This window comes from Streptomyces sp. NPDC057271, assembly GCF_042668715.1.
Lineage (GTDB): Bacteria > Actinomycetota > Actinomycetes > Streptomycetales > Streptomycetaceae > Streptomyces.
On the sequence record NZ_JBHUYJ010000016.1, the window covers coordinates 19,836 to 76,778 of the forward strand.

General features: G+C 72.2%; 46 protein-coding genes and 5 pseudogenes (1 of these 51 cut by a window edge). 22 read left to right on the forward strand and 29 right to left on the reverse strand.

Features of this window, described 5'->3' with window-relative positions; genetic code table 11:
- Positions 1-223 precede the first annotated feature (223 nt).
- Positions 224-1,552, forward strand: coding sequence for a DUF6986 family protein (locus tag ACFUJR_RS10710; RefSeq protein ID WP_383170327.1), 1,329 nt, complete (start codon positions 224-226; stop codon positions 1,550-1,552).
- Between the two features lie 229 nt (positions 1,553-1,781).
- On the opposite strand, the gene ACFUJR_RS10715 is transcribed toward ACFUJR_RS10710, so the two are convergent.
- Positions 1,782-2,816: a LacI family DNA-binding transcriptional regulator gene (locus tag ACFUJR_RS10715; protein WP_383170325.1), complete on the reverse strand. Its 1,035-nt coding sequence runs from the start codon at positions 2,814-2,816 to the stop codon at positions 1,782-1,784.
- Positions 2,817-2,945: 129 nt separating this feature from the next.
- Between ACFUJR_RS10715 and ACFUJR_RS10720 the strand changes: the two genes are divergently transcribed.
- Both ACFUJR_RS10720 and ACFUJR_RS10725 read left to right on the forward strand, forming a co-directional pair.
- Positions 2,946-3,875, forward strand: a complete 930-nt coding sequence (locus ACFUJR_RS10720; RefSeq protein WP_383170323.1) for an ROK family protein — start codon at positions 2,946-2,948, stop codon at positions 3,873-3,875.
- 579 nt (positions 3,876-4,454) lie between these two features.
- Entirely contained in the window at positions 4,455-5,492 is a 1,038-nt protein-coding gene (locus tag ACFUJR_RS10725) for an NUDIX domain-containing protein (protein ID WP_383170321.1), read from the forward strand.
- 413 nt (positions 5,493-5,905) lie between these two features.
- Here ACFUJR_RS10725 and ACFUJR_RS10730 read toward each other — a convergent pair whose 3' ends face one another.
- Positions 5,906-7,270 carry a dipeptidase gene (locus tag ACFUJR_RS10730; RefSeq protein ID WP_383170320.1) on the reverse strand — a complete coding sequence of 455 codons (1,365 nt, stop codon included), beginning with the start codon at positions 7,268-7,270 and terminating at the stop codon, positions 5,906-5,908.
- A gap of 157 nt (positions 7,271-7,427) precedes the next feature.
- On the opposite strand from ACFUJR_RS10730, the pseudogene ACFUJR_RS10735 reads away from it, so the two are divergent.
- Positions 7,428-8,657: pseudogene (locus tag ACFUJR_RS10735) on the forward strand (geranylgeranyl reductase family protein); the annotation flags it as partial.
- A gap of 346 nt (positions 8,658-9,003) precedes the next feature.
- On the opposite strand, the gene ACFUJR_RS10740 reads toward ACFUJR_RS10735, so the two are convergent.
- A complete protein-coding gene (locus tag ACFUJR_RS10740) occupies positions 9,004-9,465 on the reverse strand; it encodes a nitroreductase family deazaflavin-dependent oxidoreductase (protein WP_383170318.1) in 462 nt (153 codons plus the stop codon).
- 146 nt (positions 9,466-9,611) lie between these two features.
- Between ACFUJR_RS10740 and ACFUJR_RS10745 the strand changes: the two genes are divergently transcribed.
- Together ACFUJR_RS10745 and ACFUJR_RS10750 are read left to right on the forward strand one after the other, a co-directional pair.
- Entirely contained in the window at positions 9,612-10,313 is a 702-nt protein-coding gene (locus ACFUJR_RS10745; protein WP_383170316.1) for a TetR/AcrR family transcriptional regulator, read from the forward strand.
- A gap of 122 nt (positions 10,314-10,435) precedes the next feature.
- A pseudogene (locus ACFUJR_RS10750) lies at positions 10,436-10,582 on the forward strand (LuxR C-terminal-related transcriptional regulator); the annotation flags it as partial.
- Positions 10,583-10,635: 53 nt separating this feature from the next.
- Here ACFUJR_RS10750 and ACFUJR_RS10755 read toward each other — a convergent pair.
- The 3 genes from ACFUJR_RS10755 to ACFUJR_RS10765 all read right to left on the reverse strand — a co-directional run bounded on the left by ACFUJR_RS10755 (position 10,636) and on the right by ACFUJR_RS10765 (position 13,553).
- Positions 10,636-11,403 carry a maleylpyruvate isomerase family mycothiol-dependent enzyme gene (locus ACFUJR_RS10755; RefSeq protein WP_383170314.1) on the reverse strand — a complete coding sequence of 256 codons (768 nt, stop codon included), beginning with the start codon at positions 11,401-11,403 and terminating at the stop codon, positions 10,636-10,638.
- Between the two features lie 101 nt (positions 11,404-11,504).
- A complete protein-coding gene (locus ACFUJR_RS10760) occupies positions 11,505-12,722 on the reverse strand; it encodes an MFS transporter (RefSeq protein ID WP_383170312.1) in 1,218 nt (405 codons plus the stop codon).
- 189 nt (positions 12,723-12,911) lie between these two features.
- Positions 12,912-13,553: an endonuclease gene (locus ACFUJR_RS10765; protein ID WP_383170310.1), complete on the reverse strand. Its 642-nt coding sequence runs from the start codon at positions 13,551-13,553 to the stop codon at positions 12,912-12,914.
- A gap of 84 nt (positions 13,554-13,637) precedes the next feature.
- Between ACFUJR_RS10765 and ACFUJR_RS10770 the strand changes: the two genes are divergently transcribed.
- A complete protein-coding gene (locus tag ACFUJR_RS10770; protein ID WP_383170308.1) occupies positions 13,638-14,864 on the forward strand; it encodes an ROK family protein in 1,227 nt (408 codons plus the stop codon).
- A 27-nt stretch (positions 14,865-14,891) separates the two neighbouring features.
- Here the strand turns inward: ACFUJR_RS10770 and ACFUJR_RS10775 are convergent, their stop codons facing one another.
- The gene (locus ACFUJR_RS10775; protein ID WP_383170306.1) at positions 14,892-15,476 is read right to left on the reverse strand and encodes a DUF4865 family protein; all 585 of its coding nucleotides are present in this window, start codon (positions 15,474-15,476) and stop codon (positions 14,892-14,894) included.
- A gap of 88 nt (positions 15,477-15,564) precedes the next feature.
- Positions 15,565-16,143, reverse strand: coding sequence for a TetR/AcrR family transcriptional regulator (locus ACFUJR_RS10780; protein WP_383170304.1), 579 nt, complete (start codon positions 16,141-16,143; stop codon positions 15,565-15,567).
- 93 nt (positions 16,144-16,236) lie between these two features.
- On the opposite strand from ACFUJR_RS10780, the pseudogene ACFUJR_RS10785 reads away from it, so the two are divergent.
- Positions 16,237-16,418, forward strand: a pseudogene (locus tag ACFUJR_RS10785) (SHOCT domain-containing protein); the annotation flags it as partial.
- A gap of 105 nt (positions 16,419-16,523) precedes the next feature.
- On the opposite strand, the gene ACFUJR_RS10790 reads toward ACFUJR_RS10785, so the two are convergent.
- Together ACFUJR_RS10790 and ACFUJR_RS10795 are read right to left on the reverse strand one after the other, a co-directional pair.
- The gene (locus ACFUJR_RS10790; protein WP_383170302.1) at positions 16,524-17,123 is read right to left on the reverse strand and encodes an ATP-binding protein; all 600 of its coding nucleotides are present in this window, start codon (positions 17,121-17,123) and stop codon (positions 16,524-16,526) included.
- A 206-nt stretch (positions 17,124-17,329) separates the two neighbouring features.
- Entirely contained in the window at positions 17,330-17,689 is a 360-nt protein-coding gene (locus tag ACFUJR_RS10795; protein WP_383170300.1) for a hypothetical protein, read from the reverse strand.
- Between the two features lie 176 nt (positions 17,690-17,865).
- Between ACFUJR_RS10795 and ACFUJR_RS10800 the strand changes: the two genes are divergently transcribed.
- Positions 17,866-19,002 carry a PLP-dependent cysteine synthase family protein gene (locus tag ACFUJR_RS10800; RefSeq protein WP_383170298.1) on the forward strand — a complete coding sequence of 379 codons (1,137 nt, stop codon included), beginning with the start codon at positions 17,866-17,868 and terminating at the stop codon, positions 19,000-19,002.
- Here the strand turns inward: ACFUJR_RS10800 and ACFUJR_RS10805 are convergent.
- The 3 genes from ACFUJR_RS10805 to ACFUJR_RS10815 are packed head-to-tail and all read right to left on the reverse strand — an operon-like array spanning position 18,962 to position 20,840.
- A complete protein-coding gene (locus ACFUJR_RS10805) occupies positions 18,962-19,462 on the reverse strand; it encodes an SRPBCC family protein (protein WP_383170296.1) in 501 nt (166 codons plus the stop codon). The two genes, ACFUJR_RS10800 and ACFUJR_RS10805, sit on opposite strands and share 41 nt — an antisense overlap.
- Positions 19,463-19,518: 56 nt before the next feature.
- Positions 19,519-19,956 carry an SRPBCC family protein gene (locus tag ACFUJR_RS10810; RefSeq protein WP_383170294.1) on the reverse strand — a complete coding sequence of 146 codons (438 nt, stop codon included), beginning with the start codon at positions 19,954-19,956 and terminating at the stop codon, positions 19,519-19,521.
- A complete protein-coding gene (locus ACFUJR_RS10815) occupies positions 19,953-20,840 on the reverse strand; it encodes a DeoR/GlpR family DNA-binding transcription regulator (protein ID WP_383170292.1) in 888 nt (295 codons plus the stop codon). The genes ACFUJR_RS10810 and ACFUJR_RS10815 overlap by 4 nt, the downstream gene beginning before the upstream one ends.
- A 136-nt stretch (positions 20,841-20,976) precedes the next feature.
- Between ACFUJR_RS10815 and ACFUJR_RS10820 the strand changes: the two genes are divergently transcribed.
- Positions 20,977-23,466: a hypothetical protein gene (locus ACFUJR_RS10820; protein ID WP_383170290.1), complete on the forward strand. Its 2,490-nt coding sequence runs from the start codon at positions 20,977-20,979 to the stop codon at positions 23,464-23,466.
- On the opposite strand, the gene ACFUJR_RS10825 is transcribed toward ACFUJR_RS10820, so the two are convergent.
- The 4 genes from ACFUJR_RS10825 to ACFUJR_RS10840 all read right to left on the reverse strand — a co-directional run bounded on the left by ACFUJR_RS10825 (position 23,436) and on the right by ACFUJR_RS10840 (position 28,037).
- Positions 23,436-25,850 carry a right-handed parallel beta-helix repeat-containing protein gene (locus tag ACFUJR_RS10825; protein ID WP_383170289.1) on the reverse strand — a complete coding sequence of 805 codons (2,415 nt, stop codon included), beginning with the start codon at positions 25,848-25,850 and terminating at the stop codon, positions 23,436-23,438. The two genes, ACFUJR_RS10820 and ACFUJR_RS10825, sit on opposite strands and share 31 nt — an antisense overlap.
- An 81-nt stretch (positions 25,851-25,931) precedes the next feature.
- Complete coding sequence (locus ACFUJR_RS10830) at positions 25,932-26,540, reverse strand: hypothetical protein (RefSeq protein WP_383170287.1); 609 nt, start codon at positions 26,538-26,540, stop codon at positions 25,932-25,934.
- Between the two features lie 165 nt (positions 26,541-26,705).
- A complete protein-coding gene (locus ACFUJR_RS10835; RefSeq protein ID WP_383170285.1) occupies positions 26,706-27,530 on the reverse strand; it encodes an MOSC domain-containing protein in 825 nt (274 codons plus the stop codon).
- 36 nt (positions 27,531-27,566) lie between these two features.
- Positions 27,567-28,037, reverse strand: coding sequence for a DUF6643 family protein (locus ACFUJR_RS10840; RefSeq protein WP_383170283.1), 471 nt, complete (start codon positions 28,035-28,037; stop codon positions 27,567-27,569).
- Between the two features lie 258 nt (positions 28,038-28,295).
- On the opposite strand from ACFUJR_RS10840, the gene ACFUJR_RS10845 reads away from it, so the two are divergent.
- A complete protein-coding gene (locus ACFUJR_RS10845) occupies positions 28,296-29,594 on the forward strand; it encodes a TerD family protein (RefSeq protein WP_383170281.1) in 1,299 nt (432 codons plus the stop codon).
- A gap of 19 nt (positions 29,595-29,613) precedes the next feature.
- On the opposite strand, the gene ACFUJR_RS10850 is transcribed toward ACFUJR_RS10845, so the two are convergent.
- Positions 29,614-31,008 carry a glycosyltransferase gene (locus tag ACFUJR_RS10850; RefSeq protein ID WP_383170279.1) on the reverse strand — a complete coding sequence of 465 codons (1,395 nt, stop codon included), beginning with the start codon at positions 31,006-31,008 and terminating at the stop codon, positions 29,614-29,616.
- Positions 31,009-31,066: 58 nt separating this feature from the next.
- On the opposite strand from ACFUJR_RS10850, the gene ACFUJR_RS10855 reads away from it, so the two are divergent.
- Positions 31,067-31,852, forward strand: coding sequence for a glutamate racemase (locus ACFUJR_RS10855; RefSeq protein ID WP_383170277.1), 786 nt, complete (start codon positions 31,067-31,069; stop codon positions 31,850-31,852).
- 61 nt (positions 31,853-31,913) lie between these two features.
- Positions 31,914-32,492: a hypothetical protein gene (locus ACFUJR_RS10860; RefSeq protein WP_383170275.1), complete on the forward strand. Its 579-nt coding sequence runs from the start codon at positions 31,914-31,916 to the stop codon at positions 32,490-32,492.
- Positions 32,493-32,664: 172 nt separating this feature from the next.
- Here ACFUJR_RS10860 and ACFUJR_RS10865 read toward each other — a convergent pair.
- Positions 32,665-33,641 (reverse strand): annotated as a pseudogene (locus tag ACFUJR_RS10865) (O-antigen ligase family protein); the annotation flags it as partial.
- Positions 33,642-33,935: 294 nt separating this feature from the next.
- Between ACFUJR_RS10865 and lnt the strand changes: the two are divergent.
- The 4 genes from lnt to ACFUJR_RS10885 all read left to right on the forward strand — a co-directional run bounded on the left by lnt (position 33,936) and on the right by ACFUJR_RS10885 (position 38,992).
- The gene (lnt, locus tag ACFUJR_RS10870; protein WP_383170274.1) at positions 33,936-35,537 is read left to right on the forward strand and encodes an apolipoprotein N-acyltransferase; all 1,602 of its coding nucleotides are present in this window, start codon (positions 33,936-33,938) and stop codon (positions 35,535-35,537) included.
- A gap of 104 nt (positions 35,538-35,641) precedes the next feature.
- Positions 35,642-36,124 carry an NUDIX domain-containing protein gene (locus ACFUJR_RS10875; RefSeq protein WP_383170272.1) on the forward strand — a complete coding sequence of 161 codons (483 nt, stop codon included), beginning with the start codon at positions 35,642-35,644 and terminating at the stop codon, positions 36,122-36,124.
- A gap of 55 nt (positions 36,125-36,179) precedes the next feature.
- Complete coding sequence (locus tag ACFUJR_RS10880; RefSeq protein ID WP_383170270.1) at positions 36,180-37,046, forward strand: 3-hydroxybutyrate dehydrogenase; 867 nt, start codon at positions 36,180-36,182, stop codon at positions 37,044-37,046.
- A gap of 53 nt (positions 37,047-37,099) precedes the next feature.
- Entirely contained in the window at positions 37,100-38,992 is a 1,893-nt protein-coding gene (locus tag ACFUJR_RS10885) for a helix-turn-helix domain-containing protein (protein WP_383170269.1), read from the forward strand.
- 64 nt (positions 38,993-39,056) lie between these two features.
- On the opposite strand, the gene ACFUJR_RS10890 is transcribed toward ACFUJR_RS10885, so the two are convergent.
- A complete protein-coding gene (locus tag ACFUJR_RS10890; RefSeq protein ID WP_383164791.1) occupies positions 39,057-40,424 on the reverse strand; it encodes an MFS transporter in 1,368 nt (455 codons plus the stop codon).
- A 735-nt stretch (positions 40,425-41,159) separates the two neighbouring features.
- On the opposite strand from ACFUJR_RS10890, the gene ACFUJR_RS10895 reads away from it, so the two are divergent.
- Together ACFUJR_RS10895 and ACFUJR_RS10900 are read left to right on the forward strand one after the other, a co-directional pair.
- The gene (locus ACFUJR_RS10895; RefSeq protein WP_383164794.1) at positions 41,160-41,618 is read left to right on the forward strand and encodes a hypothetical protein; all 459 of its coding nucleotides are present in this window, start codon (positions 41,160-41,162) and stop codon (positions 41,616-41,618) included.
- 641 nt (positions 41,619-42,259) lie between these two features.
- A complete protein-coding gene (locus ACFUJR_RS10900; RefSeq protein ID WP_383164963.1) occupies positions 42,260-43,879 on the forward strand; it encodes an IS1182 family transposase in 1,620 nt (539 codons plus the stop codon).
- A 336-nt stretch (positions 43,880-44,215) separates the two neighbouring features.
- On the opposite strand, the gene ACFUJR_RS10905 is transcribed toward ACFUJR_RS10900, so the two are convergent.
- Entirely contained in the window at positions 44,216-46,756 is a 2,541-nt protein-coding gene (locus tag ACFUJR_RS10905; protein WP_383450318.1) for a hypothetical protein, read from the reverse strand.
- 152 nt (positions 46,757-46,908) lie between these two features.
- Between ACFUJR_RS10905 and ACFUJR_RS10910 the strand changes: the two genes are divergently transcribed.
- A complete protein-coding gene (locus tag ACFUJR_RS10910; protein ID WP_383164800.1) occupies positions 46,909-47,073 on the forward strand; it encodes a hypothetical protein in 165 nt (54 codons plus the stop codon).
- 126 nt (positions 47,074-47,199) lie between these two features.
- A pseudogene (locus ACFUJR_RS10915) lies at positions 47,200-47,349 on the forward strand (hypothetical protein); the annotation flags it as partial.
- Positions 47,350-47,452: 103 nt separating this feature from the next.
- On the opposite strand, the gene ACFUJR_RS10920 reads toward ACFUJR_RS10915, so the two are convergent.
- From ACFUJR_RS10920 to ACFUJR_RS10955, 8 genes are read right to left on the reverse strand one after another with little or no spacing between them, the layout of a single operon-like run.
- Positions 47,453-48,871 (reverse strand): NADH-quinone oxidoreductase subunit N, encoded by a 1,419-nt coding sequence (locus ACFUJR_RS10920; protein WP_383164802.1) that lies wholly within the window; start codon positions 48,869-48,871, stop codon positions 47,453-47,455.
- A complete protein-coding gene (locus ACFUJR_RS10925) occupies positions 48,868-50,373 on the reverse strand; it encodes a NuoM family protein (RefSeq protein ID WP_383164805.1) in 1,506 nt (501 codons plus the stop codon). The genes ACFUJR_RS10920 and ACFUJR_RS10925 overlap by 4 nt, the downstream gene beginning before the upstream one ends.
- A 3-nt stretch (positions 50,374-50,376) precedes the next feature.
- On the reverse strand, positions 50,377-52,224 hold the full coding sequence (locus tag ACFUJR_RS10930; protein ID WP_383164808.1) for an NADH-quinone oxidoreductase subunit L: 1,848 nt from the start codon (positions 52,222-52,224) through the stop codon (positions 50,377-50,379).
- Positions 52,221-52,526 (reverse strand): NADH-quinone oxidoreductase subunit NuoK, encoded by a 306-nt coding sequence (gene nuoK / locus ACFUJR_RS10935; protein WP_383164811.1) that lies wholly within the window; start codon positions 52,524-52,526, stop codon positions 52,221-52,223. Before nuoK ends, ACFUJR_RS10930 begins: the two co-directional genes overlap by 4 nt.
- Positions 52,523-53,083: an NADH-quinone oxidoreductase subunit J gene (locus tag ACFUJR_RS10940; RefSeq protein WP_383164814.1), complete on the reverse strand. Its 561-nt coding sequence runs from the start codon at positions 53,081-53,083 to the stop codon at positions 52,523-52,525. Before ACFUJR_RS10940 ends, nuoK begins: the two co-directional genes overlap by 4 nt.
- A gap of 7 nt (positions 53,084-53,090) precedes the next feature.
- Complete coding sequence (locus tag ACFUJR_RS10945; RefSeq protein WP_383164817.1) at positions 53,091-53,978, reverse strand: NADH-quinone oxidoreductase subunit H; 888 nt, start codon at positions 53,976-53,978, stop codon at positions 53,091-53,093.
- A complete protein-coding gene (locus ACFUJR_RS10950) occupies positions 53,971-55,140 on the reverse strand; it encodes a hypothetical protein (RefSeq protein ID WP_383164820.1) in 1,170 nt (389 codons plus the stop codon). The genes ACFUJR_RS10945 and ACFUJR_RS10950 overlap by 8 nt, the downstream gene beginning before the upstream one ends.
- Positions 55,131-55,487, reverse strand: a complete 357-nt coding sequence (locus tag ACFUJR_RS10955; protein ID WP_383164822.1) for an NADH-quinone oxidoreductase subunit A — start codon at positions 55,485-55,487, stop codon at positions 55,131-55,133. Before ACFUJR_RS10955 ends, ACFUJR_RS10950 begins: the two co-directional genes overlap by 10 nt.
- Before the next feature lie 389 nt (positions 55,488-55,876).
- On the opposite strand from ACFUJR_RS10955, the gene ACFUJR_RS10960 reads away from it, so the two are divergent.
- Positions 55,877-56,943 carry the 5' portion of an aminotransferase class V-fold PLP-dependent enzyme gene (locus ACFUJR_RS10960; protein ID WP_383164825.1) on the forward strand. 220 nt of this gene lie beyond the right edge of the window, so 1,067 of the gene's 1,287 nt are visible here — the first part of the coding sequence; the start codon lies at positions 55,877-55,879; the stop codon falls past the right edge of the window.

Sequence of the window (56,943 nt, forward strand, 5' to 3'; positions counted from 1 at the left end):
GAGAGGGGGTGATACACCTTATCGACCCAGCCAAAAAGAGAACAGGGGGGCCGAAACACGGGGGGATCGGCCCGTGGGTTGGGTTGGGTCGGGGGCCGGGGGGGGGGGCCCCCCCACTTCCCCCCCGGCCGTTTCGGACACCCATTGACGCAGGTCCCGACCGGCTACTAACTTCGCTATACGGATTGTTGATTCCGTGAAGCGGAAAACAGGAGGATGTGGGATGGGTCAGCAGGAGAAGGTGTCGACGAGCCTCGCCGGAGCGGTCAGCGAGGGCATCAGCGCCTCCCTCGCAGCGGTGGACGCCGAGCTCGACCGGCGCTACCCGGGCGACCCGGGCACCCGCCAGCCCGTCCACACCGTCTACGTCCCCGGCAACGTCTTCGACGCCGGAACCATCCGCTCCTGGGGTGACCAGGCCCTCGCCGCCCTGGACGAGCACGCCCCGGACGCCGACTCCTTCGCCGAGGTCCTCGGCCTCTCCCACGACCTCGCCGAGGACGTCTACGGCCGTGTGCGCGCCAAGCTGGAGCGCGAGCCGATCGAGGACCTCCGGGTCGACTTCGAGGACGGGTACGCGGGCAAGGACGGGGCCGCCGAAGACGCCGACGCCGCCCGCACCGCCCGGCTGATCTCGGAGGCGTACGCGGGGGGCACCTCCCAGGCCGGGAGCTCTGGGGGAGGCACGGCGGCCCCGTACATGGGTATCCGGATGAAGTGCATGGAGGCCGCCGTTCGCGACCGCGGCATCCGCACCACCGACGTCTTCCTCACCGGTCTCCTCGAGCACGGCGGCCTGCCCGACGGCCTCGTCCTCACCCTTCCCAAGGTGACCTACCCCGAGCAGGTCTCCGCCTTCGTCCGCCTTCTGGAGGCCTTCGAGAAGGCCCACGGCCTGGACGAGGGCCGCCTGGGCTTCGAGATCCAGATCGAGACCAGCCAGTCCATCCTCGCCGCAGACGGCACCGCCGCCGTCGCGCGCATGATCGGCGCCGCCGAGGGCCGTGCGACCGGACTGCACTACGGCACCTTCGACTACAGCGCCTGCCTCGGCGTCTCCGCCGCCTACCAGGGCAGCGACCACCCGGCCGCCGACCACGCCAAGGCGGTCATGCAGGTCGCTGCCGCGGGCACGGGCGTACGGGTCTCCGACGGTTCCACCAACGTCCTCCCGGTCGGCTCCACCGAGCACGTGCACGAGGCCTGGCGCCTGCACTACGGCCTCACCCGCCGCGCGCTGGCCCGCGCGTACTACCAGGGCTGGGACATGCACCCGGCCCACATCCCGACCCGGTACGCCGCCGTCTTCGCCTTCTACCGCGAGGGCTTCGAGGCCGCCGCCAAGCGCCTCTCGGCCTACGCCAACCACGCCGGCGGCGACGTCATGGACGAGCCCGCCACGGCCAAGGCGCTCAGCTCCTACCTCCTGCGCGGCATCGACTGCGGCGCCCTGGACACCGCCGAGGTCGACGCCCTCACGGGCCTGTCCCGCGCCGACCTGGACCGCTTCGCCGCCCCGCGCCGCGGCGACCTCACGGCGACGGCGCAGTAACCCCGAGCCGTTCGCGCACCCCCCGGTGACGAGTGACCCCGCCCCGTTCTCGTACGCGTTCATCGCACGCGTACGGACGGCGGGGCGACCAGGTGTTCAGGCGCCTGGGCAAGGCCGGTCCGTCGGCGCCCGCCCGCCGCGCGGGGTGCGGCGGAGCCCCGCCGTCCGCGGAACGTCACCGTCCGCACGCCCCGGCTCCACCGGGGGGCCGGCTCTGCCCGGGTCCTGGCTACGCGGGCGGCGGCGGGATCTCGCCGGAGCCGCGCGGGATCAGCCGGGTGTCCAGGACGACACGGGTCGGCTCGTCGTCGAAGCCGTCGAGGCGGCGGAAGAGCCGCTCCGCCGCCGTGCGGCCCAGGGCCGCCGCGTCCTGGGCGATCACGGTGATGCCGAGGAGATCGGCCAGTTCGATGTCGTCGAAGCCCACGAGGGCCACCGGACGGTCGCGATCGGCCAGGGTGCGGACCGCCGTGACCGTGACCCGGTTGTTGCCCGCGAAGAGCGCCGTCACCGGCTCCGGGCCGGAGACCATCGCGGTCACCGCCGCCCGGACCCGGTCGGGGGCGGTCGGCCCCAGCGAGACCCACGAGGGGTCGACGTCGAGCCCCGCGTCCTCCATCGCCGACCGGTATCCGCGCAGGCGCTCCGTCGCCGTGTGGATGCGGGGCTGGTCGCCGACGAAGCCGATCCGGCGGTGCCCGTGCGCGATCAGATGGGCCACGCCCTCGCGCGAGCCCCCGAAGCTGTCCGACAGGACGACGTCGGCGTCGATGCTCCCCGCAGGGCGGTCCACGAAGACCGTGGCGACACCCGCCTTGATCTCCGGTTCGAGGTAACGGTGGTCCGTACCGGCCGGGATGACGATCAGTCCGTCGACCCGCCGCGCGCACAGTGCGAGGGCCAGCTCCTGCTCACGCTCCGGGTCCTCCGCGCTGGAACCGTTGATGAGCAGGGCCCCGTGGGCTCGGGCGACCTCCTCCACGGCGCGGCTGAGCGGGCCGTAGAACGGGTCGGCGAGGTCTTCGAGGACCAGACCCACGGAGGCGGTACGGCCTTTGCGCAGCACGCGCGCGCTGTCGTTGCGCCGGAAGCCGAGCGAGTCGATGGCCTCCTGCACCCGGCGCTCGGTGTCGGGAGTGACCCCGGGTTCGCCGTTGACGACGCGGGAGACCGTCTTGAGCCCGACGCCGGCCCGCGCGGCGACGTCCTTCATCGTGGGCCGATTGCCGTAACGGTGCTCGGGGCGGCGGGCGGTGTCGGCCACAGTGCGCGAATCTCCTCGGTCTCGTCTCTGTCTCGTCCGAGCATAGGCCCTGGACAACGTTGTCAGAGCGCGGGAGACTGTACGTCACAGCGATCTGCACCCTCTCGCCCCTCTGGAGACACCGCGCACATGCAGACTGACCTCGTTGCCGCCCTGGACTTCGGCGGCACCAAGATCGCCGGTGCGCTGGTGGACGGCGCCGGCGGCGTTCTCGTACGGGCGCAGCGGCCCACTCCGGCGCGGGAGGACGGCGAGACGGTGATGCGTGCGGTCGAGGCGGTGCTCTCGGATCTGGCGGCCTCGCCGCTGTGGGACGAGGTGCACGCGGTAGGCATCGGCAGCGCGGGCCCCGTGGACGCCTCTGCGGGCACGGTCAGTCCGGTCAACGTCCCCGGCTGGCGCGGCTTTCCGCTGGTCGAGCGCGTTCACCGGGTGACCGGTGGACGGCCCGTGACGCTCGTCGGCGACGGCGTCGCCATGACGGCGGCCGAGCACTGGCAGGGCGCCGCCCGCGGCCACGACAACGCGCTCTGCCTGGTCGTCTCGACGGGTGTCGGCGGCGGTCTGGTGCTCGACGGTCGGGTACACCCCGGCCCCACCGGCAACGCGGGCCACATCGGTCACATCAGCGTCGACCTGGACGGGGACCCGTGCGCCTGCGGCGGCCGTGGCTGCGTCGAACGCATCGCCAGCGGGCCGCAGATCGCCCGCCGGGCCCTGGAGAACGGCTGGCGGCCGGGCCCGGACGGCGACGGCTCCGCCGCTGCGGTGGCTGCGGCCGCGCAGGCGGGGGAACCGATCGCCGTCGCGTCGTTCGAGCGTGCCGCGCGGGCGTTGGCCGCGGGTATCGCCGCCACGGCGACCCTCGTCGAGATCGACATCGCCGTCGTGGGCGGCGGTGTGGCGGGCGCGGGCGACGTGCTCTTCGCGCCACTGCGGCGCAGCCTGCGGGAGTACGCGACGCTGTCCTTCGTCCGGGACCTCGCCGTCGTCCCGGCGCTCACGGGAACGGACGCCGGCCTGCTCGGCGCCGCGGCGGCGGCCCGCAAAGTGGCCTGACGCGCGGGCTGGACCGAGCATGGTACGAGCGCCGCAGGCGGCGGCCCGCAAAGTGGCCTGACGCGCGGCCCGGACCGAGCACGGTACGAGCGCCGCAGGCGGCGCGTCCGAGCACCGCGCGCGGCCGGAAGCCACGCTCCACGCGCCGTCAGATCCTCCCCACAGCCGTTCCCGCCGTGCTCCCGGCAGCCGCCGTGGGCGGTGACGCCGGTGCGGCCCTGGTCGGCGTGCCCGCCCTCACCACGGCCTCCACCAGATGCGCCGGTCTCACCCTCTCCGGCGCCCTCTGCTCCACGATCACCAGAAACGTGTCCGAATCCAGGTCCATCACGACCTCCGCCGGGAGCCCCTCGTCGCGGCGTGCGCTCGCGAACTCCTCGGCGGGCCAGCTGCCCCGTGGACCTCCCGCGGGAAACCTCTGCAATACCGTACGGCTCAACTCCGCACCCCCTTGCCTCGCCGGTCCAACGAGAGTCCGTGCCGAAGTGTTACGCGGAGGCCCGCACGCCCGTTCGCGCGGGGGTTTCCATGGCAGGGTGTTGCGGGCAAGCCACTGTGGGCTACCGAAGAGGGGGAATCGTGATCGTCTGGATCAACGGTGCGTTCGGCGCGGGCAAGTCCAGCACCGCGCGCGAGCTGGTCGAGCTGATCCCGAACAGCACACTGTACGACCCCGAGCTCACCGGCGGTGGGCTGTGCCGACTGCTCCCGCGGAAGCGGCTCGACGAGGTCGACGACTTCCAGGACCTGCCGATCTGGCGCCGCATGGTCGTCGACACGGCCGCGGCCCTGCTCGCCGAGGTGGGCGGTGTCCTCGTCGTTCCGATGACGCTGACGCGGCAGGAGTACCGCGACGAGATCTTCGGCGGTCTGGCGGCGCGGCGGATCGAGGTGCGCCATGTGGTGCTCGTCCAAGATGAAACGATCCTGCGGACCCGGATCGACGGTCGCTCGCCGCAGGACGACGACCGGGAGAGCGCCGAGCGCGCCCGCCAGTGGTGCCACGACCACGTCGAACCCTTCCGCACCGCCCTGGACTGGCTCTCCGCCGACGCCTTCACCGTCGACAACACGACGCTCACGCCCGCCGAGACCGCGGCCGCCGTCGTCGAGGCCATGCGCGCCGGCCTCGCCGCCCCCTGCGGCATCGTGCAGACCCCCGAACCCACCGGCGAGACACTGGCCGCGGGCGTACTCCTCTTCGACGAGCACGACCGGTTTCTGCTCGTCGACCCCACCTACAAGCCCGGTTGGGAGTTCCCCGGCGGTGTCGTCGAACCCGGCGAGCCACCCGCCCGCGCCGGGATGCGCGAGGTCGCCGAGGAGATAGGGATAGAACTCGATGTCGTACCGCGGCTGCTGCTCGTCGACTGGGAACGCCCGCAGCCGCCCGGCTACGGCGGCCTGCGCCTCCTCTTCGACGGCGGTCTGCTCTCCACGGCCGAGGCGGACCGACTCCTGCTCCCCGGCGCCGAGCTGCGCGGCTGGCGGTTCGTGACGGAGGACGAGGCCGCCGAACTGCTGCCGCCGGTCCGCTACCGCCGCCTCCGCTGGGCCCTCCGTGCCCGCGAGAGAGGCACGGTGCTCAACCTGGAGGCCGGCGTCCCCGTCGGCTGACGCGACCGCCGGACCCCAGGGCCCCGGACCCCGCCGGACCCCTTCGCGGGCACGCACCAGGCCGCCGGGCGCCGTTCGCGGGCGCGCACCCTGGCGTCGGGCGCCCGCGGGCGCCGGGCGCCGTTTCCGCGAACCCGTGCGCGGCCAACGGGGCGCCGTTCCACGGACTTGTACCCGTATCGCCGTCTCGATCTCGTCCGCCGAGTCCACCCATCCGGCGTCGATCAGGGTCAACTCCTCGTCGTCCCGCCACAGGTAGTCCCCAGGCTACCGCTGGGAGGTGCCCCCAGGCCGATGGAGAAGTGCAGCATGTGCAGCCGGGGCGTGCTCTCGCTGAAGTCCATACGGCGGACCTACGTATCCGCGCAGGTCCGCCGTATGGTTCTACGCGCTCGGCGAGCTTCGCCGAACGCTTAACCCTGCTTCGAGCGGGCGTAATTCACCAGGAAGTGCGCCTCCGCCACCGCGAGGCGCTCCAGCTCCTCCGGCGACACCGACTCGTTCACCGCGTGGATCTGCGCCTCCGGCTCGCTCAGACCGATGAGCAGGATCTCCGCCTCGGGGTAGAGCGAGGCAAGCGTGTTGCAGAGCGGAATCGAGCCGCCCATGCCGGAGGACTGCATCTCCTGCCCGGGGTACGCCACCGCCATCGCCTCCGCCATCGAGACGTAGGCCGGGCTGGTCACGTCAGCCCGGAACGCCTGGCCCTGGCCGACCTGCTCGAAGGAGACCCGGGCGTTCCACGGCACACGCTTCTCGATGTGCGCGTACAGCAGCTTCGTCGCCTCGGCCGCGTCCTGGCCCGGCGGCACGCGCAGGCTGATCTGAGCCCGTGCCGTCGACGGGATCGACGGGGTCGCGCCCGCCACCGGGTGGCAGTCGATGCCGATGACGGTGACGGCCGGACGGGCCCAGATACGGTCGGCCACCGTGCCGTTGCCCGGCAGGCCGACGCCCGCCAGAACCTTCGCGTCCGCGCGGAAGTCGTCCTCCGGGTACTGCAGGCCCTCCCACACCGCGTCCGCCGGCAGACCGTCGATGACCGTGGAACCGTCCTCCGCGCGCAGCGTGTCCAGAACGCGGATCAGCGCGGCCAGCGCGTCCGGCGCGGCGCCGCCGAACATGCCGGAGTGCAGGTTGCCTTCGAGGGTGTCGATCTGGACGCGGATCATCGTCATGCCGCGCAGGGTCGCGGTGACCGTCGGCAGACCGAGCCGGAAATTGCCGGTGTCGCCGATCACGATGGCGTCGGAGGTGAGGAGTTCGGGGTGCGCCTCCGCGTACCGTTCCAGACCGCCCGTGCCCTGCTCCTCCGAACCCTCCACGATCATCTTGACCGTGACGGGCACACCGCCGTTCGCCTTCAGGGCGCGCAGCGCGAGCAGGTGCATGATGAACCCGCCCTTGCAGTCGGCCGCGCCCCGCCCGTACCAGCGGCCGTCCCGCTCCGTCAGGACGAACGGCGGGGTGACCCACGCCGACTCGTCCAGCTTCGGCTGTACGTCGTAGTGCGCGTACAGGAGGACGGTCGGTGCGCCGGCCGGGCCGGGGAGTATGCCGTACACCGACTGGGAACCGTCAGGGGTGTCCAGCAGGGCCACGTCCTGGAAGCCCTCGCCGCGCAGCGCGTCCGCCACCCAGTTCGCCGCGCCCTCGCACTCGCTCCGCGGAGCCACGGCCTCGTCCGCCACCGATTCGAAGGCCACGAGCTCCGTGAGCTCCGCCTTGGCACGGGGCATCAGCTCTGCGACGGTCTCGGCGATCGGATTCGCGGTCATGGGCACGCTCCTGGTGGGTGCGACGTTGTCAGGATGTTGCCGTATGTCGGTTGTACGGCGAACGTATCGCCGATCCTACGGCGCGGGCCCCCGGGGGCGGCGCCGTAGGATGCCCGAAGAGTTGGATCAACGTCCGGATCAGGAGCAGAAGCCCATCGTGAGCAGCGAGAACGCAGACGCCGAAGAGGTACGCGCGGAAGAGTCGGAGAAGGCCGCGACCGTGTGGGACGTGGTGGTCGTCGGCGCCGGCCCGGCGGGCGCGTCGGCGGCGTACGCGGCCGCGGTCGCCGGCCGCCGGGTGCTGCTTCTGGAGAAAGCCGAACTGCCGCGGTACAAGACCTGCGGCGGTGGCATCATCGGCCCCTCGCGGGACGCGCTGCCGCCCGGCTTCGAACTGCCCCTGCAGGACCGGGTGCACGCCGTCACCTTCTCCCTGAACGGCCGGTTCGCCCGGACGCGCCGTTCGCGCCGGATGCTCTTCGGGCTGATCAACCGGCCCGAGTTCGACGCCGGTCTCGTCGAGCAGGCGCAGAAGGCGGGAGCGGAGCTCCGTACGGGCGCCACCGTCTCCCGGGTCGAGCAGCACGGCCCGGCCGTGCCCGACCGGCGCACGGTCGCCATCGTGCTCGCGGACGGCGAGACGGTGCTGGCCAGGGCGGTCGTCGGAGCGGACGGCAGCGCGGGCCGGATAGGAGCCCACGTCGGGGTGAAGCTCGACCAGGTGGACCTCGGCCTGGAGGCGGAGATCCCGGTTCCGCCGTCGGTGGCCGAGGACTGGAAGGGGAGGGTCCTGATCGACTGGGGTCCGATGCCCGGCAGCTACGGCTGGGTGTTCCCCAAGGGCGAGACCCTCACCGTGGGCGTCATCTCGGCGCGCGGCGAGGGCGCCGCCACCAAGCGTTATCTGGAGGACTTCATCGCCCGGCTCGGGCTCGCGGGCTTCGAGCCGGAGATCTCTTCCGGGCACCTGACGCGCTGCCGGAGCGACGACTCGCCGCTGTCGCGCGGCCGCGTGCTCGTCTGCGGTGACGCAGCCGGCCTGCTGGAGCCGTGGACGCGGGAGGGCATCTCCTTCGCGCTGCGTTCGGGCCGGCTCGCGGGGGAGTGGGCGGTACGGATCGCCGAGGCGAACGACGCCGTCGACGCGCGGCGTCAGGCGCTGAACTACGCCTTCGCCATCAAGGCCGGCCTGGGCGTCGAGATGGCCGTCGGGCGGCGGATGCTCGCGCTGTTCGAGCGCCGGCCGGGGCTGCTGCACGCGACGATCACGGGTCTGCGTCCGGCCTGGAACGCGTTCACGGACATCACCCGGGGCTCGACCACGCTCGCCGGTCTGGTGCGCTCGAACGGGATCGCGCGACGGGCGCTGGACGTCCTGGACCGCCGGATGGGACCGATGGACGGGACGACGCTGCGGGGAGTCGCGCGGTCCGCGCCGTCGGCGGCTCCGGATGAGCTGCCGGACGGCCCGGAGGGCATGGCAGCGGACGGTACGCCGGGACCGGACGAGCTGCCGGACGGGTCGGGTACGGCGGGCTCCGCCGACGCGTCGGGCTCAGGCGGTTCGACGGACGGGGCGGCCGCGACGGGTTCGACGGACGGGGCGGCCGCGACGGACGGGGCGGCCGCGACCGGTTCGACGGACGCGAAGGACTCCACGGACACGGCGCACTCCACGGCTACGACGGGCTCCGGGGATACGGCGCACTCCACGGATACGACGGACTCCGGGGTCACACGGTCGGAGTGATCCGGAAGACCGGGTGCTTGGGGGCGATCGCGAGCAGTTCGGCGTCCGTGGAGTCCGGGCCGACCCCGCCGAAGAAGATGCCGACCTCCGCCTTCCACCGCTTCAGGTAGGCGCGGAGCAGTGCGGGCTTCTCGTCGTCGGTCAGCTCGACGGCGGCGAAGGGCTGGACGTGCTTGCCCAGGCGCAGCTCGCCGCCGCCGGCCGCGCGCATGTTGCGGGTCCACTGGACGTGGCCGCGCGGCGCCACCAGGTACTCGGAGCCGTCCAGGGTCAGCAGGTTGACGGGGGTGGTGCGCCACTCGCCGCTCTTGCGGCCCCGGACGGCGAGGACGCGGGAGCCCCAGACGCTGATGCCGCGGCGGGTCAGCCAGGCGACGCTCCGGTTCATCACGTTCACCGTGAACCAGCCGGGCTTCATGACATGGGTGTGGGGCTGAGCGGACATCGCATCCTCCAAGTGAAACCGTGAGCACTGCTCTCGCTTGAGATCAGTGTGCACGGAGTGGCGCTCCAAAGCAAGATCACCGCTCTCGTATTGGTGCGCTGCTCTCGTTTCGGTGCAGTGCTCCGAATGGTGGCACACTGACCTCCATGACCAGCGTCCAAGGAGCCCGCGCCCGCGCCCGGATCGAGATCACCGCCGCCATCAAGGACGAGGCCCGGAGGCAGCTCGCGGCCGAAGGCGCCGCCAAGCTCTCCCTGCGCGCCGTCGCCCGCGAGGTCGGCATGGTGTCGTCCGCGCTCTACCGGTACTTCCCCAGCCGCGACGACCTCCTCACCGCCCTCATCGTCGACGCGTACGACGCCGTCGGCACCGCTGCCGAGCAGGCCCTCGGCGCTCCGGGTCCCCGAAGGGTGGACCACCTCGCCCGCTGGACGGCCGTCTGCCGGGCCGTCCGTACCTGGGCGCTCGCCCATCCCCACGAGTACGCCCTGATCTACGGATCCCCGGTCCCCGGATACTCCGCCCCGCAGGACACCATCGGCCCCGCCTCGCGCGTCGCCCTCGTCCTGATCGGCATCGTCCGCGATGCCTACACCGCCGACGGCATCGCCCCGCCGCCGGTCCCCGAGGGTCTGCGCCCCGAGGCGGAGCGGATGGCCGCCGACTTCGCCCCCGATCTTCCGCCCGCCCTCGCCGTCGCCATGGTCGCCGTCTGGTCACAGCTCTTCGGACTGGTGTCCTTCGAGGTGTTCGGCCAGTTCAACCGGGTCGTCGAGGACCGCGAAACCTTCTTCGCCGCAGCAGCCGCCCGCCTGGGCCGCGACATCGGCCTCCTGCCCCGCCCGTAGCCGCCGGACGCCGTGTGCCGCGCGCGAGCGGCGGCACGCAGGCCGGTAGACGGAGGGGGGTCCGTACTCCGGCGGGAGTACGCGGGATGGCCACGCCAAGCCGGACATCGAGGTGACGGGGGAGCCCGCAGGAGATCGCCCGGCGCCTCGTGGTCAGCCCGCTGACCGCGAAGACGCACGTGAGCCGCACCATGGTGAAGCCCGGCGCCCGCGACCGCGCCCAACTGGTCGTGCCGGCCTACGAGTCGGGCCTGGTGTGCCCCGGCTAAGCTGGGCTGACCAGCGCCGTACCGGGGCCGGACGCGTCGCCGGGCCGTCACGATCAGGTGATCGCCGACTTCTCGCGCCAGAGCCGGGCGAGCGACGCGTCGCCCGCCATGCTCACGGCACCCTCGGGGAGTCGGTTCCAGAGCGTCAGGTAGAGCCGCTCTGCGGGTCCGCTCAGCTCGCAGTCCGCGGTGATCCCGGGATCCTCCGTGCCTCGCTCCGCGCGTGGCGGCTCCGGCGACAGCCGTACGGTCCACACGTCACCGGTGTCCGTGGCGCGGACGCTCAGGATCCGCGGCTCCGGCGTGCGTACCCGGCTGCGCTCACGGGAGTGGAAGGCGAGCAGCAGCTCGTCGATCCCGTCCGCTGCGAGCGCGGGGTCCACCGGCCCGGGGCGCCCGGACAGCGGCAGGGCGGACAGGGGCAGGGCGGACTCGGCGTCCGCGCGGTGCACGGCCGTCTCGTGCGCCTGCCGCCGCGCCCAGAAGGCCAGCGGGGAGGGCGCCGGCATGAACGTCCAGCACTCCAGCGACCCGGGCGCCGCCCGCAGGGCGTCGACGAGTCGGGTGTGTCCCTCACGGAAGTGGGCGAGGAGGGCCTCGCCGTCGAGATCGGGCTCGCCGCCGTCGGGGTGGTAGGAGGTGTACCCCTCGACGACGAAACCCGTCGCCCAGCGGTGCACCATCGTCGTGTGTCGCAGGAGGTCCCGTACCCGCCAGCCCGGACAGGTCGGCACCTCCGCGTCCGTCCCCGCCTCGGCCGCGGCGTCCGCCAGCATCCGGCCCGCCGTGTCCAGTGCCCCGATGTGCTCGTCTGTCGTCATGATCCGCATGAGGCGGATTCTGCCCCGGGCTCCGGACCGGGGCAGGGTGTTCGCTCGGGTTGCCCGACCGACTCCTCGGCCTCTCTCCTCGACCCGTCGTGTCAACCGGGCGTCGAGCCCTGGGCGTTCCGGGCCGCGTAGCCGATCACCGCGGCGCCGGCGGCGAGGACGGCGACCGTGGTGAGGGCGACGGGAAGAGAGAACCAGTCGGCCAGGAAGCCGATGGAGGGCGGGCCGAGCAGCATGCCGCCGTAGCCGAGGGTGGAGGCCGTGGCGACCCCGCTCGGACCGGCGAGCGCGCCCGCCCGAGCCACGGCGACGGGGAAGATGTTGGCCAGGCCGAGCCCGGTCACCGCGAAGCCGAGCAGGGCGGCCCAGACGCTGGGGGCGAGTGCTCCGAGCAGCATGCCGGCGGCGGCCGTCGCCCCGCCCGCGACGAGGGTGCGGGTCTGGCCGAGCCGTTCGAGCAGCGCGGTGCCGGACAGCCGGCCGACGGTCATCGTCAGCGCGAAGAGCGCATAGCCGGCCGCGGCGACGCCTGGGTGCGCGCCGAGGTCCTGCTCCAGGTGGAGCGCGCCCCAGTCGGCCAGGGCGCCCTCGCCGTACGCCGTGCAGAGCGCGATCACTCCGAAGACGACGACCAGCCCGCGCGAGCCTGCCCTGCTCCGGGTCCGGCCGGCGGCCGGGGTCGCCTCCGGCGGTGCGGGGGAGGGGTGGCGGAGCAGCACGGGACCGGCCGCGGCCGTCAGGAGAAGCCCGACGACCGTCAGGCCGAGGAGATGCGTGGCGGGGGACAGGCTCCCGGCCACGAGTCCGCCGAGACCCGCGCCGAGCATTCCGCCGAGGCTGAACGCCGCGTGGAGGGAGGGCATCACGGGGCGGCGCAGAGCCGCGACGAGGTCGACGGCGGCACTGTTCATGGCCACGTTGATACCGCCGTACGCCGCGCCGAAGACGAGCAGCACGAGGCCGAGGGAGAGCGGGGAGCGGGTGAGCGCGGGCAGGGCGATGGAGAGGGAGAGCAGGACGGCGGTGGCGACGGTGACGGCGTGGCTGCCGTGGCGTCGGCAGAGCCGCCCGGTCAGGGTCATGGTGACCACGGCTCCCGCGGACACCCCGAGAAGCGCGAGACCGAGGTCGCTGGCGGAGGCCCCGGTCTGCTGCTTGATGGCCGGGATGCGGACGACCCAGCCGGCGAAGAGGAAGCCGTCGAGGGCGAAGAAGAGGGTGAGGGCGGTGCGGAGGCGGGACAGGGAGGGGGCGGTGTCTCCGCCAGGTCCCCCCGGAACGGCCGTCCGTACTTTGTTTAGTAGCGGCACAAACTCAGGATAGGGGTCCGCCGGTACGGATTTCAACCGGAGCCCACGCGAGAGCGCCCGCCTTCCCCGACCCCCGCCACCCTCGGTCCGTGACGAGGCTGATCACCCTGATCGGGTTGATCAGGGTGATCAGGTGACCAGGGTGATCTGGATGATCAGGGTGATCTGGGTGATCAGGTGCCAGGGCGATCAGGGCGTGCTGTCGGATGCCCTGCCCGCCGAGGCGCGGACCAGGGCCGCCGCCACGGTCGGAAGCTCCTCACGAGGCACCAGTCGGGCAAGGGCTGCGGGGTCGGTGGGCAGACCCGTGCGGCGAGCGCCCTCCAGGACGCGATCGTCGAGGTAGGGCGCCAGTTCCGGCCAGATTCCCTGCGCCTCGCGGAGGAAGATGTCCGCGCCCGCGGGGCCGATACCGGGCATCTCCTGGAGCGCCTCGCGCAAGGCGTCCGCGTCGCCGTGCGCCGCCTCCCGCATCCTGCGCAGATCACCGCCGTACTTCTCCAGGACCAGCTCCGCCTCCTCGCCGAGCTGTGTCGCCGTCCGCTCGTCGTACCGGCGGTAGCCGCCCTCGCCCAGGGCGTCCACCCGCTGCTGCCAGGTCGCCTCCCGCATCCTCCGCGGGGTGCGCATCCCGGCCTCGAAGAGGGCCTCGGCCGCCGCGACGGCCGTCGCCGCGCGGATCCTGGCGCTCAGCAGATGGGCAAGGACCAGCAGCTGGTACAACGGCTGGGGGGTGTCCTTCAGCCGTATGCCGGCCTCCTGCGCGTACGTCCGGGAACTCTCGTCCTCCAGCAGCTCCCGCACACGGGCCGTCGTCGCGGTGCGCGTCATGGCACCTCCCTGTTCCGCCGCGCCGCTACCCGCCCTCGGACCGCGCAAACGGGTGCACCGCCCGATCATGGGAGACTCGCCCACATGAACGGCAAGGCGACCACGACCAAGACACGGCTGGACAGAGGGCGCGGCGCGCTCGGGCCCGCGCTGGAACTGGTGCATACGGGCCGTGCACCGACCCGCGCCGTGCTCACCGCCGAACTGGGCGTCACCCGCGCCACGGCAGGCGCCGTCGCCGCCGAACTCGAAGCCCTCGGCCTCATCCGCGTCGACTCCAACCCAGGCGCCGCCGCCGGATCCCAGGGCCGCCCCTCGCACCGGCTCGCCGTCGACGAGAAGGGCCCCGTCGCCCTCGCCGCCCAGGTCCATGCCGACGGCTTCCGCGCCGCGCTCGTCGGGCTCGGCGGCACGATCGTCGCCACCGCGCCCGGCTGTGTCACCGTCTCCGCCGACCCCGCGCAGGTCCTCGGCGCCGTCGTCGACGCGGGCGCCGCCCTGCTCCGCGAGAGCGGGCGCCGCTGTGTGGGAGCCGGTCTCGCCGCCCCCTCGGCGGTCGCCGAACCCGAGGGCACCGCCCTCAACCCGCTCCACCTCGCCTGGCCCGCCGGAGCGCCGGTACGCGAGATCTTCGCCGAACGCGTACGGGCCGCGGGCATCGAAGGCCCCGCCTTCACCGGTAACGACGTCAACCTCGCCGCCCTCGCCGAGCACCGGCACGGCGCCGGACGCGGGGCCAGGGACCTCCTGTGCGTGGCCACCGGCCACCGGGGCGTCGGCGGCGCCCTCGTCCTCGACGGGCGGCTGCACACGGGCAGTTCGGGCCTCGCCCTGGAGGTCGGGCACGTCACGGTCAACCCCGAGGGCCGCCCCTGTCACTGCGGCAGCCGCGGCTGCCTCGACGTGGAGACCGACCCCCTCGCCTTCCTCACCGTGGCGGGTCGCGCCCCGGGGCCGGAGGTGTCACTGCTGCAGCAGTCCCGCGACCTGCTCCGCACCAGCCCCGACGACCCGGGGGTGCGCGCCGCCACGGAGGAGCTGATCGACCGTCTGGGGCTGGGCCTCGCGGGCCTGGTGAACATCCTCAACCCCGACCGGATCATCCTCGGCGGCCTGCACCGCGAACTGCTCGACGCGGACCCGGACCGCCTGCGCGCGGTCGTCGCCGACCGCAGCCTGTGGGGGCGCAGCGGCGGTGTGCCGATCCTCGCCTGCACCCTCGACCACAACAGCCTGGTGGGCGCGGCGGAGCTGGCCTGGCAGCCGGTCCTGGACGACCCCCTGGCGGCCTTGGGCCGGCCGGCCGTCTGACCTGCGCGCCGGCGGCCGCCCGACCCCTCATTCCGGTCGGCCGGCCAGCGACGCCCTCTCCGGCGCGGACATGTGCAGCACCTGGAAACGGTCGTCCGCACCCTCCTGCGGCTCGGCTCCCTCCGCCCAGAGCGTGAAGAAGAGCAGCTCCCAGTGGCGCGGGTCGATGGCGAGCGCGCTCGCCACCACGCCGTCCCCGCCCGCCGCGCGCGCGTGCCGGTCGCATGCCTCCGCCACGGCGTCACCCGGCGCGGTGGAGTCCCCGAGTCGCTCCTTGCGGCGCGTCGCGGTGTGCGGCGCGGCCGAGGACGCCGGCCCCTCCTCGTACGCGAGCCCTGTCCAGTGCTGCACCACGGGCCGTCCGAAGTCGTTCACGATGCCCTGGAAACCGGGGCCCCAGAGGAACGAGTTCATGCCTTCCGGCGTCGCCCAGAGATAGAACGGCGCGTACTGGTCGACCGGCGACCCGTCCGCGCGCTCGCGGATCAGATACGCCTTGAGGCCGAGCCCGGGGAAGCCGTCCAGCAGATGCCCCCTTGTCGCGACCCGCCTGCGGATGATCTCCATGTCGTAGTCGGCGGGGAGCGTGATCTCGTACTGCATGGCATGCATCGGGACTCTCCGGTTCTCTGGTCCGCTCGGGAGGGGCGGGTGCGGAGGAGGTACGTGCTCGGGCCGGGCGTGTTCAGGCCGGGTGTGCTCAGGCCGTACGGGGTGACAGCAGCGCGAGCAGGCCTCGCGTCGCCGCGTCGAAGGCGGCGGGGGAGCCGGAGGCGCGGGCCAGGACGTAGCCGCCCTGCACGGTCGCCACGATCGTCGCCGCCAGCTCGGCCGGGTCCAGGGGGCCCGTCAACTCCCCGCTGTCCAGCCCCTCCCGGACGATCCCGGCCAGCCGGCCCCGCAGCCAGTCGAGGGTCTCGTCGACCGGGGCGCGCAGTTCCTCGCTCCGCATGACGTCCGGGTCCATCGTCAGACGGCCGACGGGGCAGCCGCGCAACACCTCGCGCTCGCGCAGCAGATACGCCTCCACGCGCGCGCACGCCGTTCCTCCGCCACTCAGGACCGACTCGGCCGACGCCCGCATCTCCTCGGCCGTGCGGCGGATCGCGGCCAGCGCCAGATCTGGCTTCCCGGCGAAGTGGTGGTACATGCTGCCCTGGCCCGCGCCGGCGGCCTGCTGGATCGCCTTGGGGCTCGTCCCCACGTATCCGCGCTCCCAGAGCAGCTCGCGGGTGGCCTCGATCAGTCGCTCGGGCGTCGTCATACGGCGAGTGTACATACCAGTAGGTACAGAAGCGTGAGCGCCCGGCGGGAGACTCCGTACTCCCCCGTCGTACGGACGAAACCGCCGGCCGTGTTCGCCGTGTTCGCCGTGGTGCGCCGCACCGGATGGCGCGGCAGGCGCGGCCCCGGACCCCGTCCCGCCTGCGACGAGCGGTCGCCGATCGCCCTCCTCGCCACCGGTTCGCGGCGGGCGACATCGACGAGGACGAGTACTGGCGCCGGCTGACGGTCCTTGAGGAGCACTTCGGCCGCGCCACCGGGCCCGAGGGCGGGCGCCATGACGGGCACCTCCCCAGAACCCTCCCGCGTGCCGTCCGTACCGCCGCCCTGCTCGTGGACGCCGTCAAGGTCTACGGAGACGGGGGCGTCGTCCGCTCAGCCCGCCAGGGCCGAGCGGGCGACCGCCGGGGTGCGGGCCGGTGCCTGGGGCCCGCCGAAGGGGACGCCCTCCAGGCTCGTGGCGTGCGCACCGCGGAAGCGGGTGTGGCCTGCGAAGGGTCCGTCGGTGGTCGCGCCGTACACGGCGTGCGAGCGGGCCGGCACGGCGACCGGGGGCAGGGGCGCCGGCAGGGTGAACCAGACGATCTTCCCGCTGTCGTGCGGACGGATGCCCCAGCTCTCGCTGACGGCCTCGATGATGGCCAGGCCACGCCCCGAGGTGGCGAACTCCTCGACGTTGTCGGGGGTCGTGCGCCCCGACCGGCAGTCGACGTTCGGTATCCGCGGGTCGTGGTCATGGACCGAGACGGTGAGGCGATCGAGCAGCAGCTCGATCTCGACGGTGCACATCTTGTCCGGCTGTGCGTGCCGGTGAACATTGGTCAGCAGCTCGGTGACACCGAGCGCCGCATGGTCGATCAAGGCATCGAGATGCCAGTAGCGCAGGTGCGCCGATACGATCCTGCGGACCTGACCGATCCGCGACGGCAGGGCCTGGAGCTCCACCGTGCAGTGCCTGCTTGGCTCGCTGATCACGGCTGCGACTCCCCGAAGTTGAGGTCCGGAAGAAGACGAAGATTCGGATCTGACATGCGTACAGCAGGGCGGCGGGCTGGATCACAGCGTCACCGCCGGTGAACCCTCAGTGAGGTGGTTCCAGGGTGAACCAGTGGTGACCGGCCCGCAACTCGCGGAGACCCTCCGCAGGTCACCGGTTGTCTCGGCGCCCCACGGCGCCGTCGTCAACGCCTGGCCGCCCGCTTCAGCGCTTCGAGGAAACCCCCGGGCCCGGACGCCCGGTCGCGCGGCCCGCGGGCGGGGTGCTCCATGGTCAGCCGGTAGCGTGTGCCGTTCACGGTCGCGACCGTCTCGTCCGGTTTCGCGAACCAGGGGCGCCCTGCCCGCACCGATGCCACGGGGGCGCTGTCGATCTCGCTGCCGTAACTCGTCAAGAGTGACAGTCGGCCGTCCTCGATCCGGACCTCGCCCGCCCGGGTCAGCGACCGCGGCCAGCGCTCGATCCGTACGCCCGTGGCCGTGAACTCAGGCTTCTCCGTCCCGGGCTCCGTCGCCTCGGGCCAGGACGCCTCTCGGTCCGCCATCTCGATCCGCCCCCTTCGCACCGGTTGTTCCCTCCAGTGTGCCGGGCGGGCTGCGGCGGCACCAGAGGCCCCTGCTGCAAGGGACTACTATGGACCCCCAAAGCGAACGTTTGTGCAGGTGGGAGAGTTATCGTCGGCAGTGGGGGATCTGCTGGGCCGGACGAGGAGAAGCACCTGTGAGCACCACGGAGAAGACGGCGCGAGTCGCGGTCGCGGTCGCGACCGTCGACATCGACCACAGCGACCCGGCGTACCGCGCCTGGCTGAAAGAGGCGGTCCGGAAGGTGCAGGCCGACGCCAACCGCTCCGCCGACACCCACCTGCTGCGCTTCCCGCTGCCCGATTCGTGGGGCATCGACCTCTACCTCAAGGACGAGTCGACGCACCCCACGGGCAGCCTCAAGCACCGCCTCGCCCGCTCCCTGTTCCTCTACGGTCTGTGCAACGGCTGGATCCGGCCCGGCAAGCCCGTCATCGAGGCCTCCAGCGGCTCGACCGCAGTCTCCGAGGCGTACTTCGCCAAGCTGATCGGCGTGCCCTTCATCGCCGTGATGCCCCGCACGACGAGCGCCGAGAAGTGCCGGCTGATCGAGTTCCACGGCGGTCAGTGCCACTTCGTCGACGACTCCCGCACGATGTACGAGGAGTCCGCCGCCCTCGCCGCGCGGACCGGCGGCCACTACATGGACCAGTTCACGTACGCCGAGCGGGCCACCGACTGGCGCGGCAACAACAACATCGCCGAGTCGATCTACCAGCAGCTGCGGCTGGAGCGGTACCCCGAGCCCGCGTGGATCGTGGCGACGGCCGGCACCGGCGGCACGTCCGCCACCATCGCCCGGTACGTGCACTACATGCAGCACGACACCCGTATCTGCGTCGCCGACCCGGAGAACTCCTGCTTCTTCGACGGCTGGACCAAGAACGACCCCGAAGCGACCTCCGACTGCGGCTCGCGTATCGAGGGCATCGGCAGACCCCGGATGGAGCCCAGCTTCGTGCCCGGCGCCATCGACCGGATGATGAAGGTCCCCGACGCCGCGAGTGTCGCCGCTGTGCGCGCCCTGGAGGGCGCCATCGGCCGCAAGGCGGGCGGCTCCACCGGAACCGGCCTGTGGAGCGCGCTGAAGATCGTCGCCGAGATGGTCGAACAGGGCCGCACGGGCAGCGTCGTGACCCTGATCTGCGACCCGGGCGACCGCTACCTCGACAAGTACTACTCCGACGCCTGGCTGGCCGAACAGGGCCTGGACATCGCGCCGTACGCCGCCGCTATCGACCGGTTCCTGGCGACGGGTGTCTGGCCGGAGTGAGCCGCAGGTCGAGGCGGCGCATCGCGTCGCGGAAGGATCTGCCCACTCCCGGACGGGCCAGCCGCATCGCGAACAGGTACGGTGCCGTGCCGTCGACCGCCATCGTCCAGCGGACCTTGGTGCCCGAGCCGGCGGGGGAGAGGGCCCAGTCCTCCACCATGGCGGTGACGCCCGGTGCGTTGGTCTCGTCGACGCGGTACGCGTAGCGGGTGTCCGGGTCGTGGGCGAGGATCGTCTCCTGGAACACGACCCCGCCCCGCAGCCGGACCACGCGACCGGTGCCGCCACCGGTCGGGGTCGCGGACGCGACCGCCCTGAACCAGGAGGGTATGGAGCCCAGTTCCACCGCGAGCGAGCGGAACACGGTGGAGGGCCGCGCCGCGAGATCGGCCGTGAACACCAGCCGTACGGGCGCGGTCGCGGCGAAGTCGAGCTCCACGAGCCTGAGTCGGTGCGTCATGGACCGTCCCTCCCGAGGCGGGGATCTGAGGCCCGCACACCTTAGCTGACGTAACGTCAGCTGCCCAGCAGTCCGTCCACGGCCCGGCCGAACACCCTCCGCCCGGCCAGCGCCAGTACGGGATCGAACGCGCCGGGGACCCCGCGGAGGCGAAGCTCCTCCACCCACACCGCGCGGGCGCCGCCACCAGCGTGCTCGTACACCTCGATCACGGCCCGGCCGAGCACCACGCGCCCGTGCTTCTCCAGCCGGCACCTTCCCGGCCGACCGGGCCCCGGGGGTTCCCAGACCACGACCTCCATGGGGTCATCGAAGGAGAGACGCCCGATGCCGGTACGGGCCACGAACCGCGTCCCCACCCCCGTCGGCCCGGGGGAGAGCACCCGGCTGCGGGTGAGCGGAACCAGCCGGCCGTGCGCCGCGAAGTCGGTGAGCCGCCGCCACACCTCCTCCACCGGCAGCTCCGAAACACGCTCGACCCGGAAGCGACTCACGTCCGCCCTCCCGTGGAGTCCCCGTCCACGGCGCCCCCGGTGCGGTCCTCGTGCTCGTCCGGGTCCCCGCCGGCCACCACCAGGTCAGGCAGATGCTCCGCCATCTCCGCCCGGGTCTGCGGCGACAGCCCCGCGTCCGTCACCAGCGTCCCCACCTCGCCGAGCCGCGCGAACGAACTCAGCCCCACCGTCCCCCACTTCGTGCGGTCCGCGACCACCACCACCCGGCGGGCCGAGCGCATCAGACGCCGGTTGGTCTCCGCCTCCGCGAGATTCGGCGTCGAGAGCCCCGCCTCCACCGAGATCCCGTGCACCCCCAGGAACAGCACGTCGAAGTGGAGCGAGCGGATCGCCTGGTCGGCCACCGGTCCCACCAGGGCGTCCGACGGGGTCCGCACCCCGCCCGTGAGCACGACCGTCGCGGCGCCCGGCCGTGCCGCCTCGCCCGCCGCGCCGGCCGGCTGCGCGGTGTGGAAGACATCGGCAACCCGGACCGAGTTGGTCACGACCGTCAGATCGGGCACGTCGAGCAGATGCCGGGCCAGCGCGAACGTCGTCGTACCGCCCGAGAGCGCGATCGCCGAACCCGGCGCCACCATCCGCGCCGCCGTCCGGGCGATCTCCTCCTTCGCGCCCAGTTCGAGCGCCGACTTGGCCTCGAACCCGGGCTCGTGCGAACTGGTCTCGACCGACGGCACCGCACCGCCGTGCACCTTCTCGACCACACCCTGGCGGGCCAGCGCGTCCAGGTCCCGGCGGATCGTCATGTCCGAGACGTTGAGCCGCCGTGTCAGCTCGTTGACGCGTACACCCCCGCGCCGCCGCACCTCGTCCAGAATGAGTGCGCGCCGCTGCTCAGCGAGAAGATTCTGATGGTCGCTCACCACAGGGACCGGTCCTTCCGAAGGGAACAGGGGGATGGAGGGCGGATTCCGTGAGAGCCCGTGCACCGGCGCACGGCCTTCCGCGATCCTGGTTGCCTGCCGTCGAATCCTCCCACCCAGAGAGTGAGACACCGAAGTGCCCCCTGCCACACCCGCCCCGAAGAGCGGCGGCGCGGCGCTCGAACTCCTCGTCCACGGGGTCGGCGGAGCCACGCCACAGGACATGCTGGGCGATCCGCGCACGGTGCGGGTCACCGGCGACACGACCGCCGCCGTGCACCGCCGCAGCGCCGACGCCGACGCCGAGGACCACCCCGAGCGCTACGCCGAACGGCCGGTCGCGGAGGCGTACGTCTGGTCCAACCTCACCTCCGGCAACGGCGCGCGCGCCCTGTGGCTGCTGCTCCTGCCGTTCATGGTCGCCAACCTCGCCCACTGGATGCGCCCACCGACGAAGGGGCACCCGCGGCTGGTGCGGGCGTACGGGATGCTGGTGCGGCTCGTGGCGCTCACCCTCACGGTGCTGCTCACGGCCGCCGCGTGTGAGGTCGCGCTCGATCTGACGGCCTGGCAGTGCGCGGGCTCGGCCGCGTGTGCCGAGGACCGTTCGTGGCTCGGCTTCCTCTCGGCCGAGCGGGGCGGCTGGTGGTCGCAGCCGGGACGCAGGCTCGCGCTCGCCGCCCTGGTCCCGGCCGCGCTGGTCGGGCTGCTCTGGTACCTCTCCAACCGGACCTGGAGCGCGTACGAAGCCCAGCGCCCGCCCACCGGCTACGACGAGGACGCCTATGCCGACTCGGCCGAAGCGCCCAAGCCCGAAGCCGACCCGGGGGACGCCGAAGCCGACCCCGAGGACGCGGACGCGGGGCCCGAGGACACCGGAGCCGACCCCGAGGACGCGCATGTCGACAGCCCGGCCCCCGAAGTCCGCCCCGCCCTCGGCCGCCCCGGGTTCTGGTTCGGCCGGCGTCTCGTCGCCCGCCTGCGTGCCGCGCACACCGCCGTCGGGTTCCTGATCGTCGCCGCCGCCGTCACCGGCGCCGCCGCCCGCCACGACCGTGAGGCCTCCGGCATCCTGCTCGACGCCTTCGGCCGGTCCCTCCAGGCGGCCTACGTCGTCCTTGCCGCCGTCGTCCTCTGGGTCGTCTGCCGTCGAGGCCGCAGCGAGAAACGCCTCGACCTGCGCCTCGAACGGGCCCTGGTCTCCTGGCTTCCCTGCACGTCCCTCCTGCTGCTCGCCCTCGCCCTGGTCCACGCCGGCTGGTCCCGGCCCGGCTGGCGCTCCAGCGGCACCCTGCCCGGCGACGCCACCTTCGGCGTCCTGACGCTCGCCCAAGGGGGCCTGGTCGTGGTCCTGGGCGCGGTCGCCTTCCTCCTGCACCGCCGCCGTCACGATCCGCGCACCGCACTGCACGGCCTCGGCGGTCCCGCGGTCGCCATGCTCGCCTGCGCGCTGGGCGGTGTGATGTCCGGCGGTGTGGCCCAGCGCGTCGCCGACTGGCTGGACGGTAGGCCCACCCCCGGTATGGGCGCGGGCTCGACCGTGGCCCCGCCCGTGCTCCTCAGCTGGCAGGCGTCGGTCATCCCCGTCCTGCTCCTGCTGCTCCTCGCTCCCCTCGCCCTCCTCCTCGTACGGACCGCCCGCGCCGCCCGCCGCCTCGGACCCGTCGTCGAGGCCGACTACGGCACGCAGGACCCGGACCCGGTCCGTACGGGACGGATCGCCGCCACCCGAGCCACCGCCGCCCTCACCGACGCCGCCCCCGCGCTCGTCGGTACGGTGTCCGGCGCCACCCTGCTCCTCGGCGCGGGCTCCGTGGTCGGCGCGTGGGCCAGCGGCAACGTCCCCGGCCGGGCGTTCGACGGCGCCCATCCCGCCATCGCGTCCACCGCCGCCACCGCCCAGGCCCTGGGCTCCTGGATGATCGGCTTCGGCTTCCTCCTCTTCGTCACCTGGGGCCGCCGCGCGTACAAGGACGCCTCCGCCCGCCGCACGATCGGCATCCTCTGGGACGTCGGCACCTTCTGGCCGCGCGCCGCCCACCCCTTCGCCCCACCCTGTTACGCCGAACGGGCGGTCCCCGACCTCACCTGGCGCATGAGCTCCTGGACCCGGCACACCGGCGGCCGGCTCGTCATCTCCGGCCACTCGCAGGGCAGTGTGCTCGCCGCGGCCGCCGTCTGGCAGCTGCCGCCCGTGACCCGGAGCCGCGTCGCGCTGCTGACGTACGGATCGCCGCTGGAGCGGCTGTACGGGCGTTGGTTCCCGGCCTACTTCGGCCCCGCCCCACTACGCGCCCTCTACGGAACGATCCACTGCTGGAGCAACCTCTACCGGGCCACCGACCCCATAGGCGGGCCCGTACGAGTGTCCGCCTCCGGGGAGAAGCCGGCCGTCGACAACGCCCCGCTGCTCGACCCGGTCGCCTACGGCCGCACCCCCGAACACCCTCTGCCCGAACCGATTCTGGGGCACTCCGACTACCAGGCCGACCCCGCGTTCGCCGCCGAACGGTCCCTGCTCCTGGACCGCTTGCCGCCCGCACTGCCGCGCCAGCGCGGCGGCGACGGACGGGACGACGCGAACGGGCAGGCGGATCAGGGGAGTTCCGGAAGATCCTCCGGATAGAGGAGCGTCAGGTCGTCCGTGCTCGCGTCGGCGAGCACGGCGACCCGGCCCGCGTGGCGCTCCACCATCGACTCGAACGTCTGCCGGGCCGTGCGGCCGTTGCCGAACGCGGGTCCCTTCGGCAGCTCGGTGAAGTACTTCCGCAGGGCCTCGCCCGTGCCGTCGGCGAGCCGGTACTCGTGCTCGTCCGCCTGCTGCTCCACGATCCGCACCAGCTCGTCCGGTACGTAGTCGCTGAAGGTGATGGTCCGTGAGAACCGGGACGCCACACCGGGGTTGACGGTCAGGAAGCGCTCCATCTCCGCCGTGTACCCGGCGACGATGACCACCACCGCGTCCCGGTGGTCCTCCATCAGCTTCACCAGCGTGTCGATCGCCTCACGCCCGAAGTCCCGCCCGGAGTCCTCCGGCGACAGCGCGTACGCCTCGTCGACGAAGAGCACGCCCCCGCGCGCCCGGTCGAACGCCTCCTGCGTACGGATCGCGGTCGAGCCGATGTGCTCGCCGACCAGGTCGACCCGGGAGACCTCGACCAGATGGCCCCGTTCCAGGACCCCGAGCGAGGCGAGGATCTCGCCGTACAGCCGGGCCACCGTCGTCTTGCCCGTACCCGGATTCCCGGTGAAGACCAGATGGCGCCGGACCGAGGCCGCCTTGAGGCCCGCCTCCTGCCGTCTGCGCCCGACCTCGATCATGTTCGTGAGCGTCCGCACCTCGTGCTTGACGCTCTCCAGGCCCACCAGCGCGTCCAGTTCGCCGAGAACGTCCTGCGAGGAGCGAGCCTCGGGAACCGGCTCGGGCGTCGGCACGACCGGCGTGACGACCGGCGAGCGCGGCGGGGGAACCGTGCCGAGCAGCCCCGCCGACTGTGTCGCCGTCAGTACGGTGCCGGTCTCGGCGGCCGGAGGCGTACGCACCGCGCTCTCGTCGCTCGTGCAGTCCTCGGCGACCGGGCCGTCCTCCGGGAACTCGTACCCGCCGCGGGCACACCGCTCCGTACGGCACTTGCGCAGGGTGGTACGGCAGCCGTCCATCACATGGAAGCCGTAGCCGCCGCTCCCGGTCACCCGGCAGCCGTGGAAGGAACCCCGCCCCTCCGCGGACACGTAGAACCCGGCCTCGGCGGGCGAGGTGACCGTGCAACGCTCGATCGTCGGGTCCGCACCCTTGGTGACGATCACGCCGGTCTGCACGGAGTCGATCGTGCACCCTCCGAGCGTTCCGCCGCTGCCGTGGTCCCGGAACCAGGCGCCGGTCGACGCCTCGCGGATCCGGCAGTCGTCGAGCTGCGCCGTCGCGCCGTCGCTGACCGACACCGCCGTGTTCCGCACCTGCGACAGATCGCTGTCGACCACGTCCACGCGCGAGCCGCGATCGAGTACGAAGAGCGCGTCCGGCACGTCGTGCACCCGGCACGCGTCGAGGACGCCGGTCGCGCCGTCGCTGATCCAGACCGCCGGGTAGTCGCCCGTGCTGTCGTGGATCTCGCACTGGTTGGCGTCCACGCGCGTGCCCGGGTCCCACACCGAGAGCCCGTTGCGGCCGAAGCGGCGCACGGTCGAGCGGGTCAGCGTCAGCACCGAGCGGGAGCGCAGGTCGACCGCGTTCTCGGGAATGTCGTGGATGTCGCAGTCGGAGAGGGTGAGCACCGCGTCCGTGTCGAGCGTGATGCCGTCGGCCGAGGTGCGGTGCACCGAGGAGTCGGTGAGGTGCGCGGTGGCGCGCGACGCGATCTGGAGCCCCGCGCCCTTGATCTCGTACACCTCGCAGCCGATGCCCTCCAGGCCGCTGCCCTCACCGGTCACGGAGATCCCCGAGCCCGAGGCGTGATGGACCCGGCAGCGCTCCAGGCGCGGATGGGCGCCGCCGCGCACCGACACCCCGGACTGGCCGGCCGCGACGATCTCGCACTCCTCGAACACTCCGCCCGCGCCGTCGAGTACGGCGATGCCGACGCCCGCCGGGTTGTCGACCGTGCAGCGGCGGACCGTGGGACGAGCCTCGCCCCGGACCTCCAGGCCGGCGGCCGACCGGGTCACGATCCGCAGATCGAGCAGCTCGGGGGTGCCGTCCTCGACGAGCAGCGCCGGCGCGGCGGAGTCCTGCCCCTCCACATGCAGATCCTGGACCGTCGCCGACGCCCGGACGGTCAGCGGTACGCCGTCCACGGGTGCGATGCGGACCGAGCCGATCCCGCCCTCGGGGCCCCGCAGGGTGACGGCCCGTTGGATGACGAGGTTCTCCCGGTACGTGCCGGGGGCGACGGTGAGGACGTCGCCGTCGCCGGCCGCCTCCAGGGCCGCGGCGAGGGAGGCGTACTCGCCCGTGCGGCGCCGCCACCGCGATGTGCCGGTGTGCGTCACCTGGACCGTGCCCTGTGCCATGGGTGTGTTCTGCCCCCGCCTCATGCGTGCTGCTGATCCGATGCCCCACCGTAGCGCGCGCGGCGCCGCCGGGTAGACGGGTCAGCTGCCAGCGCCCGTACGGCCCCAGTCGGGACCGGTCTTGGCCCACGCGCGGTCCAGACGCCGGTACCGCTGGTGCGTGAGCCGGCGTACGACCAGTCTCCTCGCCGCCTCCACGAAGACCGCCGTCAGGGCCGCCGCGAGCAGCCCGACGACGGCCGCGTGGGCGCGGGCGGTATCGGGCCGCATCGGCGCGTTCACCGGCCGCCTGTCGAGGTCGGTCCAGAGCCGGAAGGTGTCGCCAGGATCGGACAGTTCACGCCGGGTGGCCACCGTGCCCGTCCGGGCCGTGCCGTCCGGGGCGGTCCAGGTCGCCACGACGGCGCGCCGGGCGGGCTGCTCGCCCGAGGACTCGGGGCTCTGCAGGCCCGGGGCCGACGTGTCGGCGAGCCGGATCACCCGGGCCGTCGTGGCGGGCCGCTGCCGGGCCTGGGCCTGGACCGCGCGCTGGAGGGAGGCGTCGGTCCGCGTGCCGGAGATCCAGCCCGCGGCGGGGACGGCCAGCACGAGAAGCGCGACCGCGGCGAGCGCGACCCACGCCTCGACGAGGTCGGTGGCCCGGCACAGGGGGTTGCGCCGCCAGCGCCAGACTCCGATGGCTGCCCGCATGCCACACCCCCTCGTCGTTCCCGGTCTCCCAACGAGTCTGACCCGGGGGCGGGTTCCCCGCCTGCCGGGACGCGGAAGTGTGACGCGATCGCGCATGCGTACGTCTCTGTGACGCCGCGTGAGGGACGTGGGAGGTGCGGGGCGCCGGACTCCGGGCGCGTTCGCTCAGTCGAGGAACTTGACCTCGTCGCCGACGCGGATCGTGCCGGGGTGTTCCGGGACCAGGTTCTGGCCGAAGACCAGCTTGCTTCCCTGCCTGCGGTGCTCCCCGAGCGTACGCAGGGGCTCCTTGCCTCGCTCACCGGTGAGCTGGTCGGTGGTGGTCACGACGCAGCGACCGGAGGCCTTGGCCGCCCGGAACATGACCTCACCGATGGCGAGCCGGGTCCAGCCGTCCTCGGCCCACGGCGCGGTCCCCTCGATGACCACGTTCGGCCGGAAGCGGTTCATCGGCAGCGGACCCTCGTCGGCGTGATCCCCCTGGGCGATCAGCGAGTTGAGGGCGTCGAGCGAGGAGGTGGTGGTGGCGAGGAGCGGATAGCCGTCCGCGAAGCTCACGGTCTCCCCGGGCAGGGCGTAGTCCGGATCGATCGGACGCCGGCGCGCCGGGTCGTCCATGTGGACGAGACGGACCTCCGTCTCCAGGAACGCGCTGAACCACGCGTCGGCCGCCGGCCCGGCCGGCACCGCCTCCACCGGAGTGTCGAAGACCTCCACGCGGATCGTGGAGGACGGCCGTGGCACCTCGACCGCCAGCGCGGCCAGGCCGGGCGCGGACACCGTGATGCCACCGCCGGGCAGCGGCTCGGCCGAGGCCAACGTCATCCGCGCATGACGGCGTTGGGTCACGACCTTGCCCGACGCGTCCACCACGGACCAGCGGCGGTCACCGGCCAGTCCCCATGGCTCGACCTCCGCCTCGGCGGGCGCATGGCCGCGCAGCGCCTTGACCGGGTGGATGTGGACGGAGCGCAGACGAGGATTCGGCATGGAGCCATCCTGCCAGTCGCTCCGCGCACGCGTCTGTCAGTACCCCTGGCCCTGGTAGGGGCGGTTGTAGGGGTCCTGGTACGGCGCGGGCGCCGGGGCGGGCCGTGCGGCCGCCGGGCGCATCGCCTCGTACCCCGTGGACATCGGCCGCTGCGGCTGTGGCTGCTGCATTCCCGGGTAGCCGCGCGGCGCGGCGGGCTGCTGCGGGATGTACGGCGCGGGGGCGTGCTGGAGCGGCACGGGGGCCATCTGCGGCGTCGGCTGGGGGTAGCCGTACGAACCGCCGCCGCCGTAGGAGGGGGAGGGGCCGGCTGCCGCCGGGAGGGCGGGCAGGGCCGCGGGCAACGCCGGCAGGTAGCTGTTGCCGGTGTCGTACGCGGCAGGCACTCGGATCGGGGCGATCTGAGGCGTGCCCCGCTCCGCGACCAGGGAGTCGTAGATCGGGGTGTCGGGGAACGACGGCGCGGTGTAGTAACCGCCTCCGTAGGTGGAGCGGGGGGAGGTCATGGCCATAAGTTAAGCCCACGATGTGCTGGTTGGGGAGCCCGATAAGAGGGTTGTTTGACGGGTTCTGAGCGACTGTCGATCCACAATGCGAGCGAACGTGGCAAAAACGGTCGCGCTCGGAAGCCTCGAAGGACCGTCGATCTTGAAAAGGCGAGCTGGGGAGGGGGTTACCCACGGGTCGCCCTTGCGGCCGTCGTGTCCGGCATTAGCTTGACGTAAAGAAATCTTGATACGCGGAACCCGGGTTGGGGGGCGAGCATGTTCATGCTTAAAGGGGCCAATGTTCCGGTGTCGGCGCGCGGGGTGCGCTTGGAATTGGGCTGGCGTTCAGGTAACGGAGTGCCGGACGTGGACGCGTCGGCGCTACTCCTTGTGTCGGGGAAAGTGCGCTCCGACGCCGACCTCGTTTTCTACAACCAACCGACGCATGGCTCGGGGGCGGTGCGACACGAAGGGAAATCCTCCTCGGAAGGCCCCGACGGCCTCGTCACGGACGCGCTCGTCGTGGATCTGGAGGCCGTCGAGCCGGAGGTCGAGCGGATCGTCGTCGCGGCCTCGGCGGACGGCGGCGACTTCGGCCGCGTGCCGGGACTGTCCATACGGGTGCTCGACGCGGACGGCGGGGCGGAACTTGCCCGCTACGACAGTACCGACGCGACCGTCGAGACCGCCTTCGTCCTCGGGGACCTCTACCGCCGCGACGGCGGCTGGAAGTTCCGGGCGGTGGGGCAGGGCTACGACTCCGGCCTCGCGGGGCTCGCCACGGACTACGGCATATCGGTCGAGGAGCCGGAAGCCGGGAAGCCCGCCGTCCAGGCACCGGCGGCGGCGGTGGTCGCGGCGCCGGCCGCCGAGACTCCGACGGCGCCCGCGCCGGCCGCCGCCGGGCAGCCCGTACGGCTCACCAAGGTCACCCTCACGAAGGAATCCCCGACGGTCTCCCTCACGAAGGACGTCGGCACGGCCGGCGGCGTGATGCGGGTGAACCTCAACTGGGAGCTGCGCGCGGAGAAGGCGGACGGTGCTTCCGCCCGACGTTGGGGCCTCGGCCGCCGCCGGGCGGCGGGGGTGCCGACGGCGGGCCACCTCGATCTCGACCTGTGCGTGCTCTACGAGCTGACGGACGGCACGAAGGGTGTGGTGCAGGCGCTCGAAGGGTTCGGCGCGCTCCATGAGCCGCCGTACATCCAGCTCGACGCGGACGACCGCACGGGCGCCCGCGCCGAGGGCGAGAACCTCACCGTCAACCTCGACCACAAGGACCGGTTCCGCCGGCTCCTCTTCTTCGTGGTCATCTATCAGGGCGCGAGCGACTTCGGCGGCCTGCACGCGACCGTGACCCTCCAGCCGCGCGACGGCGCCCCGATCGAGTTCGCGCTCGACGAGTGCACCGTCCCGGCGCGGACGTGCGCGCTGGCGCTCATCACCAGGGAGGACGGCGACCTGGTCGTGCGGCGCGAGGCCCGTTTCCTGGTCAACGCACCGGGGATCTCCATGCAGCAGACCGCCGACGAGGCCTACGGCTGGGGACTCACCTGGACTCCCGCCGTCAAGTGAGACGTCCGCCTCCCGCGCGTCAGCGGTCGGGTGCCGCCTCGGGGCGGGCATAGGTCCGCCCCTTCCAGGAGGCGCCCCGGCCCCGGTAGTGCTGCACCGCCGAATCCACGGTCATGAAGAGGTAGAGCAGGGCGGTGAGGGGGAGCGTGGGCGCGAGCCAGAGGGGCTGCCGGTAGTAGCGGAGCATGGGAAGGTACGTCCCCGCCATCACCGCCCACGCGATCCCGCCCGCCCAGCCGGCGGCCGCGTCCCCTCCGAAGAGCCCGACCGCCAGGGCGACCGGGGGCATCAGATAGACGACGGCGAGACCGACGACCGTTCCGGCGAGCACGAGCGGGTTGTGCCGGAGCTGGGCGTACGCGCTGCGCGAGACCATCCGCCAGAGGTCGGAGAGATGCGGGTAGGGGCGGACGGAGTCCACCCGCTCGGCGAGCCCCAGCCAGATCCGGCCCCCTGCCCGCCGTACGGCACGTGCCAGGGACACGTCGTCGATCACGGCCTGCCGGATCGACTCGGGCACGCGCGCCCGCTCGGCCGTCCCGGTGCGCAGAAGCACACAGCCCCCGGCCGCGGCGGTCGCGCGCGGACGGTGTCGGCGGTTGATCCAGCGGAACGGATAGAGCTGGGCGAAGAAGTAGACGAAGGCCGGCACGACGAGCCGCTCTCCTGCGCTCGCGACCCGCAGCCTGGCCATCTGGGAGACCAGATCCAGCTCGCACGCGAGCGCCGCCTCCACCAATCGGCGCAGACTGTCCGGCTCATGAGCGATGTCCGCGTCCGTCAGCAGGAGGAACTCCGGCCGACACGGCCCGGCCCCACCGGAACCCGGGGGCGGGCCCTCCGGGCCACCGGGCTTCGGACCGCGGGTGTCCGGCGGGTGGGTCCCGGGCGGGCGGATCTCCGGGCTGCCCGTCGAGGGGAGTCCCGGCTCCTCCGCGTGGAGACCGGGGCCGCGGTGCTCCGGCCCCGGCGGAGCGGACGCTTCCGTGCCCAGGGGGTCCGGGCCGCGGGTGCGGGCCAGGGTGATCCCATGGCGCAGGGCCCAGAGCTTGCCCGTCCAGCCCGGCTCCGGCTCGCCCGGGGACGTGACCGTCAGCGGCAGTCCGCCGTACCGCTGGGCCAGTTCCTCGGCGAGCTTCCCCGTGCCGTCCGTACTGCCGTCGTCCACGAGCAGGACCTCCGCCTCGCCGGGATAGTCCTGCGCGAGGAGGGACGGAAGGCTCAGCGGCAGCACCTCCGCCTCGTCCCGCGCCGGTACGACGACGGCGACGCGAGGCCACACCTCCGGCTCCTCGCGCGCGTGGCCGGGCGGTGACGGCAGCCGCTGATCGGTACGCCAGAAGAACCCCTGACCCAGCAGCAGCCACCCCCAGGCGGCCAGCGAACCCATGGCGATCCAGGCAATGGCGCTCATTCGCCGCAGTCTGCCCCAGATCGGCGGGGACGCAAGGGTGGTCGGCTAGGGTGACCGGGTGAAGATCGCGCTCATGGACTCCGGAATCGGCCTGCTCCCGGCAGCGGCCGCGGTTCGCCGACTGCGGCCGGACGCGGATCTGGTCCTCTCCAGCGACCCCGACGGGATGCCCTGGGGTCCCCGTACTCCCGAGGACCTCACCGAGCGTGCCCTGGCCGTGGCGCGCGCGGCCGCGGCCCTGGAGCCCGACGCGCTGATCGTCGGCTGCAACACCGCCACCGTGCACGCCCTCCCCGCCCTGCGCGCCGCGCTTGAGCCCGGTATCCCGGTCGTCGGCACAGTGCCCGCGATCAAGCCCGCCGCCTCGGGCGGCGGCAAGGTCGCCATCTGGGCGACCCCGGCCACCACCGGAAGCCCGTACCAGCGCGGACTGATCCGCGACTTCGCCGACGGCGCCGAGGTCACCGAGGTGCCCTGCCCCGGCCTCGCCGACGCGGTGGAGCACGCGGACGCGGACGCCGTGCGGCGGGCCGTGGACGCCGCCGCGAAGCTCACCCCGCGCGATGTGCGCGCCCTGGTCCTCGGCTGCACCCACTACGAACTCGTCGCCGAGCAGATTCGCGCGGCCGTGCAGTCCGCTGAGCTGCCGCCGGTGGTTTTCCACGGCTCCGCGGGGGCAGTCGCAGCACAGGCGCTGCGTCGAATCGGCGCCGAGCCCAAGCCCGACGCGGCCCCGTCCGGCGGTCTGACGGTCCTGCTCAGCGGCCGGACCGGGGAACTGACGGTCGCCGCACTGGAGTACGCCGAAGGGCGCCTTCTCCGGGCCGCGGCCGCCGCCCGCTGACGGCGCCAGGGGCGGTGCCGAAGAGGCGCCGCACGAGCCGATCGTGAGTAGGCTGCCAGGCATGAGGGACGATTCCCGACATCCACGGCATCACCGGCACCCGGACAGGGGTGCCCCGCTACCGAAGGTCTGGATCGGCCGCGCCACGAACCGCATGCAGTGGGTCGCGGCCGCCGCCGGCGCCGCCTGTATGGCCCTGGGCATCACCATCGCCGTCGACTCGGCGTGGACCTCCGGCATCGCCGCGCTGCTCATGGCCGTGATCGGCTGTGTGGCGGCGGGGCTGCTCGTCCTCTTCGGCACGCTCGCCTTCGTCCACGTCGAGGTGAAGGTGGACGACGAGGCCATGGAGGTCCGCTGCGGCCACATCGGCGTACCGCGCTGTCGCATCCTCCTCGCCCAGGTGGTCGGCGCCGACTACATCCCGAGGGTCACCCCGCACGAGTGGGGCGGCTGGGGGTACCGCTGGCGGCCCGAGAAGGGCAAGGGGGTCATCGTCCGCCGTGGCGAGGCCCTGATCCTCCGGATGGCGGACGGCCGCACGTTCACGGTGACCGTCGACGACGCCGAGTACGGCGTACGGGTCATCCGTGACCGGCTTCTCCACCCGGGGACGCCGACCGAGCCGAAGAGCGCCTGAGGCCGGCCCACGGACGTCAGTCCGCCCGGTCCGTCCCGTCCTTCCAGGCCGTCCGGTGTCCCCGGTCCGTCCGGTCCCTCCAGGCCGTCCGGTCTCCCCGGTCCGTCCGGTCCCTCCAGTCCGTCTCGCCCCTCCAGGCCGTCTCGTCAGTCCGGTCTCCCCGGTCTCCCCGGTCCGCCGGGTCCGCCTCCGTCGGAGCCTGGGCCGCGCGGGCCGCCGCGAGACCCGCGAGGAGCCCCGCTCCGGCCGTCACCGGCGTGAAGCTCAGCGCGTTGCCGACCATGGCCACCGCGGCGAGCGCCGTCAGGCCGGCACCCGCCGTGAGAACGACCGCCGTCGTGCGGGGAGAGGACCACAGGCCCCAGAGCATCCAGCCGTACGCCGCCCCCAGGAGGACGACTCCCGGCACCCCCTGCTCGGCGCCTGCTGGAGCACGGCCGAGTGGGGCTTGCCGTCGGAGGGGAGCGTCTCCCGCGCCGTGGGGCTCAGCACGCCGAACCGGTCGGGCCCGACCCCCAGCACCGGGTTCTCCTTCGCGAGCGCGAGCGCGTCCTGCCACAGCAGGACCCGGTGCGAGGTCAGCTGCCCCTCCAGTGAGACCGCGAGCCCCTCGGGCAGCCTCTCCTCCGCGACCGCCCACGTGGCACCGACGGCCAGACCGGTCGCCAGCGCGAGCCCCGCGAGCCCGAGGAGCCGGCGCCGCATCCGTACCGCCGCGAGCGAGCAGAGCAGTACGCCGATCACGGCCACGAAACCGGCCACCGAGCCCAGCATCAGCGCCGACCCCGCCACGGCCAGGGCGAGGGCCCGGAGCGCGAGCCGACCGGAGCCCGACCTCGCCGCCGGAGCCGCGCAGCAGGCCGCGCCTGCGGCGAGCACGAGCAGGGCCACGGTCGCTCCCGTGTCTCCGGGGCGTACGGAGTCGAAGGGCGTGGCGCCCGGTACACCGGGCCCGGAGGCCAGCGCGAGGCCGAGGGCGGCGAGCGACGCCACCGCGGCGGCGGACACCGGAAGCAGCGTGCCGGAGATCCGCCCGCAGGCGTAGCCGGCGCTGAGCGCCAGGACGGCGAGCAGCACGCCCTCGGGGCGCGCGTCCCGCTCCGTGGCGCTGACGAGCGACCAGAGCACGCAGGCGCCGAGGACCAGCACCCCGGCCACGTCCGCGGCGCGGCCGCGCTCGCGCACGACGGCCACCTGAGCCGCAGTTGCAGCCATCCCCCTGGACCCCCGCTCCGTCTGGCGGACACGCTAACGGCGGGGCGGCGATTTGGGGAGCAGATGCGCAGAAACGATGCGCCAGGAGTGAAGAGCGCGTGAGGGGCGCAGGTGCGGACGCGTGGCGTGGGACCCGCACGTGCACCCCCGCCCCGCCGCACGGACCGCGCCGCTCGGGCCTCCGCCCGGCATGCTGGGGGCGTGGGCGCGCGCCGTAGACTCCGCAACGTGAGCACCACCATGACGCCCGTCGACGCCTCCGGACCCGCCGCCACACCCGAGCCCGGCCCCGCCCGGCTGCGACGCCTGGCGCGGCCCGGCGCCGCCGTGCTGGCAGGGGTCCTGCTCTTCCTGAGCTTCCCGCCCCGCCCGCTGTGGTGGCTCGCGCTGCCGGGGTTCGCGCTCCTCGGCTGGGCGCTGCGCGACCGCCGGGCGCGCGCCGGTTTCGGCCTCGGCTACCTCGCCGGGCTCGGCTTCCTGCTGCCGCTGCTGATCTGGACCGGAGCCGAGGTAGGCCGGTTCCCGTGGATCGCCCTGTCGGCCGTCGAGGCGCTGTTCATCGCCGCCGCCGGACTCGGGGTCGCGGCCGTCTCCCGGCTGCCCGCGTGGCCGGTCTTCGCCGCGGCGGTGTGGATCCTCGCCGAGGCGGCACGCGCGCGTGTCCCGTTCGGCGGCTTCCCGTGGGGCAAGATCGCCTTCGGCCAGGCCGAAGGCGTCTTCCTGCCCCTCGCCGCGGTCGGCGGCACCCCCGTGCTCGGCTTCGCCGTCGCCCTCTGCGGCTTCGGACTGTACGAGGTGATCCGCCAGGTCCGCGCCTACCGCGCGACCGGCACGGTCCCCCGCGGTCCGCTCGCCGCGGCGGCCCTCACCGTCCTCGTCCCGGTCACCGGAGCCCTCGCCGCCCTGCCGCTCGTCGACGACTCCGCCGAGGACGGCACCGCGACCGTCGCCGCCGTCCAGGGAAACGTTCCGCGTCTCGGACTCGACTTCAACGCGCAGCGGCGGGCGGTCCTCGACAACCACGTCGCCCGTACCGAAGAGCTGGCCGAGGCAGTCGCGCTGAAGAAGGAGCCGCAGCCGGACTTCGTCCTGTGGCCGGAGAACTCCTCGGACATCGACCCGTACGCGAATCCCGACGCCGCGGACGCCATCGACCGGGCCGTGAAGAAGATCGGCGTGCCGACCGTGATCGGAGCCGTCGTCGCTCCTCCGACGGGCAAGCTGCGCAACACCCTCATCGAGTGGGACCCGCAGAAGGGCCCCGTCACGACCTACGACAAGCGGCACGTCCAGCCGTTCGGCGAGTACATCCCGATGCGGTCCTTCGTACGGATCTTCAACAGCAACGTGGACCGTGTCAGCCGCGACTTCGGCCCCGGTGACAAGGTCGGCGTCTTCGACCTCGCCGGTACGAAGGTGGGCCTCGCCACCTGCTACGAGGCGGCCTTCGACTGGGCCGTGCGCGACACCGTCACCCACGGCGCCCAGCTGATCTCCGTCCCCAGCAACAACGCCACCTTCGGCCGCAGCGAGATGACGTACCAGCAGCTCGCGATGTCGCGGGTCCGGGCGGTCGAGCACAGCCGTTCCGTCGTCGTGCCGGTCACCAGCGGGGTCAGCGCGATCATCGCGCCGGACGGCCGGATCGTGGAGCAGACGCGGATGTTCACCCCGGACGTCCTCGTCGAGAAGGTGCCGCTGCGCTCCTCCCTGACCCCCGCGACGCGGATGGGCACGCTGCCCGAGGCGCTCCTGGTGGCCGTGGCGGCTGCCGGCCTCGGCTGGTCGCTGCTGCGTTCGGTCCGCGCCCGCCGGAACCGCGACGTCTGAGCAGGCGGGCGCGGACCGCGACGCCCGAGTCCGGCGGGCGTGGGCCGCGACGCCCGAGTCCGGCGACCGTCGGAGCTTGATCCACCGGGACATAGGGTCGAGGCATGGGTACTCCTGACTTCATCCGCGAGCTCCGGGTCGACATCGGCCACCGGCTGCTCTTCCTCCCGGGCGCGAGCGCCGTCGTCTTCGACGACCGGGGTCGGGTGCTGCTCGGCAGACGCGCCGACAACGGCCTCTGGTCCGTCATCGGCGGCATCGTCGAACCCGGGGAGCAACCGGCCGCCTGCGCCGTACGCGAGGTGTACGAGGAGACGGGCGTGCGCTGCGAGGTCGAGCGCGTCGTGATCGTCCAGACCCTGCGGAAGCCCGTCGTCTACCCCAACGGCGACCGGTGCCAGTTCATGGACGTCTCCTTCCGCTGCCGCGCGGTCGGCGGCGAGGCCCGGGTCAACGACGAGGAGTCGACCGAGGTCGCCTGGTTCGAGGTGGACGACCTGCCCCAGATGAAGCGGTTCTCGCACTTCCGGATCGAACAGGCGCTCGCCGACGAACCCACATGGTTCGACCCCATGCCCAGCAGCTGAAGTGTGGGTTCGGAACACATCGGTGGAGGGTGAGGCGCTTCATAAGGTGCGGAGCATGAGCGCCCCCACCACATCAGGGCCCGTACCGGCACAGGTACCGGCACCACCCGTCCAGGCTCCCGCGCAGGGCCCCGCAGCGGTCCCCGCACCCGGCTCCGTGCTGCTCGACCTCGCCGGCCGCACGGCGCTCGTCACCGGCGCGGCCGGAGGCATCGGCCGTGCCTGCGCGCTCCGGCTCGCCGCGGCGGGGGCCCGGGTCAGAGCCGTCGACCGGGCTGCCGAAGGACTGGATGCGCTCGCCGCGGCGGCCGAGGGACTGCCGGGCGCCGTCGAGCCGCAGACCCTGGACCTGACGGACCTCGACGCCGCCGAGCGGGTGGCCGCCGGCACGGACATCCTCGTCAACAACGCCGGGATCCAGCTCGTCCGCCCCATCGAGGAGTTCCCGCCGGACGTCTTCCACACGGTCCTCACCGTGATGCTGGAGGCGCCCTTCCGGCTGATCAGGGGCGCCCTGCCGCACATGTACGCCCAGGGCTGGGGCCGGATCGTCAACCTCTCCTCCGTCCACGGACTGCGCGCCTCCGCATTCAAGTCCGCCTACGTGGCCGCCAAGCACGGCCTCGAAGGGCTCTCCAAGACCGCCGCACTCGAAGGCGCCGCGCACGGGGTCACCTCCAACTGCGTCAACCCCGGCTATGTGCGTACACCTCTGGTCGAGCGCCAGATCACCGACCAGGCCACCGCTCACGACATCCCCGCGGAGCGGGTCCTGACCGAGGTCCTCCTCAAGGACTCCGCAGTCAAGAGGCTGATCGAGCCGGAGGAGGTCGCGGAGGCGGTGCTCTATCTCTGCACCCCGCAGGCCTCCTTCATCACCGGCACGTCCCTGGCCCTCGACGGCGGCTGGACCGCGCACTGACGGTTTTCCACAGGGGTGGTGCTCCCACCCGTTCGGCAGGTATCCCTGTGTCCATGTCCCAAGAACAGGTCTCCTACCTGGAGCTCCTCGCGCGAGGCGCCGCGGCGGAGGCGTACGACCGGCCCGTGCTGCTCGCCCGTGCGAGCGGCGCGGGCCCGGAGGCGTTGGCCGAACTGGAGCGGGCCAAGCAGCACGCCCTGCGCGTCCGCGCCGAGCTGGAGGGGCGGCGGCGCCGCGAGGCGGAGCTCTCCGCCCTCTTCGAGACCGCCCACGATCTCGCGGGACTGCGCGACCTCGACGCGGTGCTCCGCGCCATCGTCCAGCGCGCCCGCTCGCTCCTCGGCACCGAGGTGGCCTACCTCAGCCTCAACGACCCGAGCGCGGGGGACACGTACATGCGCGTCACCGAGGGCTCGGTCTCGGCGCGCTTCCAGCAGGTCCGGCTCGGCATGGGCGAGGGGCTCGGCGGTCTCGTGGCCCAGACCGCCAGGCCGTACGTCACGGAGAACTACTTCGAAGACCCCCGCTTCCAGCACACCGCCACCATCGACTCGGCCGTGCGCGACGAGGGCCTCGTCGCCATCCTCGGCGTGCCGCTCAGCCTCGGCAGCCAGGTGATCGGCGTCCTGTTCGCCGCGGACCGGCGTGCCCGGGTCTTCGAGCGGGAACAGGTCGCGCTGCTGGCCTCCCTCGCCGCGCACGCGGCGGTCGCCATCGACACCGCGAACCTGCTGGCCGAGACGCGCTCGGCGCTGGCCGAGCTGGAGCGCGCCAACGACATCATCCGGGAGCACAGCGGCGTCATCGAGCGCGCCTCCGACGTCCACGACCGGCTCACCGAACTGGTGCTGCACGGCGGCGGGGTCCACGATGTGGCCGCGGCCGTCTCCGAAGTCCTCGGAGGGAGAGTCGAGTTCATCGACACCGGCCTCGACCCCGGCCGGCTCGCCGACGGTCACGCGCTGCGTGAGGGCGACCGCTGGGTGGCTGCCGTCTCGGCCGGCGGCGAGTCCTTCGGCGCCCTCGTCCTGCACGGGCAGCGGGACCTCGACCCCGTCGACCAGCGCACTCTGGAGCGCGCCGCCCTGGTGACCTCGCTCCTGCTGCTCGCCCGCCGCTCGGCAGGCGAGGCCGAGCAGCGCGTACGGGGAGAACTGCTCGACGACCTCCTCGACGCCCCCGACCGCGACCGCGGACTGCTGCGCGAGCGCGCCGCCCGACTCCGTACCGACGTCGACGCTCCCCATGTCGTCCTCGCCGCCCGGATCGACCGCGGCGGGACCGGGGGAGAGGCGGACCACGCAGGAGTGCGGGAGAGCGCGGACCGGCAGCGCCTCTGGTCGGCGGCCTCCCATCTGGCCGCCACCCGGCGGGGCCTGGCCTCCGCCCGCGACGGAGGAACGGTCCTGCTGCTGCCCCTCGGCCCCGGCGAGGACGCCGCCGAGCTGGCCCGGCAGACCGCCAAGCACCTCGGCGGCGCTCTGCGCGAGCCCGTCACCGTGGGGGCCTCCGCCCCCGTCGCCTCCCCCCTCGCCCAGCCCGGCCGGGTCGCCACCGCGTACGAGGAGGCCCGCCGGTGCCTGGACGCCCTGCGCCTGCTGCATCGCTCGGGCGAGGGTGCCGCGGCCGAGGACCTGGGCTTCCTCGGCCTGCTCCTCGCCGACACCCGGGACATCGAGGGCTTCGTCGACCGTACGATCGGCCAGGTCGTCGCGTACGACCGGCGCCGCGGTACGGATCTGGTGCGCACGATGGACGCGTACTTCGCGAGCGGTATGAGCCCGGCGCGTACGAAGGACGACCTCCATGTCCATGTGAATACCGTGGCGCAGCGCATCGAGCGGATCGGCCGCCTCCTCGGCCCCGACTGGCAGTCGCCGTCCCGTGCCCTGGAGATCCAGCTGGCCCTGCGGCTCCACGCGATGTCGCCGGCGGTCGCCCGCTGAACACGTCGAAGGCGAAGGGCCCCTCCGGGGGGCGGTGCCCTCTACCTTTGGTGTAGTGTGGGGGTCAGGCGTCGGCGCGCACGGGGGCCGGGGCCTGGGCGGAGTCCTCGACGTCCGACAGATCGCGGTTGCGGGTCTCGCGGGCGCACGCGATCGCGACGACCGTGAGAAGCGCGGCGGCGATCACGTAGAGGGAGATCGGGGTGGAGGAGCCGTAGTCGGAGAGCAGCGCGGTCGCGATCAGCGGTGCGGGGGCACCGGCGGCGACCGAGGAGAACTGCGCGCCGATGGAGGCGCCCGAGTAGCGCATCCGGGTCGCGAACATCTCGGAGAAGAACGCGGCCTGCGGCGCGTACATCGCTCCGTGCAGGACCAGGCCGACGGTGACGGCGAGGAGCAGCGCGCCGAAGGTGCCGGAGTCGATGAGCATGAAGAAGGGGAACATCCAGGCGCCGACCCCGACGGCACCGATCAGATAGACCGGCCGCCGGCCGATCCGGTCCGACAGCGCACCCCAGGCGGGGATGACGGCGAAGTGGACGGCGGAGGCGATGAGGACGGCGTTGAGCGCGGTCTGCTTGGAGAGGCCGACCTGGGTCGTCGCGTAGACGAGGATGAACGCGGTGATCACGTAGTACGAGATGTTCTCGGCCATGCGGGCGCCCATCGCGATCAGCACGTCGCGCCAGTGGTGCTTCAACACGGCGACCAGCGGCATCTTCTCGACCTGGGCGGTGGCCGCCTTGCGCTCCTCGGCGGCGGCCAGCGCGGCCTTGAAGACGGGCGACTCGTCGACGGAGAGCCGGATCCACAGGCCGACGATCACCAGCACACCGGAGAGCAGGAACGGTATGCGCCAGCCCCATGCCAGGAACGCGGAGTCGGAGAGCAGAGCGGTCAGCGCGGACAGCACACCGGTCGCGAGCAACTGCCCGGCGGGCGCCCCGGTCTGCGGCCACGAGGCCCAGAACCCGCGCCGCCGCGCGTCCCCGTGCTCCGAGACCAGGAGCACGGCCCCGCCCCACTCGCCCCCGAGCGCGAAGCCCTGCACCAGCCGCAGCGCGGTGAGCAGCAGGGGAGCGGCCGCCCCGACGGTCGCGTGCGTCGGCAGCAGACCGATCGCGAAGGTCGCGCCACCCATCAGCAGCAGGCTGAGCACGAGCAGCTTCTTCCGCCCGAGCCGGTCGCCGTAGTGCCCGAACACGAGGGCGCCCAGGGGCCGTGCGGCGAACCCGACGGCGTAGGTGAGGAAGGAGAGGAGCGTGCCGACGAGCGGGTCGGAGTCGGGGAAGAAGAGCTTGTTGAAGACCAACGCGGCGGCGGAGCCGTAGAGGAAGAAGTCGTACCACTCGATGGTGGTGCCGATGAGACTCGCGGCGACGATGCGCTTGAGATTCGACTGGGCGGGTGGAGCGGTCGCGGGGGAGGACATCGGCACCACTTCCTGGCGTTCGACGGGGACGTTTGCGTGTCGCCATACCGTAGGAACGTGCAGGTCAGTGACGTATGTGGTGGGACACCATAGTTCTCGGGCCGCGTGTGCGCGGGGCCACCATGAGAGGGGCGCCGGCGCTGGTTCGAGCGTCACTTCGAAGGGCGACGTAAGGCTGTCCGAGTTGCACTGTTCGACGTGTTTTGGTGGGCCGGTGCTGACTCCCGTGCTGGTTCGGTGCTGACCTGAAACCGCATGTCAGCACCCCTGATCACCTCTCCCGTGCTGACTTGGTGCTGACTATGCAGCGTAGAACTCCGGCATTCGGTATGGATCGGGCGCGGCAGTGGATCAAGGGGATGTGGAGACGGCCGACCCACGCTGTCGCAGGGAGCAGCGGGGGCGGGTTTGGGGACCGAAGCCCTCAAGCCGTGGAAGGCCCGCATGTTCTCAGGCGAGGTCGCCCGCCATCGGCCGTGCTGGTCAACGGCATCCCCGGCCACATGTCCTGGCACCCTGACGGAACCCCCTCTCCCTCATCGCCTTCACCGTCACCGAAGGACGGATTACCGGCATCCACATCGTCGTCGACCCTGCCAAACTGGCCTCGATCCATCTGTCCGCCGAGACCTGAGCCGGTGTCGGACACCTCGCGAGGCAGGCGTCGGCAAGGCGACGCTCTCCCGCCGCTTCGCCAGCCGGGAGGACCTGATTACCGCGGTCTTCGCCGACCGCATGGACGCCTACGCCGAAGCCGTCGCCGAAGCACTCGCCGACCCCGACCCCTGGCACGACTTCACCCGCTACATCGAAGCCGCCTGCTCTATGCAGGCCGCCGACCGAGGCTTCGCCGATGTCCTGACCATGACCTTCCCCGCGGCCAAAGCCCTCGAAGCCCGCAGGGCCGAGTCCTACAACGGCTTCCTCGAACTCATCACTCGCGCACAGGCCACAGGACACACCCGCGCGGACTTCACCTCACAGGAACTCGTCATCCTGCTGATGGTCAACGCCGGTGTTGTCGCTGCCACCGGCGACGCCGTCCCCGACAGCTGGCGCCGCCCGGTCGGCCACATGCTCCGTGCGTTCGCCATCTCGGGCACGGATGTCCCGTCCCTGCCCCAAGCCCCGGCTCCCACCGCCCTCTACCGCGCCATGATCCGACTCGCACGACCCGTGCCCAGCACATACTGAACCACCCCGGCGAGCGGGGTCAGGGGGTGTCGCCCTCCTCGTCGAGGCGAACGGTTGCCGGGTTCGCCCTCGTGCGCCGCTGCTCGAAGCCGGGAGCTTGTGCGCATCATTCGACACGCCTGACTTGACGGAGAAGCCTTCCATTCTCGGCAGCTTCGCGCCCGAATGCTGTGAAGAGGGCTCTGGTGACAGCGCGTCCCGACGACGGGCTCGGCCGCATCGGACTGAGCCGACTGCTGGAAGGCTGCCCGCGGCACTGGCACGGAGATTTCGGCATGCCCCGCCGGAGGGCCCGCAGCGGGCCCTGGACAGGGGCGAGCGCTCCCTCCACCAGCCGCTGACCGCTGACCCTCGCGTGCACGGCGCTAGCCGGCGAACCCTGCGGTCAGTGGATGTGTACAGGCCGAACCTGATCAAGGCGCCCTCCGAGCCGGGAGACCTTTGGTCTGCCTAACTTGACTCTGTCGGGGATCTTGGAGTTTCCCGGTGCGCCGGGGTGATCGGTGGGCATGCTCGGGGTGTTCCGAGAGCCTATGCAGTTGTCGAGGTGTCCGTTGTCGCTCCGTCCTCGTTCCGGTGAGCAAGTCCCGCCTCTGACCGCGCGGATCGCGAGGGCGAGCAACCCGGGCGGTACGACGGCGATGTGGGTGAGAGACCGCCTGGACGGGCTGTGGTGTGACGAGGACTTCGCGGACTGGTATCCGCGTGATGGGCGTCCGGGCCTTTCGCCCGCCCAGCTGGCCACCGTCTGCGTGCTGCAGTTCGTGCTCGGCCTGTCGGACCGGCAGGCCGCCGAGGCGGTCCGCTGCCGCATCGACTTCAAGTACGCCATGGCCATGGAGCTGGACGATCCCGGCTTCCACCACAGCGTGCTGGCCGACTTCCGCGACCGTCTCACCGAGGGCGACCACGCTGACCGCCTCCTCGACCTCGCACTGGCCCGCCTCAAGGAGGCCGGCCTGGTACGCGAGCGCACCACCCAGCGCACCGACTCCACCCACGTCCTGGCCGCGGTCCGTGACCTGACCCGGCTGGAGATGGTCACCGAAGCGGTCCGCGCCGCGCTGGAGGAAGTCGCCGGCACCGCCCCGCACCTGCTGGACGAGCTGGTCGACGAGGACTGGGGGCGCCGTTACGGCCGTCCGGTCCGCCTGGGCAAGAACCCCACCAGGCCCAAGACCAGGATCCTCGCCACCGGAAACGACGCCGTCCGGCTCCTGGAGTATCTCTACCAGCACGGGGGAGACCGCGCGTTTGGCCCCCGTGCCCAGGCCTTGCGCCAGATCATGGTGCAGAACTATCACCGCGACGCCGCGGGCCACCTGCGCTGGCGCACCGCCGAGACGGAGGACGGACCCGGACTCCCGCCCTCGTCCCGAGCGATCGTCTCGCCCTACGACACCTCGGCCCGATACGCCCGTCACGGACACATCATCAGCTGGAAGGGGTTCTCGGCCCATCTGACGGAGACGTGTGCCCCCGACGGCCCAAACGTGATCACGGACGTGGCCACCACCGCCTCCACCACCCATGACAGCAAGGTCCTGCCCGGCATCCACACCCGCCTGCACCGCCGCGGCCTGCTGCCCGCCGAGCACCTGGTCGACAGCGGCTACACCTCCCTGCCCCACCTTGCACAAGCCGCGCGTGACCACCAGGTCACCGTCTCCGGGCCGCTCCGGGGCAACCCCACCCGGCAGCACCGCCGGGGTGAAGGCTTCGCCCGTGACGACTTCCACATCGACTACGACCGCCAGCAAGTCACCTGTCCCCAGGGGCAGGTCAGCCAGGGCTGGCATGGCCCCTACCCGACCTCCTCGCCCACCGCGGCCCCGCTGATCGTGGCCCGGTTCACCAAGAGCCAGTGCCACCCCTGCCCGGCCCGCGCCCAGTGCACCACCTCCCGCGAACGCCACCGCACCGTCGGCTTTCCCCCACGAGAACTCCGCGACCTGCAACTCCGCGTCCGTGCCGAGCAGCAGACACCCGAGTGGAAGACCCGCTACGCGGTCCGCTCCGGAGTGGAGGGAACGGTCAACGAGTTCGCCCACGGCCACGGCATGCGCCGCTGCCGCTACCGAGGCCAGAGCAAGGCTCATGTCCAGCACGTCCTGACCGCCATCGCCATCAACATCGAGCGCCTCAGCGGTCTCCCACCGACCGAGGAAGCACCCCGGCCACGCCGACCGACCGCCTTCCAGACCTACCTCGATCAGCACGAGATCCCCCGGCCGAAGTCCTGGCGCACCCTGGGCGCCTGACCTCGGCGACTCCAAGATCCCCGACAGAGTCAAGCTAAGGGCTCTATGTGACGGCCGATCCGCTATTCGCCCAACGCCCTTGACATCAACTCGGCTACCCATCCAGGCACTGCCAGCTTCGCCGGTAGTGCCTGGATGGGCCGGAAAGCGCGCCCTTGGACGATTCTGGTCAGGCCGAGCGGCTGGGATTGGGTGACCGACCGCGCGCGGGGAGATACTCGGCCTCGCCCGTGACGACGAAGAGCTGCTAGAGCTGCTCCGGGAGGCGGGGTTGTCGAACGCGTACGCGACGCTTGACGATCCGGCTTGGGTGGAATGGCGCGGTGGCGGTGCACATCACTGGGAGTCCGCCTGACTCCAGAAATGAAATCGCTGGGGTCTTCCGGCGGTCAGCCAGCCAGCCGGGTGCTCAACGCCTTGGAGAGTTGATGTACCTTCCGTCATGGCCAACTCTCGCAGTCGCTGCATCAACGGCTCTTTCCCCAGCCGGATTTCGGTGCTCAATCGTGCAGGGGAATCGATGCCGGCTTTCAGTAGCAGGTTGAGCATCCTCGGATCCGCCAGGTCCGGATGAACCCTGTTCAGTAGGGCGATCTGACGGATCCGATCGACCAGGAGGGGAGAAATTGTGAGGTACTTCGCCAGTTCCGCCCGGCCCTTCGCTCCGTTCGTGCGGCGGATGATCTCTTCGGGACGGCTGAGTCCTGCTGAGTCGAGCTTCCCAGCCACACCATCGAAGGCAGTGTCAGCGAACATCTGCACGCCTAGGAACTCAGCGGGAGGTGGGCCTACCAGCGATTGAAATCCGGAATCGCCGCGCAGCGGAGCCAAGCAAGGATCCTTGATGGCGTGCTCGATGTCCCTCGAAGTCGGCAGCCCCACCCGAAGGTGCTGCACCGCGTGCTCGGCATAGGACTGTGCTCCATGACCGTCACCGTCGCCGAGCGACAGCAAGGCACAGTCCAAGCAGGCGTTCTCGTAGGCGAGCCGGGGTGACACGAAGTCGGTGGGCCGGCGTTGCGTGGCCGCATGCTTCTGTCTGGTTAGCAGTGCCTTGATTGTGCTGCGGAAAGTAGCTGCGAGCGGCCTGGCACGCTCGGCGAGCTGGAAGACCGGCGAGTACGGATCGGAGGTGTGTTGACAAGCGGTTTCCAGTCGCATCACGGACCGCCGCGCGCGACGCAGCAGGTCACTCTCTGTGTAGCCGCTTTGGGCGTACATGTTGAGCCACTGGGAGGTACTGCGGTAGTAGCCACGAATGCGGATAGCGCGCGAGCTGTCGTCAGTTAGCCCGACCAGTAGTCGATCGGTGGTCTCGGCGATCTGACGGTATAGGGGGCTGCCGAACGATGCGGAACTCTGATGGGCCCACAGGTACTCCAGGCGGGCCAGCAGGTAGTTCTGGTCTTCGTGGATCGCCCGCCCCAGCAGGGGAATCCGCTGATCCGGACTGTCGATGAGGGACACGCTGCTCGCAATGACCTGGAGGGTGATGCTCCTCCAGTCCCGCGCACCGCAGAGACTCGGCCGAAGCTCGGGGTGTGCCTGGCTGAGCCTCACGAGAATGATTGCGGCGGCGCCCGTCAGAAGCTGGGCGCGGAGCCGGTCTTCGGCCTTTCCCTCCTCGACCGCGGGGAGGCCGAGATCCAGGCGACTGAAGATCACACTTTCCGCATGCTGGCCATTCCTGTTGAGGGTCACGGCAATCCGGTTCGCATCTACAGAGATGACCCGTGCCCGCCACGTGAGGTCAGGCCGCAGGGCGAAGAACAGCCGGGAGACCGTGCTGGCAATCTTCCCGGCTGGCAGCGCGCTCAGGTCCTCGGTGTGGAGGGCCGACAGCGATGTGACTGCAGGGACGGCGTTCAGGCTCTGTGGCGGTCTTTCCGTGCCCAGGGTCCGCAACCGTGCGAGCAGGTAGTCGGTGGCAGCTGCGTCGGCCGTTCCGTCCTTCGTCTGGGCCTCGACCTGAAGCCGGAGGTTCTGGCCGAGCGCGGCGGCGGTAAACAAAACCCCGAAGCAGCTGAGGACGACATAGGCCACCAGTAGCCGCTCCAGCGGATCGGACAGCACCGTCAGCCAGCCCACCAGACCAGTGCCGATGACGACGGCGAGCGAGAGCAGCAGACGGCGCCAGTGGGCCCACACCTGTCTGGGCGACTGCCCTGCCGGATCACCGGCCGCCAGCAAGACTGCCAGCAGCACAGCCAGTACGAGAAAGAGGGCGATCCGCACGGCTGGACCTGGTACCACAGCGGCGGGCGTGAACGGCTCAAACATCGCATACAGAGGTAGCATCACGCCGCAGCCGACCAGCAGGAGGACGCCGAGCCAGCCGATCGACACACGGGCTGAACGGGGCCACACGACCGACTGCGGTCTGACCACCCAGTGGGCGAACAGTCCGCTCAGCGCCCCCAGTACGACGACACCGACGGCTGCCGCAGCGACCAGCTGGAACAGCGGCACAAGCCAGTCTCGGTAGAAGGCATCCCAGCCGTCCTTCTCCGCTACCAGCCCCTTGGGCGGGGCTTTCTCCTCCGTGGCGGCGGTACGGCCGGCGAGAGCTGCCGCATTGTCCCGCTCCAGAACCAGGGCTGCCATGAATCTCGTGGCCGCCTCCGACTTCTTCCCTGCGTCGAGCATCTGCTGGCCCGCCTTCACCTCGACGGCTGCGTCCGCCCGCAGACCGTCGATCCGCTGGAGATCCGCGGCCATACAGGGGACCGGGGCCTCACCCGGAACCCGCTTGTAGAGCGCCCGGGCCTCCGTCAGATACCCCGCGTCGATGAGTTGCTTGGCCGTCGCACAAACTCGCGCCGGATCCGGCTCAGCCGCCGCCTGACCAGCAGTGATGAGTATGGCACCGAAGCTCACAAGCAGGGTTGTCAGTGGGCGATAGGCAGCTTTCCACATCACGGCACCTCAGAGCGGCGGACGCCCCCTGCATCGCGACCGTAGACCGTGGCACGACTCCCTGCCACACAACTGGGCTGACTGGATCAGCGGACGGAACCTGATTTGGCCGCGTGTCCGGCATGGTCGCGGCCTATGTCACGCGCGAACTTCTCAACGGAACGGTGCCTCCGGGCGTTCACCACATCGAGCAGATTCCCGCGCTGGCGGACCTGCCTGAGAAGTTGGCCGCCCACGGTGTCAGGGTCCGCCGCTACACGGCCCGGGGCGGGCGATGAGCGGCGGGTGGGAGGTCGGCGACCACACCGCCGTCGGTGATGCCTGGGCTCATGCGGCGGACGACGTCGTCGCGGTGACTCTGAGGGACTCGAGCGGGCGGGAGGGATATCCGCCTCGTACGCGATGTGGCAACCGGTTCCGGCCCCGCCGCGCTCGCCCTGGCACGCGCCGGGCTCCGAGTCGTAGGCCTCGACAGGGAACCGAGTCCGCTCCGCGTCGCCCGGGAGCGGGCTCTCGCGGCCGGTGTCGCGGACGCGACGCGCTTCGTCCCCGGTGACGCCCGCCGGCCGTGCCGGAGCAGTCCCGTGCACCAGCACTCTGTGACCGCCGGCGCGGCACCATGTCCCCGCAGCCGGGCGAGGGCTCGCGAGGTGGCCGCTACGTGGCGACGGAGCCGCTCAGGGCGGGGAGCACGGGCCCCGCGGCCAGGCCGAGTCCCACGGAGATGGTGGCGGCGACGTAGGCGACAGCGCGTGCCGGCCGGTCGCCGTGGGCGAGCTCGTCACCGCCGCCCCGGGACACCGAGGGCACGATCCAGCGCAGGTAGTAGAAGAGGGAGGCGACGGTGTTGACGGCGGCCAGCACCGCCAGCCACGTGTACCCGCCGTCGAACGCGGCGCTGAACACCTCCAGCTTGCCGACGAACACGGCGGTCGGCGGTGTGCCGACGAGGCCGAGCAGGCAGATGACGAGGCTCGCGGCGAGGAGTGGACGCAGGCGGGCGAGACCGCGGTAGTCGCCGATCCGGCGGGCCCGGGGGAGCGCGCACACCACGGCGAAGGCGCCCAGGTTCGTGACGGCGTACGCGGCCACGTAGTACAGCAGCGCCTCCTGGGCGAGGTCCGACCGGCCGACCACCGCGACGGGCAGCAGCAGGTAACCGACCTGGCTGATCGTCGAGTACGCGAGGAGCCGCTTCACGTCGTCCTGGAAGAAGGCGGCGAGATTTCCCAGGGTCATCGAGGCCGCGGACACCACGGAGATCACGGCCGGCCACGGCACGCCGCTGTCCGCGAGGACGGCATCGCCGAGCCGCAGCAGGGCCGCCAGTGCACCGGTCTTCGGGATGGTGGTCAGGAACGCGGCGACCGGCGCCGTACTGCCCTGGACCGCGTCCGGCACCCAGAAATGGGCGGGGACGGCGCCGACCTTGAACAGCACGCCGGCGAGCAGGCCGACGACCCCGGCAGCGACGAGCGCCTCCGGGGCCTCGGGCAGCGCGGGACCGAGGAGCGGATAGCCCGTGGCCCGCCCCGCCGCGTACAGCACGGTGATGCCGGCCAGCATGAGGACGCCGAGCAGCGCGCCGATCACGTAGTACTTGAGCGCCGCCTCCGTCCCCGGACCGTCCTTGCGGAAGCCGGCGAGCGTGTAGGCGGGGATGCTCGCGAGCAGGTAACCGGCGACGAGCAGCAGCAGGTCCTGGGTCCCGGCCATGACGAGCGCCCCGAGCGCGGAGAGCTGGAGCAGGACGTAGAACTCGCTCTCGCGCGGGTGGGCGTGGAACCGCCCGGCGCACAGGGTGAGAACGAGCAGAAGGCCGCCGAGGACGACGATGCGGGAGGTGCTCGTGACCGGGTCGACGGTGAACGCTTCGCCGAACGCGGTCAGATCGGGGAGCGTGGCTGCGACGGCCGCCGCCACGATCCCCGCGCATGCCGCCACCGCCGCGAGGAGCCCGACGAGCCACTGCCGGGAGCGCGGCAGCCAGGCGCCGATCAGGAGCCCGAGGACGGCCGATGCCGCGAGGAGCAGCTCGGGGAGGATGTCGAGCGGGTTCTCGTTCATGCCGTTCATCGGGCGAGCTGCTCCAGGACCGTACGCGCGGCCGGTTCGATGACGTCGAGGAGGAAGCGCGGCGCGATGCCCAGGACCACGGCGAGGACGAGGAGCGGGACGATGCCCGCGTACTCGTGGGCGCGCATGTCCGGGAACGCGCGCGGCGTGCCGGGCGCGTTCGGCAGTCGTAGCGGCCCCGTCAGGATCTTCTGCAGCGCGCGCAGGAACAGCCCGGCCGTGAGCAGGATGCCGAGTACGGACAGGGCGGTGGCCAGCGGCCGCGGCCCGAGCGCGCCGGTGAAGATCTGGAACTCCGCGATGAAACCGGAGAACCCGGGAAGCCCCAGAGACGCGAAGGCGGCCGCACCGGTCAGCGCGGCGAAGACGGGAGCGGTGGCGGCGAGACCGCCGTACGCGCCCATGTCGTGCGTCCGCCCGCGCTCGTACAGCACACCGGCGAGGAGGAAGAGCGCGCCGGTGATGAGGCCGTGGCTGACCATCTGGGTGACCGAGCCGGTGACGGCGAGGGAGCGTGCCTGGGCGGAGGTGTCGGCGGTCGCGGCGGCGGCGCCGACGGCCAGGACGATGTACCCCATGTGATTGACCGAGGTGTAGGCGATCATGCGCTTGAAGTCGGTCTGGGCGAGCGCCACCAGGGCCCCGTGGAGGACGGACAGGACTCCGATGACGACGAGGACGATCGCGTACCGCCGCCAGGCGTCCGGAAGCATGGGCATCGCGATGCGGAGGAACCCGTACGTCCCCATCTTCAGGAGCACTCCGGCGAGGATCGCGGAGCCGGCGGCCGGGGCCTCGGTGTGGGCGGGCGGCAGCCAGGTGTGGAACGGGATCGTGGGTGTCTTCACGGCGAGGCCGACGGTGACGGCGAGCAGTGCCAGTGCGGCGTAGGCGGACCGGTCGGCGAGGGGGTTCTGGCGGGTCAGGTCGACCATGTCGAACGTGTGGGGGGCGGCGGCCAGATAGAGGCCGATGAAGCCCAGCAGCAGGGCGAGCGATCCGATGAACGTGTAGAGGAAGAACTTCAGCGCCGCCCGCTTGGCGTCGCGGTGGCCCCATCCGGCGATGACGAAGTACATCGCCACGATCGACAGGTCGAAGAAGACGAAGAACAGGATCAGGTCGAGGGAGACGAACAGCCCCAGGCACGTGGTCTGGAGGAAGAGGAAGAGCGCGGCGAACTCACGGAAGAGGCGGTTCTCGCGGAGCGAGTACAGCGCGCAGGCGAGGAACAGCACACACGTGAGAGCAAGCAGCGGCAGGGACAGGCCGTCGACACCGATGTGATAGCCGACCCCGGCGCTGGGGATCCAGCGGGCCCGCACCTCCGACTGGATGCCTCCGCCCGTCTCGTGACCGGCCCACAGGGCCACGACCAGGCCGAGCTCGACGGCGGTGGTCGCCACCCAGACGACGCGCAGCACGTGTACGGGGGTACGGGAGGGCAGGGCGAACAGCAGGAGTGCGACCGCGGTCGGGGCGAAGACGAGGGCGGTGAGCAACGGTCACCTCACGAGGACGAGCACGAGGGCGAGGACGGAGAAGGCCGCGACGGCCTGGGCGAGGTACTGGTGCAGCTGGCCGGTCTGCGGGCGGCGGGCCCATCCGCCGAGCCGCCGGGCGGCTGTGGCGACACCCTCGACCATTCCGTCGACCGCCCGCTCGACGAACCGGTTCGTCCATCGGGCGCAGCCGACCGCGCCCTGGGCCGTCGCGTCCACGGCACGGTCGAGGACCCGGTCGTCGAAGACGGCGGCGGCGCGAGCCACCGCCAGCGTGGGGGAGACGAGCAGGACACGGGCGGCGCGCTCGAGGCCCAGCCACTCCCGGCCCAGCCATTTCGCTCGGAACGGCAGCGGAAGCGGGCGGCCGCCCCAGGCCCACGCCGCGGCGGCGGCCGAGAGCGCGAGAGCGCTGGACAGGGCGAACTCCCATGCATGTGGGCTCTGTTGACCGTCCAGGCCGAGATATCGGGTGAGCGCGTCGCGTACCGGCGGGAAAGCCACGGGCGTCAGCGCGACGCATGCGACGGCGAGCAGCGCGAGCGGGACGACGGCCCCAGCCGGAATCCGCCGTCCGCCGGTCGCACGCTGCTCCGGCCGGCCCCACACGAACCACAGGATCCTGACGCTGTAGACCGCGGAGAGCGCGGCGGCGGCGAGCCCCGCCGTATACAGCCACGGGCTGTCCTCCAGCGCTCCGGCGAGCAACACGTCCTTCGCCGCCCACAGGGAGAGCGGTGGCAACCCGGCCAGCGAAAGGGCGCCCACCGTGCAGAGCACACCGACCGCCCGGCGGGAACGGGCGGCCCCGCGCAGCGCGGGAAGGTGCTGCGTCCCCCACGCCGTGAGCCACGCGCCCGCCACGAGGAACAGCAGGCTCTTCGCGGTTGCGTGCGCCATCAACTGCAACGCCCCACCGGTGATCGCGCCGGTGCCGGCGGCGAGCACCATGAACCCGATCTGGGCGCACGTCGAGGCGGCGAGCAGCTGCTTGAAGTCGCTCTGTGCCACCGCGACCAGCCCGAGGGCGACCGCGGTCGCCGCACCCACCCACGCGGCCGCCTCCGCGCCCCAGCCGGAGGCATCCAGCAGCGGCCCCGCCCGTAGCAGCAGATACGCACCCGCGACCACCATCGCCGCCGAGTGCAACAGAGCCGAGACCGGGCTCGGACCCTGCATGGCCCGCGACAGCCAGAAGCTGAAGGGCAGCTGCGCGGACTTGCCGAGCGCCGCGACCAGGATCCCCGCCGTCACGAACGACAACCACGGTTCCCCGGCTCGCGCGAGCTCGTCGAGAGCGAGGGGGCCGGGCCCAGCCGCGAGGGCGGCGCCCGCGGCGAGGTACAGGCCGAGGTCGGCGGTACGGGTGGTCAGGAAGGCCGTGTCGGCCGCGGCGGTACGTTCCGGCTCCCGCCACCAGTAGCCGATCAGTGCCCACGACGTGGCGCCCATGACCTCCCAGCCCATGAGCAGCGTCGGCAGGGTGGCGGCGGTGACGGTGACGAGCATGCTTCCCGCGAAGACGAGCATCAGCCCGAAGAAGCGGCCCCGCGCCTCGTCGGTGCCGAACTCCGCCGCGCTGAAGAGGAGCACGGCGAGCGTGACCGCGGTGACCGTGACGACGAGGACGCCGGAGAGGCCGTCCACGGCGAGCCGGACGGGGAGACCTTCCAGCAGGGGAGCCTCGACGGCCGGATGCCGCAGTGAGGAGGTGACGGCGAGCCCCAGGGCCACTGACGAGACTGCCACGGCGAGCGAGGGCGCCCACCGGTCCGCCCGCCGTCCCGCCAGGGCGAGCAGCGTCCCGGCCCCCAGGGGCAGACCGATCAGCGACCACAGGAGAAGGCTCATTCCCTCAACTCCGCCGCCATGTCGGTCATGTCGACCTCGCGAGACCGGAACAGGGCGGTGACCACGGCGAAGCCGATCGCCATCTCCACCGCCATGGCCGTGATGGCCACCACGACCAGCACCTGCCCGTCGGCCGTGGCCGGAGCGACGTAGTGCCAGGCCGCGCCGGCGGCCAGGATCACCCCGCCCAGCATCAGCTCCAGGCCCATCATCAGCATGACGATCGACTGCTGCGTCAGGGCGCCGAACAGCCCGACACAGAACAGCGCGGCAGCGGCGATCAGGTACAGCTCCAGATTCACCGGCCCACCCCGCCGCGCACCGGGTCGTCGGCCCGGGCCGCCCTGAGATCGTCACCGAAGCGGTCGTACCTGCCGCGCCGGGTGGAGAGAACGACGGTCGCGACGATCGTCGCGAACAGCGCCATGCCCAGCGTCATCATGGTGAGCATCTGCGGCCCCATCAGGGACATGCCGAGGTCCATGGTCGGGTCCGCCGGGGCCCGGCCGCGTCGGCGCGGCCAGGGGACGAGGAGGATGCCGGCGACGAGCAACGCGAACGACACGGCGCAGATCACCGCCGCTCCCCGCTTGTTGTGGATCATCGTCATCGGCATGAGCCCGGCCGGGTTCATCATGAACATGATCATGAAGACGGCCATGATGGCCATCTCGATCGTCATCATCAGCACGGTGACGATGCCGAGGTAGTCGAGCCCGAGCACGATCAGTTCCCCGCCCACACAGAGCAGGGAGGTGAGCAGCGAGAACGTGGCGCGCGCCATCGAGTCGAAGCGGAACACCATGATGCCGCTCGCCACGGCGAGAACCGCGAGCACCCAGAACGCCGTCGTCGTCATCGCTTCCTCACCGTCCGAGCACCACCACGGCCACGACCAGGGCCTGCGCCACGGCCAGAGGCGTCAGGACCACCCAGGCCAACTCCACGTAACGCTCCATGCGTACGGTCGGGACCCGGCGCCGCGCCCACACGACGAACCCGAGCACGGCAGCCGTCTTGACCGCCGTCCACGCCCAGCCCGGCAGGAGCGGGCCATGCCCGCCGCCCAGGAACAGTGGTACGGAGAAGGCGGCGGCCACGACGAGCAACAGCCACCGCCCGCCGAGGAACACCAGCCGGTCCACCCCGGACAGTTCGGCCGCCGCGCCGCCCGCCGTGTCCGTCCCGACGGGCTGGTCGAAGGGCCCCCAGAAGGCCATGGCGAGCGCGCTCAGCAGGTAGATCCCGAACGCCGCCGGCATCCACACGGCGAACCAGAGCCCGGCCTGGGCGTCCACCACCGCGCCCACCCGCAACGACTCCGCGCCGAGCGCCGCCGTCGTGATCGCCAGCATGTGCGGCAGTTCGTACGCCAGGCCCTGAGCGAGGAAGCGGTACCCGCCGACCAGCGACAGGGTCGAGTTCGGCCCCCAGCCCGCCAGCCACACGGCCGCCCACGCCAGCGCCTCCATGGCGTTGAACCACACGATCCCGTCGGGAAGATCGGACACCGATCGGAAACCGAAGGGGAGGACGACAGCGGCGAGCACGGCGGCGACCGCGAGCAGTGTCGTCCCCAGCCGTACGAGAGGGATATCGGCCGCCCTCGTGACCCGCCGCTGTTGCACCAGCAGCCGCAGTACCTCACGGCCCGGCGCGGCCGACCTCGCATCGACGCTCGCCACGCCCGTCGCGACGAGCGCGAGCACGACGGGCAGGACGAGCACCGCCCACAGCGGAGCCGGTTCAGCCATGCGCACGTCCTCCCGGTGTGTGCTGCGGGGCCAGCTCGTCGAGATCGGGGTCGAGGCTCGCGACGATGAGCCGAGCGCAGGCGAACTCGGTGCCTTCGAGCAGCGCGGGAAGAGCGTCGAGCAGCGCCCGGGACGCCGGTGCCTCCGGGGCGACGCGCCCTCGGGGACCGATCAGAGGGTGGGTGGCGAGCGGGGTGCCGCCGTCGATCTCGTCGAGGGCGTGCTCGATCTCGTCCAGCCAGGTGATCAGTCTGCTGTGCACGTCCCTTCCGGACGACCTCCCGGAGAGCTCGCCGACACCCGCCGTCAGCCGGCGCAGAGTCCACGACCTCCGCAGGCGTCGGGCCAAAGGGCGGACGAGCGGCCGCAGTTCGTCGCCGCGCGCGTCACCGAGCGTCCGGTCGCGCGCGTGGCGCGCCCGGGTCGCCGCATCGCTCCAGCCGGCCACACCGAGGAACCTGCCGAGGCTGTCGAGGTGGGCCGCGCACCGCCGCCGGGCAGCCTCGCCGACCGTCACCGACTCCCCGGACACCGCCCTGAGCCACGGTTCGCTCCAGAAGGCCGGCCGGTCGGCGGTGGGCACGGACATCAGGTCGACCTCGGCGCGTTGCACCACGTCCCCCTGGAGCTCCAGGCGCAGCACGAGTCCAGCGGGCCAGTCCGGCAGCGCGGGCCCGAGCGGCACATGCAACCGGTCGAGCCTCAAGCCGTCCCGGTCATCGGCCCTTTCTGCCATGGGGAGACCGGCCACCACCCCCGTGTGATGACCGTTGTGGCCGTGGTCCACGCCGCCGTGGTGGCCACGACCGGGCGCGGCCGCCCTCTCGTGACGAGGGGCAGGGCGCGCGGCCGGCGCCAGGAGCATGCGCTGCCCGCGGTCCAGCGCACGCGCCGCGTGCTCGGCATCCGTCACGGTCACACGCGCCTTCGGAGCAGGTACGCCTGTCCACACCCGTTCGGCCCAGTCGTCATCCCGTACGGGAAGGGGGGCGCCTGCGAAGACGACCAGGTCCGCCGCGGCGGGCCCGGTGGCCCGCGGCCACCCCCTGCGTCCGAGTTCGGCCTCGACGGCCAGGCGCTCGCGCGTCGCGCCCGGACTCGTGGCGAGCAGAACGGCCGGTCGGGCCAGCGCCACCTTGGTGAAGCGCGCCCTCAGGCCCACCGGAACGCCCCCTCGCGCCAGGCGTAACCGACTCCGGCGAGCAGCACGCCGAGGAAGAGGAACATCTCGACGACCGCCGGGGTGCCGACCTCCGGGACGACCTTCGTCCACGGATACATGAAGAGCATTTCCATGTCGAACGCGAGGAAGATCATCGTGACGGGGTACCAGCGCACGTGGAACCGGGAGACCGGGTGCTCCCGTGGCTCGAGCCCGCCGCTGAACGGACCCGTGTGCAGCGGCTCCGGGACGGCGCGGGCGGTGGCCCCGAGGCAGTGGAGCAGGAAGACACCCGCCACGACGACCGCGAGCAGCAATGCGACCGGCTCCCAGGCTGCGGCTTCCACGTGATCCCCTTCCCGGCGGGCCGACCGCTACGGGCTGCCATCGGCAGGCAGCATCTCAGCGAGCACGCCATGACAAGGGGTGCAACACGGGGCAGAAGGTGACTTTCTCTCCTCGGGCGGGCGTCTGTGCTTGGCGGGCGCGAGGTCCAGGGCCTGGCCGGACACGCGGGGCCGTCAGGCGCGTCGGATCGCGTGCACCTGCGAGGGCGCGAGGGCGCGATGACGGCAGGGGCCGCGGCCGGTGGTCCTGCGATGGACGACACGGACAGAGGGCGTTCGGGTGATCGTGCTGTCGGCACCCGCGGCGACCTCGCGTAACCTCGTCACCAGAAGGGCACCGACGGTTATTCCGCCACCGCTTCGCCGGTCGCGGTGCGAAGGGGTGCTGGATGTCGATGACGAGTCGGCGCGATCTGCTGGCGAGATCCGCGGGAGCGGTGGCGGTCGCCTTCGTTCCCGGCTCCGGCGTGGCAAGGCTGTCCACACCACAGGAGCTGCCGGTCACCACGCCCGATGGGCGCGTGGACTGGGACGCCTTGCGGGCGCAGTTCCGTCTGGAGCCGGGATGGGCGAACCTCGCGCTGTTCTACCTGGCCTCGCACCCGAAAGTGGTACGTGATGCGGTGGATCATCTGAGTGCGCAGGTCGACGCCAACCCTCTGTCGGTGCCCACGGGGATGGCGCTGCCGGACGGTCCGACCGGATGGCCTCGGGTACGCCAGGCGCTCGCGACCTATCTGGGAGGCCGGGCCGAGGACGTCGCGATGACGGCGAGCACGAGTATCGGGCTGGGTGTCGTCTACAACGGCGTGGTGACCCGTCCGGGACAGGAGTTCCTGCTGACGGAGCACGACCACATCTCGCATCGCACCGCCGCCCGGTTGGCCGCCGAAAAGCATGGCAACAGGGTGCGGCTGGTCTCCTGGTTCGCCGATCCGGCCACCGCGACGGCGGACGGCATCGCAGCGGCGGTCGGGGAGGCGATCCGCCCGAGCACCAGAGTCGTGGGGATCACCTGGGTGCAGTCCAGCACGGGGCTTCGGATGCCGGTGCGTGCGGTGGCCGAGGTGGTTCGCCGGGCCAACGAAGGACGCGGTCCTGCCGACCGGTGCCTGCTGGTCGTCGACGGCGTGCACGGGCTGGCGGCAGTCGACGAGGATGCCGCCGGCCTGGGCGCGGACGTGGTGGTCGCCGGAACGCACAAATGGCTGTTCGGTCCAAGGGGCACGGGGCTGGTCTGGGTGGCGCCGGACGTCCTCGATCAGCTGCGGCCCACGTTCGTGAGCTTCATCAGCGGCGGGGGAGCAGCGCCCCTGTCGCCCGGCGGGTTTCTGGCGTTCGAGCATGCCTTCGCCCTGCCCGTGGCGGTGGGGCTGCACGAGCAGCTGGGCCGAGCGCGCGTCGCCACCCGCATCACACAGCTGTCGACCCGCGTGAAACAGGGACTGAGCCGTAT

Excerpts from the sequence above, each read along its gene's own strand:
- ACFUJR_RS10880 (WP_383170270.1), top strand. The coding sequence starts at position 36,180 with ATGAGCGCCCCCACCACATCAGGGCCCGTACCGGCACAGGTACCGGCA.
- ACFUJR_RS10745 (WP_383170316.1), top strand. The coding sequence starts at position 9,612 with ATGACCAGCGTCCAAGGAGCCCGCGCCCGCGCCCGGATCGAGATCACC.
- ACFUJR_RS10740 (WP_383170318.1), bottom strand. The coding sequence starts at position 9,465 with ATGTCCGCTCAGCCCCACACCCATGTCATGAAGCCCGGCTGGTTCACG.
- ACFUJR_RS10825 (WP_383170289.1), bottom strand. The coding sequence starts at position 25,850 with ATGGCACAGGGCACGGTCCAGGTGACGCACACCGGCACATCGCGGTGG.
- ACFUJR_RS10795 (WP_383170300.1), bottom strand. The coding sequence starts at position 17,689 with ATGGCGGACCGAGAGGCGTCCTGGCCCGAGGCGACGGAGCCCGGGACG.
- ACFUJR_RS10890 (WP_383164791.1), bottom strand. The coding sequence starts at position 40,424 with ATGTCCTCCCCCGCGACCGCTCCACCCGCCCAGTCGAATCTCAAGCGC.
- ACFUJR_RS10770 (WP_383170308.1), top strand. The coding sequence starts at position 13,638 with ATGAACGGCAAGGCGACCACGACCAAGACACGGCTGGACAGAGGGCGC.
- ACFUJR_RS10895 (WP_383164794.1), top strand. The coding sequence starts at position 41,160 with ATGGACGCCTACGCCGAAGCCGTCGCCGAAGCACTCGCCGACCCCGAC.
- ACFUJR_RS10875 (WP_383170272.1), top strand. The coding sequence starts at position 35,642 with ATGGGTACTCCTGACTTCATCCGCGAGCTCCGGGTCGACATCGGCCAC.
- ACFUJR_RS10710 (WP_383170327.1), top strand. The coding sequence starts at position 224 with ATGGGTCAGCAGGAGAAGGTGTCGACGAGCCTCGCCGGAGCGGTCAGC.
- ACFUJR_RS10850 (WP_383170279.1), bottom strand. The coding sequence starts at position 31,008 with ATGAGCGCCATTGCCTGGATCGCCATGGGTTCGCTGGCCGCCTGGGGG.
- ACFUJR_RS10775 (WP_383170306.1), bottom strand. The coding sequence starts at position 15,476 with ATGCATGCCATGCAGTACGAGATCACGCTCCCCGCCGACTACGACATG.
- ACFUJR_RS10730 (WP_383170320.1), bottom strand. The coding sequence starts at position 7,270 with ATGACCGCGAATCCGATCGCCGAGACCGTCGCAGAGCTGATGCCCCGT.
- ACFUJR_RS10945 (WP_383164817.1), bottom strand. The coding sequence starts at position 53,978 with ATGGCTGAACCGGCTCCGCTGTGGGCGGTGCTCGTCCTGCCCGTCGTG.
- ACFUJR_RS10940 (WP_383164814.1), bottom strand. The coding sequence starts at position 53,083 with ATGACGACGACGGCGTTCTGGGTGCTCGCGGTTCTCGCCGTGGCGAGC.
- ACFUJR_RS10860 (WP_383170275.1), top strand. The coding sequence starts at position 31,914 with ATGAGGGACGATTCCCGACATCCACGGCATCACCGGCACCCGGACAGG.
- ACFUJR_RS10885 (WP_383170269.1), top strand. The coding sequence starts at position 37,100 with ATGTCCCAAGAACAGGTCTCCTACCTGGAGCTCCTCGCGCGAGGCGCC.
- ACFUJR_RS10765 (WP_383170310.1), bottom strand. The coding sequence starts at position 13,553 with ATGACGCGCACCGCGACGACGGCCCGTGTGCGGGAGCTGCTGGAGGAC.
- ACFUJR_RS10900 (WP_383164963.1), top strand. The coding sequence starts at position 42,260 with ATGTGGGTGAGAGACCGCCTGGACGGGCTGTGGTGTGACGAGGACTTC.
- ACFUJR_RS10805 (WP_383170296.1), bottom strand. The coding sequence starts at position 19,462 with ATGACGCACCGACTCAGGCTCGTGGAGCTCGACTTCGCCGCGACCGCG.
- ACFUJR_RS10755 (WP_383170314.1), bottom strand. The coding sequence starts at position 11,403 with ATGACGACAGACGAGCACATCGGGGCACTGGACACGGCGGGCCGGATG.
- ACFUJR_RS10930 (WP_383164808.1), bottom strand. The coding sequence starts at position 52,224 with ATGAGCCTTCTCCTGTGGTCGCTGATCGGTCTGCCCCTGGGGGCCGGG.
- ACFUJR_RS10830 (WP_383170287.1), bottom strand. The coding sequence starts at position 26,540 with ATGCGGGCAGCCATCGGAGTCTGGCGCTGGCGGCGCAACCCCCTGTGC.
- ACFUJR_RS10840 (WP_383170283.1), bottom strand. The coding sequence starts at position 28,037 with ATGACCTCCCCCCGCTCCACCTACGGAGGCGGTTACTACACCGCGCCG.
- ACFUJR_RS10845 (WP_383170281.1), top strand. The coding sequence starts at position 28,296 with ATGTTCATGCTTAAAGGGGCCAATGTTCCGGTGTCGGCGCGCGGGGTG.
- ACFUJR_RS10920 (WP_383164802.1), bottom strand. The coding sequence starts at position 48,871 with ATGAACGGCATGAACGAGAACCCGCTCGACATCCTCCCCGAGCTGCTC.
- ACFUJR_RS10720 (WP_383170323.1), top strand. The coding sequence starts at position 2,946 with ATGCAGACTGACCTCGTTGCCGCCCTGGACTTCGGCGGCACCAAGATC.
- ACFUJR_RS10780 (WP_383170304.1), bottom strand. The coding sequence starts at position 16,143 with ATGTACACTCGCCGTATGACGACGCCCGAGCGACTGATCGAGGCCACC.
- ACFUJR_RS10835 (WP_383170285.1), bottom strand. The coding sequence starts at position 27,530 with ATGCCGAATCCTCGTCTGCGCTCCGTCCACATCCACCCGGTCAAGGCG.